General features: G+C 74.3%; 57 protein-coding genes (2 of these 57 running past the window's edge). 22 read left to right on the forward strand and 35 right to left on the reverse strand.

The features are described from left to right. A protein-coding gene (locus AC07D6_RS10070; RefSeq protein WP_479043222.1) for an alpha/beta hydrolase crosses the window boundary here: on the forward strand, positions 1-654 show its 3' portion. Its footprint begins 933 nt before the window's first position; the window shows 654 of its 1587 coding nt (coding positions 934-1587); its start codon lies beyond the left edge, outside the window; it ends in the stop codon at positions 652-654. A 99-nt stretch (positions 655-753) separates the two neighbouring features. After that, positions 754-2325, forward strand: coding sequence for an alpha/beta hydrolase (locus AC07D6_RS10075; RefSeq protein ID WP_479043223.1), 1572 nt, complete (start codon positions 754-756; stop codon positions 2323-2325). A gap of 605 nt (positions 2326-2930) precedes the next feature. Here the strand turns inward: AC07D6_RS10075 and AC07D6_RS10080 are convergent. The 9 genes from AC07D6_RS10080 to AC07D6_RS10120 all read right to left on the reverse strand — a co-directional run bounded on the left by AC07D6_RS10080 (position 2931) and on the right by AC07D6_RS10120 (position 12259). Next, entirely contained in the window at positions 2931-3332 is a 402-nt protein-coding gene (locus tag AC07D6_RS10080) for an SgcJ/EcaC family oxidoreductase (protein ID WP_315875806.1), read from the reverse strand. Between the two features lie 295 nt (positions 3333-3627). Beyond that, positions 3628-3951: a DUF6928 family protein gene (locus tag AC07D6_RS10085; protein WP_479043225.1), complete on the reverse strand. Its 324-nt coding sequence runs from the start codon at positions 3949-3951 to the stop codon at positions 3628-3630. A 56-nt stretch (positions 3952-4007) separates the two neighbouring features. After that, positions 4008-5186 (reverse strand): adenylyltransferase/sulfurtransferase MoeZ, encoded by a 1179-nt coding sequence (gene moeZ, locus AC07D6_RS10090; protein ID WP_479043227.1) that lies wholly within the window; start codon positions 5184-5186, stop codon positions 4008-4010. An 85-nt stretch (positions 5187-5271) separates the two neighbouring features. Further along, complete coding sequence (locus AC07D6_RS10095; RefSeq protein ID WP_479043228.1) at positions 5272-6024, reverse strand: spherulation-specific family 4 protein; 753 nt, start codon at positions 6022-6024, stop codon at positions 5272-5274. Beyond that, complete coding sequence (locus AC07D6_RS10100; protein ID WP_479043230.1) at positions 6012-6974, reverse strand: NAD-dependent epimerase/dehydratase family protein; 963 nt, start codon at positions 6972-6974, stop codon at positions 6012-6014. Before AC07D6_RS10100 ends, AC07D6_RS10095 begins: the two co-directional genes overlap by 13 nt. Positions 6975-7222: 248 nt before the next feature. After that, positions 7223-8362 (reverse strand): hypothetical protein, encoded by a 1140-nt coding sequence (locus tag AC07D6_RS10105; RefSeq protein ID WP_479043231.1) that lies wholly within the window; start codon positions 8360-8362, stop codon positions 7223-7225. Then, positions 8355-9491 (reverse strand): DUF3492 domain-containing protein, encoded by a 1137-nt coding sequence (locus AC07D6_RS10110; protein WP_479043232.1) that lies wholly within the window; start codon positions 9489-9491, stop codon positions 8355-8357. The genes AC07D6_RS10105 and AC07D6_RS10110 overlap by 8 nt, the downstream gene beginning before the upstream one ends. Positions 9492-9707: 216 nt before the next feature. Beyond that, positions 9708-11264 carry a DUF3152 domain-containing protein gene (locus AC07D6_RS10115; protein ID WP_479043233.1) on the reverse strand — a complete coding sequence of 519 codons (1557 nt, stop codon included), beginning with the start codon at positions 11262-11264 and terminating at the stop codon, positions 9708-9710. 8 nt (positions 11265-11272) lie between these two features. After that, the gene (locus AC07D6_RS10120; RefSeq protein ID WP_479043234.1) at positions 11273-12259 is read right to left on the reverse strand and encodes an alpha/beta fold hydrolase; all 987 of its coding nucleotides are present in this window, start codon (positions 12257-12259) and stop codon (positions 11273-11275) included. Positions 12260-12383: 124 nt separating this feature from the next. Here AC07D6_RS10120 and AC07D6_RS10125 point away from each other — a divergent pair, with 124 nt between their 5' ends. From AC07D6_RS10125 to AC07D6_RS10140, 4 genes are all read left to right on the forward strand, one after another. Further along, entirely contained in the window at positions 12384-12629 is a 246-nt protein-coding gene (locus AC07D6_RS10125) for a hypothetical protein (protein ID WP_315875814.1), read from the forward strand. A gap of 194 nt (positions 12630-12823) precedes the next feature. Continuing rightward, positions 12824-13465, forward strand: coding sequence for a TetR/AcrR family transcriptional regulator (locus AC07D6_RS10130; RefSeq protein WP_315875815.1), 642 nt, complete (start codon positions 12824-12826; stop codon positions 13463-13465). A 144-nt stretch (positions 13466-13609) separates the two neighbouring features. After that, on the forward strand, positions 13610-13837 hold the full coding sequence (locus AC07D6_RS10135) for a DUF3107 domain-containing protein (protein ID WP_315875816.1): 228 nt from the start codon (positions 13610-13612) through the stop codon (positions 13835-13837). Between the two features lie 213 nt (positions 13838-14050). Then, on the forward strand, positions 14051-14320 hold the full coding sequence (locus tag AC07D6_RS10140) for a hypothetical protein (RefSeq protein WP_479043236.1): 270 nt from the start codon (positions 14051-14053) through the stop codon (positions 14318-14320). Between the two features lie 33 nt (positions 14321-14353). Here AC07D6_RS10140 and AC07D6_RS10145 read toward each other — a convergent pair whose 3' ends face one another. Continuing rightward, positions 14354-15088 carry a ferritin-like fold-containing protein gene (locus AC07D6_RS10145; RefSeq protein WP_315875818.1) on the reverse strand — a complete coding sequence of 245 codons (735 nt, stop codon included), beginning with the start codon at positions 15086-15088 and terminating at the stop codon, positions 14354-14356. A gap of 488 nt (positions 15089-15576) precedes the next feature. Here AC07D6_RS10145 and AC07D6_RS10150 point away from each other — a divergent pair, with 488 nt between their 5' ends. Both AC07D6_RS10150 and AC07D6_RS10155 read left to right on the forward strand, forming a co-directional pair. Continuing rightward, a complete protein-coding gene (locus tag AC07D6_RS10150; RefSeq protein ID WP_479043237.1) occupies positions 15577-17733 on the forward strand; it encodes a DEAD/DEAH box helicase in 2157 nt (718 codons plus the stop codon). Between the two features lie 165 nt (positions 17734-17898). After that, positions 17899-18777, forward strand: a complete 879-nt coding sequence (locus AC07D6_RS10155) for an alpha/beta fold hydrolase (RefSeq protein ID WP_479043238.1) — start codon at positions 17899-17901, stop codon at positions 18775-18777. Here the strand turns inward: AC07D6_RS10155 and AC07D6_RS10160 are convergent. Then, positions 18762-19652 (reverse strand): NYN domain-containing protein, encoded by an 891-nt coding sequence (locus AC07D6_RS10160; RefSeq protein ID WP_315875821.1) that lies wholly within the window; start codon positions 19650-19652, stop codon positions 18762-18764. The genes AC07D6_RS10155 and AC07D6_RS10160 overlap by 16 nt on opposite strands. A 144-nt stretch (positions 19653-19796) precedes the next feature. On the opposite strand from AC07D6_RS10160, the gene AC07D6_RS10165 reads away from it, so the two are divergent. Continuing rightward, complete coding sequence (locus AC07D6_RS10165) at positions 19797-19949, forward strand: hypothetical protein (RefSeq protein WP_315875822.1); 153 nt, start codon at positions 19797-19799, stop codon at positions 19947-19949. Positions 19950-20039: 90 nt separating this feature from the next. On the opposite strand, the gene AC07D6_RS10170 is transcribed toward AC07D6_RS10165, so the two are convergent. The 4 genes from AC07D6_RS10170 to AC07D6_RS10185 all read right to left on the reverse strand — a co-directional run bounded on the left by AC07D6_RS10170 (position 20040) and on the right by AC07D6_RS10185 (position 23255). Beyond that, a complete protein-coding gene (locus AC07D6_RS10170; RefSeq protein WP_315875823.1) occupies positions 20040-20645 on the reverse strand; it encodes a MarC family protein in 606 nt (201 codons plus the stop codon). 126 nt (positions 20646-20771) lie between these two features. After that, positions 20772-21632: a PHP domain-containing protein gene (locus tag AC07D6_RS10175; protein ID WP_315875824.1), complete on the reverse strand. Its 861-nt coding sequence runs from the start codon at positions 21630-21632 to the stop codon at positions 20772-20774. A gap of 102 nt (positions 21633-21734) precedes the next feature. Beyond that, positions 21735-22373, reverse strand: coding sequence for a DUF6758 family protein (locus tag AC07D6_RS10180; protein WP_315875825.1), 639 nt, complete (start codon positions 22371-22373; stop codon positions 21735-21737). A 279-nt stretch (positions 22374-22652) separates the two neighbouring features. Continuing rightward, positions 22653-23255: a suppressor of fused domain protein gene (locus AC07D6_RS10185; RefSeq protein WP_479043241.1), complete on the reverse strand. Its 603-nt coding sequence runs from the start codon at positions 23253-23255 to the stop codon at positions 22653-22655. Between the two features lie 509 nt (positions 23256-23764). Here AC07D6_RS10185 and AC07D6_RS10190 point away from each other — a divergent pair. Further along, the gene (locus tag AC07D6_RS10190; protein ID WP_479043242.1) at positions 23765-24892 is read left to right on the forward strand and encodes a magnesium and cobalt transport protein CorA; all 1128 of its coding nucleotides are present in this window, start codon (positions 23765-23767) and stop codon (positions 24890-24892) included. Between the two features lie 30 nt (positions 24893-24922). Continuing rightward, complete coding sequence (locus tag AC07D6_RS10195; RefSeq protein ID WP_315875828.1) at positions 24923-25438, forward strand: hypothetical protein; 516 nt, start codon at positions 24923-24925, stop codon at positions 25436-25438. A gap of 460 nt (positions 25439-25898) precedes the next feature. Here AC07D6_RS10195 and AC07D6_RS10200 read toward each other — a convergent pair whose 3' ends face one another. After that, positions 25899-26621 (reverse strand): hypothetical protein, encoded by a 723-nt coding sequence (locus AC07D6_RS10200; RefSeq protein WP_315880682.1) that lies wholly within the window; start codon positions 26619-26621, stop codon positions 25899-25901. 237 nt (positions 26622-26858) lie between these two features. On the opposite strand from AC07D6_RS10200, the gene AC07D6_RS10205 reads away from it, so the two are divergent. Genes AC07D6_RS10205 through AC07D6_RS10215 form a run of 3 tightly spaced genes read left to right on the forward strand, consistent with a single transcriptional unit; the run spans position 26859 to position 29974 of the window. Next, positions 26859-28139, forward strand: coding sequence for a magnesium transporter MgtE N-terminal domain-containing protein (locus AC07D6_RS10205; protein ID WP_315880683.1), 1281 nt, complete (start codon positions 26859-26861; stop codon positions 28137-28139). Then, positions 28129-28797, forward strand: coding sequence for a DUF1003 domain-containing protein (locus AC07D6_RS10210; protein WP_315880684.1), 669 nt, complete (start codon positions 28129-28131; stop codon positions 28795-28797). Before AC07D6_RS10205 ends, AC07D6_RS10210 begins: the two co-directional genes overlap by 11 nt. Before the next feature lie 43 nt (positions 28798-28840). Beyond that, the gene (locus AC07D6_RS10215; protein ID WP_315880685.1) at positions 28841-29974 is read left to right on the forward strand and encodes an Mrp/NBP35 family ATP-binding protein; all 1134 of its coding nucleotides are present in this window, start codon (positions 28841-28843) and stop codon (positions 29972-29974) included. A 113-nt stretch (positions 29975-30087) separates the two neighbouring features. Here the strand turns inward: AC07D6_RS10215 and AC07D6_RS10220 are convergent, their stop codons facing one another. The 5 genes from AC07D6_RS10220 to sigE form a co-directional block, all read right to left on the reverse strand. Beyond that, positions 30088-30759 carry a hypothetical protein gene (locus AC07D6_RS10220; protein ID WP_315880686.1) on the reverse strand — a complete coding sequence of 224 codons (672 nt, stop codon included), beginning with the start codon at positions 30757-30759 and terminating at the stop codon, positions 30088-30090. A 130-nt stretch (positions 30760-30889) separates the two neighbouring features. Continuing rightward, positions 30890-31321: a sec-independent translocase gene (locus AC07D6_RS10225; RefSeq protein WP_315880687.1), complete on the reverse strand. Its 432-nt coding sequence runs from the start codon at positions 31319-31321 to the stop codon at positions 30890-30892. A gap of 89 nt (positions 31322-31410) precedes the next feature. Beyond that, positions 31411-33153 (reverse strand): S1C family serine protease, encoded by a 1743-nt coding sequence (locus tag AC07D6_RS10230; RefSeq protein ID WP_479043245.1) that lies wholly within the window; start codon positions 33151-33153, stop codon positions 31411-31413. Between the two features lie 79 nt (positions 33154-33232). Beyond that, positions 33233-34096: a zf-HC2 domain-containing protein gene (locus AC07D6_RS10235; RefSeq protein WP_315880688.1), complete on the reverse strand. Its 864-nt coding sequence runs from the start codon at positions 34094-34096 to the stop codon at positions 33233-33235. Beyond that, the gene (gene sigE / locus AC07D6_RS10240; protein WP_479043246.1) at positions 34093-34875 is read right to left on the reverse strand and encodes an RNA polymerase sigma factor SigE; all 783 of its coding nucleotides are present in this window, start codon (positions 34873-34875) and stop codon (positions 34093-34095) included. Before sigE ends, AC07D6_RS10235 begins: the two co-directional genes overlap by 4 nt. A 107-nt stretch (positions 34876-34982) precedes the next feature. Between sigE and AC07D6_RS10245 the strand changes: the two genes are divergently transcribed. Next, positions 34983-35684 (forward strand): O-methyltransferase, encoded by a 702-nt coding sequence (locus tag AC07D6_RS10245; protein ID WP_315880733.1) that lies wholly within the window; start codon positions 34983-34985, stop codon positions 35682-35684. Between the two features lie 151 nt (positions 35685-35835). On the opposite strand, the gene AC07D6_RS10250 is transcribed toward AC07D6_RS10245, so the two are convergent. Beyond that, complete coding sequence (locus AC07D6_RS10250; RefSeq protein WP_010474836.1) at positions 35836-36003, reverse strand: DUF3117 domain-containing protein; 168 nt, start codon at positions 36001-36003, stop codon at positions 35836-35838. Positions 36004-36314: 311 nt separating this feature from the next. On the opposite strand from AC07D6_RS10250, the gene chcB reads away from it, so the two are divergent. Further along, positions 36315-37097, forward strand: a complete 783-nt coding sequence (gene chcB, locus AC07D6_RS10255; protein WP_479043247.1) for a 2-cyclohexenylcarbonyl CoA isomerase — start codon at positions 36315-36317, stop codon at positions 37095-37097. On the opposite strand, the gene AC07D6_RS10260 is transcribed toward chcB, so the two are convergent. Beyond that, positions 37094-37714, reverse strand: coding sequence for a DNA-3-methyladenine glycosylase I (locus AC07D6_RS10260; RefSeq protein WP_479043248.1), 621 nt, complete (start codon positions 37712-37714; stop codon positions 37094-37096). The genes chcB and AC07D6_RS10260 overlap by 4 nt on opposite strands. Continuing rightward, entirely contained in the window at positions 37711-38163 is a 453-nt protein-coding gene (locus AC07D6_RS10265; protein WP_315880692.1) for a DivIVA domain-containing protein, read from the reverse strand. The genes AC07D6_RS10260 and AC07D6_RS10265 overlap by 4 nt, the downstream gene beginning before the upstream one ends. 113 nt (positions 38164-38276) lie before the next feature. Here AC07D6_RS10265 and folP point away from each other — a divergent pair, with 113 nt between their 5' ends. Then, positions 38277-39137, forward strand: a complete 861-nt coding sequence (gene folP, locus AC07D6_RS10270; protein WP_315880693.1) for a dihydropteroate synthase — start codon at positions 38277-38279, stop codon at positions 39135-39137. A 39-nt stretch (positions 39138-39176) separates the two neighbouring features. On the opposite strand, the gene AC07D6_RS10275 is transcribed toward folP, so the two are convergent. Together AC07D6_RS10275 and dapE are read right to left on the reverse strand one after the other, a co-directional pair. Beyond that, positions 39177-39971, reverse strand: a complete 795-nt coding sequence (locus AC07D6_RS10275; protein ID WP_479043290.1) for an LOG family protein — start codon at positions 39969-39971, stop codon at positions 39177-39179. A gap of 40 nt (positions 39972-40011) precedes the next feature. Next, complete coding sequence (dapE, locus tag AC07D6_RS10280; RefSeq protein WP_479043249.1) at positions 40012-41115, reverse strand: succinyl-diaminopimelate desuccinylase; 1104 nt, start codon at positions 41113-41115, stop codon at positions 40012-40014. 39 nt (positions 41116-41154) lie between these two features. Between dapE and AC07D6_RS10285 the strand changes: the two genes are divergently transcribed. Together AC07D6_RS10285 and AC07D6_RS10290 are read left to right on the forward strand one after the other, a co-directional pair. Further along, the gene (locus AC07D6_RS10285) at positions 41155-42159 is read left to right on the forward strand and encodes a VldE C-terminal domain-containing protein (RefSeq protein ID WP_479043251.1); all 1005 of its coding nucleotides are present in this window, start codon (positions 41155-41157) and stop codon (positions 42157-42159) included. A 379-nt stretch (positions 42160-42538) separates the two neighbouring features. Beyond that, the gene (locus tag AC07D6_RS10290; RefSeq protein ID WP_315880697.1) at positions 42539-42943 is read left to right on the forward strand and encodes an ATP-binding protein; all 405 of its coding nucleotides are present in this window, start codon (positions 42539-42541) and stop codon (positions 42941-42943) included. Between the two features lie 85 nt (positions 42944-43028). Here the strand turns inward: AC07D6_RS10290 and AC07D6_RS10295 are convergent, their stop codons facing one another. After that, entirely contained in the window at positions 43029-44123 is a 1095-nt protein-coding gene (locus tag AC07D6_RS10295) for a bifunctional succinyldiaminopimelate transaminase/glutamate-prephenate aminotransferase (protein WP_315880698.1), read from the reverse strand. Positions 44124-44230: 107 nt separating this feature from the next. Then, positions 44231-44551, reverse strand: a complete 321-nt coding sequence (gene fdxA / locus AC07D6_RS10300; protein ID WP_010474859.1) for a ferredoxin — start codon at positions 44549-44551, stop codon at positions 44231-44233. Positions 44552-44665: 114 nt separating this feature from the next. On the opposite strand from fdxA, the gene AC07D6_RS10305 reads away from it, so the two are divergent. Both AC07D6_RS10305 and AC07D6_RS10310 read left to right on the forward strand, forming a co-directional pair. Further along, complete coding sequence (locus AC07D6_RS10305; RefSeq protein ID WP_315880699.1) at positions 44666-45661, forward strand: GNAT family N-acetyltransferase; 996 nt, start codon at positions 44666-44668, stop codon at positions 45659-45661. 17 nt (positions 45662-45678) lie between these two features. Beyond that, on the forward strand, positions 45679-46515 hold the full coding sequence (locus AC07D6_RS10310) for a transglutaminase family protein (RefSeq protein ID WP_479043252.1): 837 nt from the start codon (positions 45679-45681) through the stop codon (positions 46513-46515). 380 nt (positions 46516-46895) lie between these two features. Here the strand turns inward: AC07D6_RS10310 and AC07D6_RS10315 are convergent, their stop codons facing one another. The 4 genes from AC07D6_RS10315 to AC07D6_RS10330 form a co-directional block, all read right to left on the reverse strand. After that, entirely contained in the window at positions 46896-48836 is a 1941-nt protein-coding gene (locus AC07D6_RS10315) for a hypothetical protein (RefSeq protein WP_479043254.1), read from the reverse strand. 128 nt (positions 48837-48964) lie between these two features. After that, complete coding sequence (locus AC07D6_RS10320) at positions 48965-49351, reverse strand: DUF6113 family protein (protein ID WP_479043255.1); 387 nt, start codon at positions 49349-49351, stop codon at positions 48965-48967. Further along, positions 49348-50238: an N-acetyl-1-D-myo-inositol-2-amino-2-deoxy-alpha-D-glucopyranoside deacetylase gene (mshB, locus tag AC07D6_RS10325; protein WP_479043257.1), complete on the reverse strand. Its 891-nt coding sequence runs from the start codon at positions 50236-50238 to the stop codon at positions 49348-49350. The genes AC07D6_RS10320 and mshB overlap by 4 nt, the downstream gene beginning before the upstream one ends. Before the next feature lie 38 nt (positions 50239-50276). Continuing rightward, the gene (locus AC07D6_RS10330) at positions 50277-50471 is read right to left on the reverse strand and encodes a hypothetical protein (protein WP_315880704.1); all 195 of its coding nucleotides are present in this window, start codon (positions 50469-50471) and stop codon (positions 50277-50279) included. A gap of 156 nt (positions 50472-50627) precedes the next feature. On the opposite strand from AC07D6_RS10330, the gene AC07D6_RS10335 reads away from it, so the two are divergent. Next, the gene (locus AC07D6_RS10335) at positions 50628-52835 is read left to right on the forward strand and encodes a prolyl oligopeptidase family serine peptidase (RefSeq protein ID WP_479043258.1); all 2208 of its coding nucleotides are present in this window, start codon (positions 50628-50630) and stop codon (positions 52833-52835) included. A 117-nt stretch (positions 52836-52952) separates the two neighbouring features. On the opposite strand, the gene AC07D6_RS10340 is transcribed toward AC07D6_RS10335, so the two are convergent. The 3 genes in view from AC07D6_RS10340 to AC07D6_RS10350 are tightly spaced (at most 12 nt apart) and all read right to left on the reverse strand, a layout consistent with a single transcriptional unit that may run on beyond the window. Then, positions 52953-54059: an ABC transporter ATP-binding protein gene (locus AC07D6_RS10340; RefSeq protein ID WP_479043259.1), complete on the reverse strand. Its 1107-nt coding sequence runs from the start codon at positions 54057-54059 to the stop codon at positions 52953-52955. Next, positions 54046-55041 carry an ABC transporter ATP-binding protein gene (locus AC07D6_RS10345; RefSeq protein WP_479043260.1) on the reverse strand — a complete coding sequence of 332 codons (996 nt, stop codon included), beginning with the start codon at positions 55039-55041 and terminating at the stop codon, positions 54046-54048. The genes AC07D6_RS10340 and AC07D6_RS10345 overlap by 14 nt, the downstream gene beginning before the upstream one ends. 12 nt (positions 55042-55053) lie before the next feature. Next, on the reverse strand, positions 55054-55513 hold the end of the coding sequence (locus tag AC07D6_RS10350; protein ID WP_479043261.1) for an ABC transporter permease. It continues 566 nt past the right edge of the window; only the last 460 of its 1026 coding nucleotides appear in the window; the start codon falls outside the window, past its right edge — the gene reads right to left on this strand; its stop codon occupies positions 55054-55056.

The raw sequence follows: 55513 nt of genomic DNA on the forward strand, positions 1-55513 counted from the left end.
GAGCGGTTCGTCACCGATCTGCTGGCACGGCTCGACAAGCGTCCCGTCCCGGGCATCGGCGACCGCGAGCTGACCCAGACGCAGGCCCTCAACGGCATCGCGCAGGCCCTGTACTCCAAGGAGTACTGGCAGTACCTGGAGCAGGGCCTCGACGAGGCGGACGGCGGCAGCGGCGCGCTGCTGCTGGCGCTGTCCGACTCGATGAACGGCCGCGACGAGAACGGGAACTACAACAACCTCCAGGCGGCGAACGCGGCGATCAACTGCGTCGACGACAGGCAGCGGTTCACCGTGGAGCAGGTGAAGGCGAAACTGCCCGAGTTCCGCGAGGCGTCGCCCGTGTTCGGTGACTTCCTCGGCTGGGGGATGCTGTGGTGCGGCCAGTGGCCCGTCGCGGGCCGGGCGGACCACCCGGAGGTGAGCGCCCCCGGCGCGCCCCCGATCCTCGTGATCGGGACGACGGGCGACCCGGCCACGCCGTTCGAGGGCGCCAAGGCCATGGCGTCGGCGCTGGGCAAGGGCGTCGGCGTCGAGGTGACGTACCGGGGCGAGGGGCACGGCGCCTACAACGGCGGCGACGCCTGCGTGCGGCGCGTGGTGAACGCCTACCTGCTCGACGGGAAGGTCCCGGCGTCGGGGACCGTCTGCCCGTGAGGTTGTCCACAGGGCCGCCGGTGCCGGGGGCGGTGGCGCCTACGATGACGGTTCAGCGGCGGGATGCCCGGTACGTCCGGGGGAGTTCTGGGGGAATGCATGTCCAAGCGGGTGCGGGCCGTGGCGGTGGCGGTCCTGACGGCCCTGGCGGCCGGGGTGGTCACGGGCTGCCAGGACGGCGGGGCGGCCGGCGGGGGCGGCGGACCGTCGGCGGGGAGCACGGCGAGCGGCGCGCCGGGCCGGCCGGGGAGCACGCCGGACATGCCGGGGCTGCCGGCCGCGCTGACCGGCCAGAAGCCACGGTGGGAGCCGTGCGGGGCGCCCGAGGGCGGCGAGAAGCCGGGGGCGGCCTGGCGGTGCGCGACGGTGAGGGTGCCGCTGGACTACCGGGAGCCGGACGGCGAGACGCTGCCGGTGGCGCTGATCCGCAAGGAGGCCCGCGACAGGAAGGGCCGGATCGGCTCCCTGCTGTTCAACTTCGGCGGCCCCGGCGCGTCGGGCGTGGAGATGCTGCCGGGTTTCGCGCCGGAGTACGACGGACTGAACGCCCGCTACGACCTGGTCGGTTTCGACCCGCGCGGGGTGGGCGGCAGTTCGGCGGTCGTGTGCCGGTCGGACCAGGAGCAGGCGAGTGCCGAGGCACGGATCGACCCGACGCCGGACACGCCGGCCGAGGAGGCCGCCTACCTGAAGGACGGCTCCGACTTCGGGGCCGGCTGCGCCCGCCGCTCCGGCAAGCTGATCGCCCACGTCACCACCAGCAACACGGCCCGCGACATGGACGTGATCCGCCACGTCCTGGGCGACGCCGAGCTGAACTACTTCGGCATCTCGTACGGCACGCAGCTGGGCGCGGCGTACGCGCACCTGTTCCCGGGGCGCACGGGCCGGACGGTGCTGGACGCGGTGGTCGACCCGACCGCCGACAGCAAGGGCCACGCGCGGCACCAGACCACGGGCTTCCAGCGGGCGCTGGACAACTACTTCGCGTCCACGGGCGAGGACGCGAAGGCGGGCACGGCCCGGGTGGCCCGGCTGCTGGCACGGCTCGACGGGCAGCCCCTGGAGGCGACCGGCGGCCGGAAGCTGACGGAGGGCCTGGCGCTCACCGGCATCGTGCTCCCGCTGTACTCGAAGAGCAGCTGGCCGCTGCTGACGGAGGCGCTGCGGGAGGCGGAGGACGGCCGGGGCGACGCGCTGCTGCGGCTCGCCGACATGTACAACGACCGCGACGCGAGCGGCCACTACGGCACGGACAGCCACGCACAGCGGGCGATCTCCTGCGCCGACAGCGACCAGCGGCCCACGGCCGCCGAGGCGAAGGCGCTGCTGCCCGAGTTCCGGCGCATATCCCCCGTGTTCGGGGAGTTCCTCGCGTGGGACACGGCGGGCTGGTGCGCGAACTGGCCGGTGAAGGGCGAGTCGACGACCCAGGACGTGTCCGCGCCGGGTGCGGGGCCGATCCTGGTGGTGGGCACGACGGGCGACCCGGCGACGCCGTACGAGGGCGCGCGGAAGATGGCGGACGGCCTGGGCGAGGGCGTCGGCGTGCTGATCACCAACAAGGGCGAGGGACACGGCGCGTACGGCTCGTCGGCGTGCGTGACGCGGACGGTCGACGACTACCTGCTGCGGGACAGGGTCCCGAAGGACGGCACGACCTGCTCGTAGCGCCCCGCTCCCGGCACGCCCCGGACACCACCTCCGCGACCCACCGCCACGGGAAGCGGGAAGGGGGCCGGACCCCACGGCCCGGCCCCCGAGCCCAGAGGGGCGACGCGGTCAGTAGACCCGTCCGCAGCCGGAGCCGTTTCCGCGTCCCCTCGCTCCCAGGCGTCGCACGAGGTGTCGAAGGGAGGGCGAAGCACGGCCCGTCCCGGGCCGGGCGCGAAACGGCGGTCCGTCCAGAACATGCCGACCTCTTCCAACAGCAGCGTTCCGATGAGCTGATCACCTTGAAGGAGCCCCAGCTCCGCACAGCCGACCACTCCTCCCTACATCGCCGGGAGCTGGTACAGAGCCGAGCGGGCGCGGCCCAGGGCGACCAGGTCGTTCGTACAGTGGCGCACTCCACCTGGGCGCCCTGGACCACGCCTGCCCCACGGTGTGCGGGTCGACGGCGGACGGGATGGGAACTGGGGTGAGCGGTGGGTCGAGGCAGGCATCCGACTTCAGGCAGTCGGACGGGAGAAGCCGCGCAACCCTGCGGAACTGAGACTGCGACGGGCACTGCCACGACACCCCCACGATCCCTGCGGAGCACAACCGTCAGGCTCTCAGCCAGCCCGGACCTCGGTGTTCTGGCCGACGTGCAGCAGCCAGGTGCCGTCACTCTGCTTGGTCACGATGTAGAGCGGAGCGCCCTCCGTGTCGCCGTCTGCCGAGTGGTAGACCTGCCGGATCTTGACCGCGGCCACATCGGGCCGCAGGAACTGGATGTGCACTACCTCGTAGGTGACATCACCGTCCCAGTCGGAGTTCGGCAGTACGGCGCGGGTGAACTCACCGATGGCGTCGAGGCCGATGAGGACCTTGCCATGAGCGGTCGTCCAGATGGCATCGGAGCGGAAGAGGGCGAGGAAGCCCTCGGCGTCTTTGGCACGCTGCGTCCGCTCGACGGTGGCCACGATCTCTTCGATGGCCTTGATGTCCGTGTTCCTGGTGTCCATGTGAACCATGCTGGATTCTCAACTTTGCTTGAGGTCAAGGGGTTCGAGCGCCGAGCGTCGATGTGAGGGGCGGCCACTCGCGGGGCGTCCCCTCCTGGGGGTGCCACGGGCTTACTGACCGCTGATCGAACTCCTCAAGCGGTGCTCACGCACGAGCACCCTCCCGGTCGTCCTCGGGCTGTGGAAGGGCGCTCAATGGTGACCAAAGTCGACAGGTGCCGACAGCTCAGCAGCAGGTCAGGACGCTGATCGATAGGGCGGCCGCAGGACGCGGCCGCCCGTGGTCAGTTGTGGCCGACCTCGGCTACAGGCCGTCGCGCTCGATCGACGAGCTATCAGGCCCCAGCGTGTAAACGCGCGGCGGCGGCATCACTTCAGCCGCCCTCCGTAGCGCGGCTTCCTGCTCGGCAGGATCAGGCCCGTGTGGGTCTCGCACGTGGAATCCGTACAGGGCGATGGCCTCCGCGTCGACGTCATCGGGCTGCGGACGGCCTTCCTGGATGAAGCCGCAGAGCGCGCGCAAGGCGTCCTCACCCAGGTCCGACCAAGCCCGGCTGCCAAGCCGGGCCCTCCCCGGGCCGTCCGAGGCCACTCGAAGTCGACCGACAACGGCAGAAGCCCACGGCATCCGAACTGGTCGGAGCCGTGGGCTTCTTCAGTCCCGCCGGTCGGCGGGAGGGGTGGTCAGTAGACCGGCTTGTGGGGCTCGATCTGGTTGACCCAGCCGATGACGCCGCCGCCGACGTGAACGGCGTCGGCGAAGCCCGCGGACTTCAGGACCGCCAGGACTTCCGCACTGCGGACACCCGTCTTGCAATGCAAGACGATCCTCTTGTCCTGCGGGAGGTCCTGGAGGGCGTTGCCCATCAGGAACTCGTTCTTGGGGATCAGCCGGGCGCCGGGGATCGAGACGATCTCGTACTCGTTGACCTCGCGGACGTCGATGATGTCGATGTTCTCGCCGTCGTCGATCCACTCCTTGAGCTGCTTGGGAGTGATCGTGGAGCCGGCCGCCGCCTCCTGGGCCTCCTCCGACACGACGCCGCAGAAGGCCTCGTAGTCGATGAGCTCGGTGACGGTGGGGTTCTCGCCGCAGACGGCGCAGTTCGGGTCCTTGCGGACCTTGACCTGCCGGTACTGCATCTCCAGGGCGTCGTAGATCATCAGCCGGCCGACCAGCGGGTCGCCCACGCCGGCCAGGACCTTGATCGCCTCGGTGACCTGGATGGAGCCGATGGACGCGCAGAGCACGCCCAGGACGCCGCCCTCGGCGCAGGACGGGACCATGCCCGGCGGCGGGGGCTCGGGGTAGAGGCAGCGGTAGCAGGGCCCGTACTCGGACCAGAAGACCGACGCCTGGCCGTCGAACCGGTAGATGGAGCCCCAGACGTACGGCTTGTTCAGCAGCACGCACGCGTCGTTGACCAGGTAGCGCGTGGCGAAGTTGTCCGTGCCGTCGACGATCAGGTCGTACTGGCTGAAGATGTCCATCACGTTGTCGGCCTCGAGCCGCTCCTCGTGAAGGACCACGTTCACATACGGGTTGATGCCCTTGACGGAGTCGCGGGCGGACTCCGCCTTGGAGCGGCCGATGTCGGCCTGGCTGTGGATGATCTGGCGCTGCAGGTTCGACTCGTCGACCTCGTCGAACTCCACGATGCCGAGCGTGCCCACGCCCGCGGCGGCCAGGTACATCAGGGCCGGGGAGCCGAGTCCGCCGGCGCCCACGCACAGCACCTTGGCGTTCTTCAGCCGCTTCTGTCCGTCCATCCCGACGTCCGGGATGATCAGATGGCGGGAGTACCTGCGGACCTCGTCTACGGTGAGCTCGGCAGCCGGCTCGACCAGGGGTGGCAGCGACACGGGGACTCCGTTGGTCGTATGTCAGTACGGGACTACCCCCGCGCGGGCGGGGACTACATGTTCCGTAACACTGCCACGGCCCTTCTCATTCCGAGACACCTGGTCCGATCTGCGAGACGATTTCGTCCCAGTAGCCGGGCAGGGCCGCGAATGGGCCGGTTTGTCCGGTGCGGTCGGTGAAGAAGACCGTCCCCGCCCCCTGCCACCGCGCGATCCGCACGGCCTCGCCGAGATGGGCGCGCGGCACGCCGTGGACGAAGTGGACGAAGCGCTCCGGCGGGTGGTCGGCGGTCCACTCCGCCGCCTGGGACCAGCGGTACTCGGCCCAGGACCCGGAGAAGGTGACCAACTGGTCGGCGGTGTCCGCGTAGCCGGGGTGCGGAGGGCCGCCGTGGCCGAGGACCAGGTGCCCGCCGTCCACCCGGTCGAGGAGGGCCTTCAGGGTGGCGGTGAGCCGGCGCACCTCGGGCAGGTCCTGCCGCTGTGTGGGACAGCGGGCCAGGAAGTAGCCGTCGACGCGGTACCAGTCGAGGTGGCGGTGGGCCTCGGAGACGGTGTCGCCGAACGGGCGGTCGCCCCCGCCGAGGCCGAGGTGGCCGAGGACCCGGACGCCGGCGTTCCGGAGCCGGGCCACCGCTTCCAGGCAGTGCGGGTCGGGCCGGGCGCCGGGGCCGTCCGCGACGTTGAGGACGGCCCAGTGCACGGGCACGCCCGGCCGGGTCAGCTCGGCCCACTCCACGGGGGCGAGGAGCGGGTGGGCGTAGCCGGGGACGCCGAAGCCGAGCCGGTCGGCACCGGTCGCCGGCAGGCCGGTGCCGGTGCCGGTCAGATGCGGCACGCCGCCTCCATCCAGATGTCCGCGAGGGACTCCTCCAGGTTGATGCGGGGCCGCCAGCCGAGCCGGTCGCGGGCGGTGCGCACGTCGGCCTGCTGCCAGGCCCCGCAGCCGTCCGGGTAGGGGTGGGCGGTGACCGGGGGCAGGTGGTCGGAGGGCGACTCGGAGCGCTGGGCGCCGATGACGGGCCGCGCGGGCGGGCCGTCCAGTTCGTGGAGGGACCCCGTGTAGCCGGCGACGCGCGCGAGGAGGGACGCGGCGTCGCGGAGCCGTACGGCGCGGCCGGTGCCGATGTTGACCACGCCCTGCGCCGCCGACAGGGAGGCGGCGTGCACGGCGCGCGCCACGTCCCGTACGTCGACGAAGTCGCGCTGCGCGCCGAGGCCGCTGAGCTTCAGCTCCGCGTCGCCGGACTGCATGGCGCGGCGCATGGTCTCCGCGAGCCGGCCGAGGGGCGAGCCGGCCGGGGTGCCGGGGCCGACCGGCGAGAACACCCGCAGGACGACGGCGTCCAGCCCGGAGCCGAGGACCAGTTCGGTCGCCGCGAGCTTCGACACCCCGTACGGCCCGCCGGGGCGGGGCACGGCGTCCTCGGCGGTCGAGGAACCGGGCTGTGACGGCCCGTACTCGGACGCGCAGCCGACCTGGACCATGCGGGCGCCGCAGCGGCTGCGGCGCAGCGCCTCGCAGACGGTGGCGACGGCGACGGTGTTGTGCCGGGTCAGCTCGCGGGCGCCGCCGCGGGTGGCCCCGGCGCAGTTGATGACGACACCGGGGTGGACGGCGTCCAGGAACCGGGTGAGCGCCCCCGGACTGCCGTTGGCGAGGTCGAAGCGCACGTCGGAGTCGTCGCGGCGGCCCAGGGCCGTGAGGTGCACCGCCGGGTCGGCGAGCAGCCGGTCGGCGACGAAGCGGCCGATGAATCCCGTGGCGCCGAGCAGCAGCACCCTCATCGCGCGCCCCCTTCGCGCTGTGCGGCCGTGGTCGGGGTGGGGGGGATCATGTCGTGTGTCTCCTCGGTGTTGCGCGGATCCGCAGGACCCGGTGACGCGCCTGGCGCTTCCGGGACTCATGGGGTCTGCGGGACGGTCGGGGCTCTGAGGTCGTGCGGTCTATGTGCTCTGTGCGGTCGATGCGTGTTGTGTGGTCCGTGGGGTGTACGGGGCTGTGCGGTCCGGGGTGCCGGTGGTGGGGCGGGCGGTCAGGGGCGGGCGTGCGCGGAGGCGCGTGCGAGCACGACGGCGGCGTACGCCGGCAGGACGAGCGCGGCGGTGCCGCGGAGGAGGCCCGGTACGGCCGCGGTGCCCCGGGGCTCGACGGCCCGCCGTACCGGGACGGCCACGAGGCCGTGGCCGGGCAGCCGTCCGACGAGGACGGTGAGGCGGGCCGGGACCTCCGCCGCCGCGGTGGCGGCGAGCGCGGCGGAACCCGCGTGGGGAAGGCCGTGCACGGCGAGCAGCCGGGCGAGGAACAGCAGCGTGCCGAGCGCGGCTGCCGGGACGAGGGCGCCGGGCGGTGTCCCGGGCACCGCGCCGGTCCCGGCGAGCAGCCCGGTGAGGGCCGCCGCGTACAGGGCGGCGACGGCGAGGAACAGGGGCCGGGCCCGGGCGGTGAAGTCGCCCGGGTTCCGGCTGCCCGCGAGCAGGCGCCGGGCCCGTACGGCGGACAGCCGGGCGCACCCGGCGGCCGGCACCACCGCGAGGGCGAGGGCCAGGAGCGGGGCGGTCGCGGGCGGCCGGGGCCCGTCGGGGCCGCCGTGGACCAGGTGGCCGAGGAGGCCGTCGCCGTACGCGGCGCACAGGAGGAGCAGGGCGGTCGCGGCGCACGCGGTGAGCGGTGCGCGGCCGGGGGCGCGCAGGGGCCCGCGCCGTACGGCGAGGACGAGGGCGGCCGCGAGCCCGGCGGCGCCCGTGGCGGCGGGGAGCGGTGGCCCGGAGGCGTGGGCGTGCGCGGCGAGCGCGAGGCCGCAGGCTGCGCCGGGGAGCAGCGCGGCGAGCACCCAGCCGTTCCTCCGCCACCGGCTCCGGCGGTCCGGCGCACCCCCGCGGGGTGCGGGGGCGGCGGGGCGCGGGCCGCGCTCCTCGCCGCGGGGGACGCGCGCGTAGAGCTCCTCGGCGAGGGAGAACGCGTCGCGGTGCCGGAACCGGGTGGCGGTCCGGTCCGTGACCCCGCGCGCCTCCGGTCCGGCGGCGATCTCCAAGGGGTCGACAGCCCGCTCGCACTGCTCCCGGTACCGGTGCAGGAGCGCCTTGACGGGATCGGCGGGCCTGCGGTGCCCGGTCCCAGTACGGGCGGTCCCGGTACGGGCGGTCCCCGCCGGGGGTTCGGGGCGCTCAGCCACAGCCGCCCCCGCTCACCGCCGCCGTCGCGGCGAGCGCCCCGCAGTGCGCGAGGCACGGGGCCGCCCGGCGGTCCCGTACGGGCGCGGCGACGATCCGCAGCCGGGCGCCGGGGTCCACCCGCCGCACCTCCGCGAAGGCGTGCAGCAGCCCGACGAGGTCCTTGGCGGGCCCGACGCCGCCGACCCGCGCGAGCGTGCGCGGATCGCCCGGGTCGGAGCCCTCCCCCACGGAGGCGAACCGTTCCGCTTCCGTGCCGGGGTACACGGTGCGCAGCTTGTCCCGGTCGGCACCGCACCGCTCCTGTCGGCGGCGCGCGTGCGCGGTGCCGGGCGTGACGACGGCGGCCTGCCGGTAGACCTCGGCGGCCGGCCTCCGGTGGAACGCGGCGAGCAGGGAACGTGCGGGCGTGCCGAGGGCCGTGCCGCCGGCCGCCGGGTGGTGCGCGCGCAGCCGCACGCCGTACTCCGTGACCGGCAGCGGAGTGCCGAAGAAGCGTTTGGCCAGCAGGCCGGGCAGCGCCGCCGCGCCGCCCGACGCGGCATGGCACAGGTCGGCCGCGCCGAGCACGTCCGCGCCATACCGGTCGAGCGACAGCGGCAGCAGGAGGCGCTCCAGCCGGTCGGTGAGCGCCAGGGGGGCGGGGACGGTCGCGCCGTGCGCGCTCCGGTGTGCGCCGGGGACGCGGCAGGCGACCTCCAGGACGCGCGCCGCGGCCTCCGGGCGCAGGGCTCCGCCCAGGCCGCCCCGCTCGGCGGCGAGCTCCGCGAGGCCGTAGAGGCCGTAGAGGCCGTCCGCGAAGGCGGCGTCGCCGGCCGGACCGGTGCGGCACAGGGCGGTGGCGAGCCGCTCGAAGTGCCCGGTGAAGCGGTGGCGGTCGCGCCGCCCGTGTCTCCGTGGTCCCGGCGTACGGCCGACGCGGGTGCCGTCCGGGGCGGTCCACGCGGGCGCGGTGCACACCCGGCGCACACGCGGCGGAACCCGGTCGGTGTCCTCCCGGCCCGTTCCGCGGTCCGGCGCGTAGAGGCCGGACTCGTGCTGGGAGAGCCCGCGCACAAGCCGGTCGCACCAGAGTCTGGACTCACCCGAGGCGTACGGGCGCTCACCCTCCGTGAGCAGTCCGATCCGCACGAGTACACCCCCGATCTCGCTTGTGTCCGGCCGCCGTTGGTCCGGCGACTCGCGGCGGGACGACCGTAAGCGGAGGGACGGGTGGCGCGGCGGACGGTTGTCCGTCGCGCCACCGGAAGGGGTGAATGCACGTGACTTTCGCACACCGGTAGCGTTCTGTTGCGCTACAGTGACTAGCAGTCACCCTCTGTCAGGCTTCGGCCAGGTGGCGGGGGGTCAGTCACCCGGGTACACCCAGGGGTTGGGGCGGCATTTGATGCCGTCGATCTCCAGGGACTTCGTCTGCTGCTGCATCACGGGCGCCAGCGCGCCGGGCGTCTGGCAGGTGCGGTGGTTGTGCCCGAGGCGGTGGCCGACCTCGTGGTTGATGAGCATCTGCCGGTAGGCGAACATCGCCTTGGGGCCGAAGGTCTCGGCGCCCTGCGCCCACCGGTAGGCGTTGATCATCACGCGGTCGGTGGCGGCGGAGTCGCAGGAGACGTTGTCGACGGTCGTGTCCAGCCCGGACTTGGCGCACCAGACGCCGGTCGTCCCCGGGCTGGCCAGCGTGACGACGAAGTCGGGCTGGCCCGTGGAGATCCGTTCGAACGTCATGGCGCCGCCGTGCGCCCAGCTACGGTCGTCGTTGAGGGTCTTCTGCACGGCTTGGGCGAACAGCCTGCCGTCGAGCCCCAGCCCCTTCTCCACGTCGACGCGGTACCGGATCTTCCGCCCCTTGCCGGGCGCCTCGTCCACTCCGGGGACGGCCTCGAAGTCGCCGGACCCCTTCATCTCGGGGTCGAACGGGAACTGCCGGGCCATCAGCTCCTCGTACGTCGGTGCCACGGGCCGCGGGGGGACCGTCTGGGGGGCGGCCCGCCGCTCGAACCGGGAGGCGGCGTCGGCGGCCGTATCCCGGTCGGACGCGTCGGCGGCCCGGTCCGCCCCGCTCCGCTGCCGCGCGTCGCCCACCTGGCCGGCGACGACCACCGCGAGGACGGTGACGACGGCGGCCGCGGCGATCCCGGTGAACGTACGCCCCTTGCCGGCCCGGCCGTCGTCCCGCGCGCCGTCGCGGTCGCCGTCCCGCTCCTCGTCGCGGTCGCCGTCGCGGTCGTCGTCCCGCGGCGCGCCGTCGCCCCGCGCGTCGTCCGACCGGTCGCCGTGCGCGCCAGAGCCGCCCGGCCCCGCCGCCCGGGCGCCCGCGCCGTCGTCGGCCGGGGAGTCCTGCGGTCCGGCCGTCCCGGCGGGGCGGTCGCCGGCCGTGCCGACGGCACCGCCCCGGGCGTCCTGGGCGGCCTGCGCCGCCGGAGCGTCGAACGCCTCGACGAACTCCCGGCGCGGCCCCGGCATGCGCGGCGGCCCCTGGGCGACGCGCGACCGGGGCGCGGGGGGCGGGGGCGGCGCGGCGGCCGTGTACGGGGCGGTGCCCCAGGCGCCGCCCGCCTCGTGCTGCTCGGGGTGTCCGCCGCGCACGTCGGCGGCGGGGGTGCCGTGCGACGGGGTGCCGAAGCCGTAGCCGTACCCGTACTGCTGCGGGGCCGGGGCCTGCGGGACGTGCGGGGTCCACTGGAGGCGAGGGGCCCGAGGCTCCTGCTGTGCCTGGGGAGATTGCTGTGCCTGGTGGGGCGGGGTCGCGGGGGCCGCCTGCGGAACGTGGGGGGCGGCCTGCCGCGGCGGCGCCTGCGGTGCCGCCCTGCGGCGGCGGCCGCCGCCGGACGCGGCGGCGGTGGTGGTCCTGTCGTCCGCCCCCTGGTCGGTGGGGGCGGGGCCTTTGCGGCTATGTCGTCCCACGCCCCGTATCAGCTCCTCGCGCCGTCGCCGGGGCCGTCGCCGCCCCGGTCGGCGATCAGCTCGCGCACCGCCCGGGCCACCGCCTCGGGATATTCCATCATCGCCACGTGCCCCGCCTCCGGAAGCGTGAGCAGCCGCGCGTCCCGGAAGGCCGCGGCGGCCCTCTGCGCCATACGGTACGACACGAGTTGGTCCCGCCCGCCGTACACGAGGAGCGTCGGCGCGAGGACCCGCTCCGCCTGCCGCCACAGGTTGTGCTGGCCGCCCAGCGTGTAGGCGTCGACGATGCCGCGCGCCGAGCGGGCCATCGCGTCCCAGAAGTACGGGAGGCGCAGGCGCCGCTCCATCTCCTCGACCGCGGCCCGCATTCCCTCGTCCGTGACCCTGCCGGGGTCGCCGTAGCAGAGGGCGAGCACGCCCCGTACGCGCTGCTCGGCCGTCCAGTCCCTGGTCAGGCGGGCGAACAGCCGCGCCACGCCCGGGACGGCGAGCAGTGCCGTGGGCCACGCGGTGCGCTGGGCGCGCAGCTCGGGCAGCGCGGGCGAGACGAGCGTCAGCGTGCGGACCAGGTCGGGGCGGACGGCCGCGACCCGGGTGGCGACGGCTCCGCCCAGGGAGTTGCCGATGAGGTGGACGGGGCCGCGGGCCTCGGCGTCCAGGAGGCGGATGACGGCGCGGGCGTGGCCCGTCACCGAGTAGTTGCCGTCGTCGGGCGGCGGGGAGTCGCCGAAACCGGGCAGGTCGACGGCCTCGCCGTCCAGGACGTCCTCGAGCAGCGGCATCAGCGCCGACCAGTTCTGCGAGGAGCCGCCGAGGCCGTGCACGTACAGCGCGGGCGCCCTGCCGGACGCGGCGGAGGGGCGGTAGCGCACGTTCAGCGTCAGGCCGGGCAGTTCCGCGGAGCGCAGGCGCTCGCCTTCCGCGACCCGTACGGCGTGCACGCGGGGCGCCGCCGCGGCCGCGGCGGGGGACGCGGGCAGCTCGGTCGAAGACATGCGGCAATGTTACGAGACGATCACACCTGGAACGGTGTGTTCGGCATCACAGATCGCATAGCGCCGATGTGGGGGACCTTCTAGGCTCGTAGCGAGGGCAGAAGCCCGTGAGAAAGGGGAGCTCATGACCGTCGACCCCACGGATCCCGAGACGCTGGCGGAGCTGGCCCGGGAGAACGGCGCGGTCGGTACCGCCGCGCTGGACGAGGAGACCCCGGAGGCGGACGCCGCCGAGCAGCACGCCGATCTCCGGCAGCAGTCGGACGACCCGCTGTCGCGCGTCGACCCGGGCGCGGCGAACGAGGCGGACGCGGTGGAGCAGACCCGGGTGGTCGCGCTGGACGAGGACGACTACCGCGACGGCGAGTGAGACGGGGGGGTCCGCCGCTGTTCGCGCAGGTTGAGGAGGTTTTCCGGAGACCGGGTCGTTCACTTTTGAAGTTCCGGCTACCGCCGGCGTCCGGTACGTGAAATTCTGCGCTCGCACCGCGCACCGCCGGGTTACCCGAAAGTACGATGGCGGGCGCGGTGCACAGCGCACTTGGATCGATTTTGGGAGGCGGCGTGACAGCCATCGAGCAGACAGAGGCGGCGCGCCCGAGGGGCACACGCCTGCCGCGCCGAGCCCGACGCAACCAGCTGCTGGGCGCGGCCCAGCAGGTCTTCGTCGCCCAGGGGTACCACGCGGCGGCGATGGACGACATCGCCGAGCGGGCGGGGGTCAGCAAGCCGGTCCTCTACCAGCACTTCCCCGGCAAGCTGGAGCTGTACCTGGCGCTGCTCGACCAGCACTGCGAGTCGCTGCTCCACTCCGTCCGCACGGCGCTGGCCTCCACGTCGGACAACAAGCAGCGCGTGGCCGCCACCATGGACGCCTACTTCGCGTACGTGGAGGACGAAGGGGGCGCGTTCCGGCTGGTGTTCGAGTCGGACCTGACGAACGAGCCCGCGGTGCGCGAGCGCGTCGAGCGGGTCTCCCTGCAGTGCGCCGAGGCGATCTCCGACGTGATCGCCGAGGACACGGGGCTGTCGAAGGACGAGTCGATGCTGCTCGCCGTGGGTCTCGGCGGCGTCTCCCAGGTCGTGGCGCGGCACTGGCTGGCGAGCGACTCCCCGGTCCCGCGCCACAAGGCCGTGCAGCTGTTGACGTCGCTGGCGTGGCGGGGCATCGCCGGGTTCCCGCTGCACGGGGCGGAAGGGCACTGACTCCGAGCGGCACCGGGCGGTGGCGCGGGTGCTGTTCGCTCCTGGCGTGCGGCGCCGGGCCGTGGCGCGTCGCCTCTCCGGGCTAATGTGTGCAGCGTACGGCGCGGTGATCGCGCAACGCTGACCGTTCGGAGGGACATAGCCGTGGAGGTCAAGATCGGCGTGCAGCACGCGCCCCGGGAGATCGTTCTGGAGAGCGGGCAGTCCGCCGAGGAGGTCGAGCGCGCGGTGGCCGAGGCGCTGTCCGGCAAGGCGCAGCTGCTCAGCCTGACGGACGAGAAGGGCCGCAAGGTGCTCATCCCGGCGGACCGGCTCGCCTACGTGGAGATCGGCGAGCCGTCGGTGCGCCGGGTCGGCTTCGGCCCGCTGTGACCGCGTAGCACAGCGGCACGGAGGCCCGGCGGGGGCGTCGTCCCCCGCCGGGCCTCTTGTCGTACGTCTTCTCTTTCGCGCTCCTCTTTCGCGCGACGCGCGTGTCCTCTTCCGGGAGGCGTCCCTCCCGCGTGGGAGGGTTGTCTTCCGGACGGGTCGGGTAGGACCGGGTACGACCGCTCTGCCCGCCCCGCCGACCCGCGAGGTGATGCTGTGTTCTGGGAAGCTCTCGGCTCCGTCCTGCTCGGACTCGTCCTGGCCTGGGCCACCCTCCACCGGCTGGCCGACCGGCTTCCGTCACGTCGTACGGTGCTGGCGACCGGCGCGCTCGGCGCGCTGTTCGGCGCGCTCGTCACGCACGCCGCGCTCGGTCCCGGCTTCGCGCTGGGCACGCTCCTCGGGGCGGTCGCCGTCAGCGCCGTGCTGCTGTCCCTGCTGATCCGGCCCGCGTCGCGCCGCCTGCGACGATCAGCGGCGGCGTGATCCGCGCCGCCGCCGGCCCCCCGACGTCCGCGGCTAGGCCGCGAGACCCAGGGCCGCCATGCGCTTCGTGTGCGCCTTGGTGATCCGCGAGAACATCTCCCCGACCGCCGCCAGGTCGAACCCGTCCGCGACCCCGCCGACCAGCATCGTCGACAGCGCGTCCCGCTCCGCCACGACGCGCTGGGCCTGCGACAGGGCCTCGCCCATCAGCCGCCGCGCCCACAGCGCGAGCCGGCCACCCACGCGCGGGTCCGCCTCGATCGCGGCGCGCACCTTCTCCACGGCGAAGTTCCCGTGCCCGGTGTCGTCCAGCACGGCCAGCACCAGCGCGCGCGTGTCGGAGTCGAGCCGGACGGCGACCTCCCGGTAGAAGTCGCTGGCGATCGAGTCGCCGACGTACGCCTTGACGAGGCCCTCCAGCCAGTCCGACGGCGCCGTCTGGCGGTGGAAGTCGTCCAGTGCCTTCGCGAAGGGCTCCATCGCGCCGGTCGGCTCCGCGTCGATCGCGGCCAGCCGGTCGCGCAACTGCTCGAAGTGGTGGAACTCGGCGGACGCCATCTTTGCCAGCTCCGCCTTGTCGGCGAGCGTCGGGGCGAGCTTCGCGTCCTCCGCGAGCCGCTCGAAGGCCGCCAGCTCCCCGTAGGCGAGCGCGCCGAGCAGGTCCACGACGGCCGCGCGGTACTGCGGGTCGGCGGAGGCCCCGGCCCAGTCGAGGGCGGCGATCCCGGTCGGTTCTTCGGCGGCAGCGGCGTTGTCAGGCGTCTCCATGGAGCGCACAATAGCCCGCCGACCGCACCCGGTAAGGCCCTGATCAACGAGTGTGACCTCCCCCTCCTTGTGAATTGCCCCAACACGCCTGCACGATTCCGGGGTACAGTGGTATTGAGCCCGTCGAGTATGCGGACACCTTCCGCATGTGCTCGGGGGGCCGTTTCATGAATGAGGATGCCCGGTCGGTGGCCCGATCGGCTCCGACCCGACAGCCCTCGGTGCGTTCTCGCACATGAGGGGCCCTCAGCGGTATGACGCTCGAGCGACGGCAGTGGTCCCGCTCCACCCGGCTGCGACCTCGCGGTCCGCGGCCGGAGAGTGATCCGGCGCGGTAAGACCCCCAGCGTTCGCCTCATGCCGCGTCTCACAGAAGAGGCAACACCCTGACTACGCAGCCTACGACTTTCCGAGAGCTCGGGATCCTCCCCGAGACCGCCGAGGCCCTGGAGGCCGTCGGCATCGTCACGCCGTTCCCGATCCAGGAGATGACCCTCCCGGTCGCCATGTCCGGGACGGACGTCATCGGCCAGGCCAAGACCGGCACGGGCAAGACCCTCGGTTTCGGCCTCCCCCTGGTGGAGCGCGTCACCGTCCCCGCCGACGTCGAGGCGGGCCGGGCCCGCCCCGACCAGCTGACGGAGGCGCCGCAGGCCCTCGTCGTCGTGCCGACCCGAGAGCTGTGCACGCAGGTCACCAACGACCTGCTCACCGCCGGCAAGGTCCGCAACGTCCGCGTCCTGGCGATCTACGGCGGCCGCGCCTACGAGCCCCAGGTCGAGGCCCTGCAGAAGGGTGTCGACGTGGTCGTCGGCACGCCGGGCCGCCTGCTCGACCTGGCCGGGCAGAAGAAGCTGGACCTGTCGCACATCCGCACGCTCGTGCTGGACGAGGCGGACGAGATGCTCGACCTGGGCTTCCTGCCCGACGTCGAGAAGATCATCAACATGCTTCCGGCGAAGCGCCAGACCATGCTGTTCTCGGCGACCATGCCGGGCGCGGTCATCGGCCTGGCCCGCCGCTACATGACGCAGCCCACGCACATCCGCGCCACCGCGCCGGACGACGAGGGCGCGACCGTCGCCAACATCAAGCAGCACGTCTACCGCGCGCACTCCATGGACAAGCCGGAGATGGTCGCCCGCATCCTCCAGGCCCGCGGCCGCGGACTGGCGATGATCTTCTGCCGTACGAAGCGCACGGCGGCCGACATCGCCGAGCAGCTGGAGCGGCGCGGCTTCGCATCCGGCGCCGTCCACGGCGACCTGGGCCAGGGCGCCCGCGAGCAGGCGCTGCGCGCCTTCCGCAACGGCAAGGTCGACGTGCTGGTCTGCACCGACGTGGCCGCGCGCGGCATCGACGTCGAGGGCGTCACGCACGTGATCAACTACCAGACGCCGGAGGACGAGAAGACGTACCTCCACCGTGTGGGCCGCACGGGTCGCGCCGGGGCGCACGGTACGGCGATCACCCTGGTCGACTGGGACGACATCCCGCGCTGGCAGCTGATCAACAAGGCGCTGGAGCTGGACTTCCACGATCCGGTCGAGACGTACTCCACGTCCCCGCACCTCTTCGCCGAGCTGGACATCCCCGAGGGCACCAAGGGCGTCCTGCCGCGCGCCGAGCGGACCCGGGCCGGGTTGGACGCGGAGGTCCTGGAGGACCTGGGCGAGCCGGGCGGGCGCAAGCCGCGCGGCCGGCGTCGCGAAGAGGAGCGCCCGGAGCCCGCCGAGCGCACCCGTACGCCGCGGCAGCGCCGCCGTACGCGCGGCGGCACGCCCCTGGACGAGGCCGCCGGCACCGCCGCGCCGCAGGCGCCCGCCGCCGAGGCGGTGGAGGGCGGCGAGGCCCCGGCCGAGCGCCGCACCCCCCGCCGCCGCCGTCGCACCCGCGCGGGCGCGACGCTCACGGCGGAGACGGCCGCGCAGGCGGCCCCTGCGCCCGAGGTCGAGCCGTCGGCGAAGGCCGTCGAGGTCGTGGAGACCGCGGAGGGTCCGGCGCCCGAGGCGGAGGCCAAGCCCCGCCGCCGCACGCGCAAGGCCGCCGAGCCGAAGGCCGCGGAGGCCGACGTCACCGCCGAGGCGGCCCCCGAGGCCGAAGCGGAGGCCAAGCCCCGCCGTACCCGCAAGGCCGCCGAGGCGAAGGCCGTGGCCGAGACCCCGGCGCCCGAGGCCGAAGCCGAGGCCAAGCCCCGCCGCCGCACGCGCAAGGCCGCCGAGGCGGCCGACGCTCCGGCGGAGGCGGCCGAAGCCGAGGCCGCACCGCGCCGCCGGACCCGCAAGGCTGCCGAGCCGAAGGCCGCGGAGGCCGACGCCACCGCCGACGCCACCGCCGACGCCACCGCCGAGGCGGCGGTCCCCGAGGCCAAGCCCCGCCGTACCCGCAAGGCCGCCGAGCCGAAGGCCGTGACCGAGGCCCCGGCACCCGAGGCCGAAGCCGAGGCCAAGCCCCGCCGCCGCACGCGCAAGGCCGCCGAGGCGGCCGACGCCCCGGCGGAGGCGGCCGAAGCCGAGGCCGCACCGCGCCGCCGGACCCGCAAGGCCGTCGCGTCCGCCGACGCCGTGGCGGTCCCGGAGCAGGCGTCCGAGGCCAAGCCGAGGCGCCGCCGCACCACGAAGGCCGCCGTGTCCGCCGACGCGTGAGACCCCGGCCACAAGGCCCCGTCACCTCCGGGTGGCGGGGCCTTCCGCGTACCCGGCCGCCACCGCGCCGGTCCCGTGGGGCAGGGCTCGGGGCCGTCGGCCGTCCGGAGGCGCCGGGGCCCGGGCGGGACCGCGCGCCGGCCCCCGGGCCGCTAGCCTCGGGGCATGAGTCGGCCGCCCACCTTCGTCCCGCCCCCCTGCGCCCGGCCCCGTCCGCTGCGGACGGCGCGGGGCGCCTTCGCCGTGCTGGACGCCGCGCCCTCGGGGGCGGCCAGGGGCACCGCCCTGCTGCTGCCCGGGTACACGGGCAGCAAGGAGGACTTCATCGCCATGCTGGAGCCCCTCGTCGGCGCCGGGTACCGGGTCGTCGCCGTCGACGGGCGGGGGCAGTACGAGACCTCCGGGCCGAGCGACCAGGAGGCGTACGCGCGCCGCGAGCTGGCGCTGGACGTGCTGGCGCAGGCCGAGGCCGTCGGGGGCGGGGAGCGGGTCCACCTCCTGGGCCACTCGCTGGGCGGGCAGATCGCGCGGGCCGCGGCCCTGGAGGACCCGGCGCCGTTCCGTACGCTCACCCTGGTGTCGTCCGGCCCCGCCGAGGTCGCCCCGGAGCAGCGGGAGAAGATCAAGCTGCTGGGCGACGCGCTGCGCCTCATGGACATGGACCAGGTGTGGCAGGCGATGCGCGCCCTGGACCCTCCGGAGGACGCCGGCGACCCGCTGCGCGGCGACCGCGAGGACCTCCGCCGCCGCTGGCTGCGCCACAACCCCGCGCAGCTCCTCGCGACGGGCCGGCAGCTCGCCACCGAACCGGACCGCGTCGCCGAGCTGGCCGCGCTGGACCCGCCGCTGCCCGTGCACGTCGTGTCGGGCGAACGGGACGACACCTGGCCGGTGCCCCTGCTGGACGCGATGGCGGAGCGGCTGGGCGCGCGCCGCACGCGGATCGGGGGTGCCGAGCACTCCCCCAACACCGACCGGCCCGTCGAGACGGCGGCGGCGGTGGCGGCGTTCTGGGACGCCCACCCGGTTCAGAACCGCGACTGAAGCTGCTGCCAGAAGCCGTCCCGCAGCGCGCGCCGCAGCACGGCGTGGCCGCGCAGGGACCGGCTCAGCAGCCGTTCGGCCTCCACCAGGAGGTCCTGGTCGACGGGGCCGGGCAGGTACGGGCGGCCGGGCAGCAGCTCGGCCAGCGCGTCGGCGCCCCGCTCCGCCAGCCACGCCGCGGCGACCTGCGCGCCCACGAACCGCACCTCGTCGCGCGACGGCGGCGGCTCGCCCTCGTTCTCGTACGTCGTCACGGGCCGCCGGGTGAGGTACGGGCGGCAGAAGTCCAGGTCGAAGACGCGGGAGCTGTCGACCTCCCACAGCAGCGCCTCGGCCTGGTTGCGGCCCTCCGCGGACTCGATGCCCCACAGGTGGACCCGGGCCCCGTACCCCTGCGCGGCCTCCACGGCGGAGACCAGGTCCTCGTCGCCGCCGACGAGCGCGGCGTCGCTGATCGCGCGGTGGCGGGCGAGGGACTCCAGGTCGGAGCGGATCAGGGAGTCGACGCCCTTCTGCTGGTTGTTGGCGTTGAGGTTGCCGAGGCGGACCTTCACGTCCGGGAGCTCGGCGATGGCCTGCTGCTCGGTGGTGTGGATGCGGCGGCGGGCGCCGTCGTACCAGTAGACGCGCAGCAGCCTGCTGTCCGCGAAGATCGTGCGGGCGGTGTCGATGAAGGCGTCGATGAGGCCCTCGGCGTCGAGGTCGAAGGAGCGCCGGTCCTCGGTGCCCGCGACCAGCAACCCGGCGGAAGCATAGACGTAACCGGCGTCGACGAAGATGGCGTGGGTCGAGGGGGTCTTGGCGACCTCGACCAGCATGCGTCGCAGGAGCTCATTGGTGCGCTCCAGGCGCTGGGCGATGTCCTCGTCGTTCATAGGGGCCTCATTGTCCGCCTCGGACGACCGGATCGCCAGCCACCCATATTTAGCCGATCAAAAAATTTCCTTAGCGTAGGGAATGTTTTAACGGCTGTACATCGTTGCAGGTGTAACAACACCAGTCCGACGAAGGGAGAAGCTTTGCGCTTCGAGATCATGCGACTCGACGACGTCGACGGCACCGCCGTGGACAGCACCGTCGTGGACGCCGCCTCCGTCACCCGCATCGTGCAGCAGGCCGCCGCGATCGGCCAGCGGCTCTACATCCGCCCGGCGGAAGCCGCCGCGTCATAGCGTTCGCGATGCGAGAAGCGAACGAGAAGCGAAGCACCGCGCCCCCGTACGGTTCGTACGGGGGCGCGGTCGCGGGTCGGGGCGGGCCGGTCAGGCGGCCTGGATCGTCTGCGTCACACCATTGATGATCTGCTGCACGGCGATCGCGGAGAGCATCATGCCGGCGAGCCGGGTCACCAGCACCACGCCGCCGTCCTTGATCACCCGGATGATCACCAGCGAGTACCGCAGGGTCAGCCACAGCACCACGTGCATCGCGACGATCGCCGACCACACGGACACCTGCCCGCTCACGTCGTCCGCGTGCTGCACGGCGAGGATCACGGAGACGATCGCGCCGGGCCCCGCGAGCAGCGGCATCCCGAGCGGGACGAGGGCGACGTTGACGTCCTTGGTCTGCTTGGGTTCGTCGGTCTTGCCGGTGAGCAGGTCGAGCGCGATGAGCAGCAGGAGCAGCCCGCCCGCGATCATCAGCGCGGGCACGGAGACGTGCAGGTAGGCCAGGATCTGCTGGCCCAGGATGCCGAACACGGTGATCACGCCGAAGGCGACGGCGACGGCCTGCCAGGCCATCCGGCGCTGCACCTTGGTGGCCCGCCCGGAGGTCAGGGCGAGGAAGATCGGGGTGATCCCGGGGGGATCCATGATGACGAAGAGGGTCAGGAAGAGGGAGCCGAAGACGGCGACGTCGAACACGGTGAGGCCTTGCAGGAGAGGGGTGGTACACAGCGGGCCGCGCGGCGGGATGCCGGGCGGGACGTCGTACGGCGCGGCCGTGGGGGGGCGAAGGGCCGTAGGACGGGAGGTGGAGCGGCGGTCCGGTTACGGGCGTCCGCCCGTGCCCGGCACGGGGAACGCGCCGGTCGCCCGGCGCGTGATCTCGCCGTAGATCTCCGGGTCGGTGGTGAAGTCGCCGAGACGGCAGGTCTTGCGGCTGCCGTGGTAGTCGCTGGAGCCGGTGGTCAGCAGCCCGAGCTCGCCGGCCAGTCCGCGCAGCCGGGCGCGGGCCGGCCCGTCGTGGTCCATGTGGTCGACCTCGACGCCGTCGAGCCCGTGCGCGGCGAGGTCGGCGATCACGGAGTCGGGCAGCGTGCGGCCGCGCTTGGCCGCGGCGGGGTGCGCGAGGACGGTCACGCCACCGGCCGCCTTGACCAGGCGGACCGCCGTGAACGGGTCCAGCTCGTGCTTCTCCACGTACGCGCGCCCGCCGTCCGCGAGCCACTCGGGCGTGAACGCCGCGGACACGTCCGGTACGACGCCCAGCTCGACCAGGGCCTCGGCTATGTGGGGGCGGCCCACGGAGCCGTCGCCCGCGATGGCGGCGACCCGCTCCCAGGTGACCGGCACGCCCAGCTCCTGGAGCCTGCCGACCATCGCGCGGGCCCGCGGCACCCGGTCGTCGCGCACCAGCTCGCGCTCCCGCGCCAGCTCGGGCTCGTCCGGGTCGAAGAGGTACGCCAGCATGTGGACGCCGGTCCCGTCGGCCCGACAGGACAGCTCGGCGCCGGTCACCAGCGTCAGCCCCTCGGGGAGCGCCGCCAGCGCCTCGGCGTGGCCCCGCGTCGTGTCGTGGTCGGTCAGCGCGACCACGTCGAGACCGGCCGCGGCGGCGCCGCGCACCAGGTCGGCGGGGGTGTCCGTACCGTCCGACGCCGTGGAGTGGGTGTGCAGGTCGATGCGCACGGCACAGGCTCCAGGGCTCGCTGCGGACAGGGGACACCCAAGGATAACCGCCCCCCAAACACACCATGCCCGGACGAACGAACCGCCGGCCGGGGCCGCCCGTCAGGCCAGCAGGCGCGGGGAGAGCGCCCCGCAGGGCACCATGTCGACTTCGGGCCCCGCCTCGCGCAGGTCGGTGAGGACCAGTTCGTCGTAGAGCAGCAGCCCGGAGTGCTCCGGCCAGGCGATCGCCCACAGCCACAGCCCGCGCGCCTCGCCCGCGAAGACGGCCCGTCCCTCGGGGACGCCGCCCACGTGCCACAGCGGCGTCAGCCGGCCGCCGGCGAGGACCTTGGCGTGCGGCGCCTTGTCGACGCACAGGTGCGGGCCCGGGTCGGGGCCGTCCAGCCCGGCGTACCGGGCGCCGAGCCCCACGCCGAGCTCCTCGGCGACCAGCAGCAGCTCGCCCACGCCGCCGAGCGGCCCGGGCCCGGAGCAGGCGACGGCGGTGGCGCGACCGCCGCTGCGGTCGTCACCGGCGTACGCGACGCCCGTGTACAGCCAGCCGACGGGCAGCGGCCACGGCATCCAGACGGGGACCCGCGCCCGGTTCACGGCGACGTGCAGCGCCTCCAGGCTGGGGGGCACCACGGGTTGCAGCGGGTGCACCGGGCCGTGCGCGGCGCACTGCCAGCGGTCGGAGAAGAGACCGGGTGCCCGGACCCGGCCTCCGCACTTCGGGCAACTGGGTTCGCCCCTCATAGCGTTCAACGGTCCTCCGCCTCCGCCGCCGCGTCAAGGACGATCACCCGTCCGGTGTGCCGCCCCGCCCCGTGCGTGCGGCGCGCGCGGCGGGGCGGGGCGGACGCCGCCCGCCCACGCCGACCCCGTCCCGTACGCACGGGGCGGGGCGCGTCACCGCCACCGGGTTCTCCGCCGGCCGGGGCCCCGTCCCCTGCGCGCGGGGCGGGGCGGCCTTCCGGAACCGCCGGCGCACGACGCCGTCGCCCGTCCCGTGCGCGCGGGGCGGGCGGCTCCGGCTCAGTCGAGGCCGACCGACGCCCGCCGCGGGTCCCGCAGGTCGGTCCCGGCGCCCAGCCAGCGCTCCTCCAGCGCCCGCGCGCCGTGCACCCGCTTCCACGCCGCCTCGTTGGGCGTCATCGGCAGCAGCGGCAGGAACCGCACCGGGTCCATCCCGCCGTCCAGCTCCAGGTCCGGCACCAGGCCGCCGGACTCCCCGACGAGCACGGACGTGAACGGCGCGCCCGGCCACAGCGGCTCCCCCACGTCCAGGGACGCGCCCGGCGCCACGACGACCCCCTCGACCTGCGGCGAGGCGGCCAGCACGGCGAGCGGGCGGAGCACCTTGTCGGTGTCGGCGAGCCCGGCCCGCACGGTGAGGAGCAGTTCCGCGCGCGGGCCGCGCACCGGGTCGGCCACCAGGTCCGTCGGGTCGGTCATGGGCCGCGCCGACATGCCGAGCGTGGCGTACCGCACGACCGGGCGGCCGTCGCCGTCACCGGTGTCGGTGAAGCGCAGCACCTCGACGCGGTCCGTGCCGAGGAAGGTGACGGAAGCCCGCGCGTCCGGTTCGCCGAGCGCCGAGCGGAGCCGCGCCTCGACGAGCGCGAGAACTTTTTCCATGCGGCGAGCATAAAGCGCGCATCGAACGGGCAAGGAAAGGGATTGACCGTCAGTCGGCTGATAGGGTGGGCCGCTGGTCGGGACAGCACGCGGCGGAGGTTCCTCCGCCCCCCAGCGACAGCCGGTGGAGTGCTTTCCGGTCCCGACGACACGTCATCCCCCACGGGGGACCGGCCGGAGGAGGTGGGGCTGCGGTGGATCGAAGTCGACCGTGCAGTACCAGCCGCTCTTCCGCGCCGCGCGGGCAGCTCCCGCCACGCCCCCACCGCGCGCGTTCCGCCTCTCGTACGACCCTCCGTACGGGCGTCTGAGGCGTTTCCGCCCGTTTTCCGCACGCCGGGCACCGCGCACGACGGAAGAGCACGTCGCCCCTGTCTGTCTGTAGCGAACCGCGAACTTCCGTCCCGCGATCCGCGGTGCCGCCCGATTTGCGGACGTAAGCAACGCCACGTCCCCATTCCGGGCTGTGCCACGCCTCGCTGACGGCTTCTTGCGTGAAGGAGCCCGCCATGTCGATGATCCGTGACCTGCGTGCCGCCGTACGTCCGTCGCTGCGCAAGCGCAGCGCGTCGCCGTACCAGCCGTACAACGCCTACGACCCGACCCGCGACCCGTCCGCCTCGACCGCCGTCGTCGACTGCGCCGTGTACCGCGACGGGCGGCGACTGGAGGGCGACGGCTGCCTGACGCCGCGCGAGGCGATGTGGCGCGTGCGGGAGGGCGGCGGCTTCGCGTGGATCGGTCTGCACGAGCCGACGGAGGCCGAATTCGCGGGCATCGCCGCCGAGTTCGGGCTGCACCCGCTGGCCGTGGAGGACGCGGTCCACGCCCACCAGCGGCCGAAGCTGGAGCGGTACGACGACACGCTGTTCACGGTCTTCAAGACGATCCACTACGTGGAGCACGCCGAACTGACCGCGACGAGCGAGGTCGTGGAGACCGGTGAGGTGATGTGCTTCACCGGCCGGGACTTCGTCATCACCGTCCGGCACGGCGGGCAGGGGTCGCTGCGCAACCTGCGGCACCGGCTGGAGTCGGAGCCGGAGCTGCTGGCGAAGGGGCCCTCGGCGGTGCTGCACGCCATCGCCGACCACGTCGTGGACGGGTACATCGCGGTCGCGGACGCCGTGGAGATCGACATCGACCAGATCGAGATCGACGTCTTCTCGCCCCCGGCGAAGGGCGGCACGCGCGGTACGGACACGGGCCGGATCTACCAGCTGAAGCGCGAGGTGCTGGAGTTCAAGCGGGCCGTGACTCCGCTGACGCGACCGCTGCAACTGCTGAGCGAGCGGCCGATGCGGCTGGTCGACCCGGACATCCAGAAGTACTTCCGGGACGTCGCCGACCACCTGGCCCGGGTGCAGGAGCAGGTCGTGGGCTTCGACGAGCTGCTGAACTCCATCCTCCAGGCCAACCTCGCGCAGGCGACGGTCGCGCAGAACGAGGACATGCGCAAGATCACCTCATGGGCGGCGATCATCGCCGTGCCGACGGCGGTGTGCGGCGTGTACGGCATGAACTTCGACCACATGCCGGAGCTCCAGTGGAAGTACGGCTACCCGATGGTGCTGACCGCGATCATCGGCACCTGCTTCGCGATCCACCGCACCCTGAAGCGCAACGGCTGGCTGTAGGGGTCCCTGCCCGCTGGCTAAGCTGCGGGCATGACTGACGACTCGCTGCTCGCCCGCGCCCTCGTCGAGGAGGCCACCAAGAAGTCCGGCCTCATCTGGGTGCGCGGTGACGGGCCGGCGCGGGCGCTGTGGCACGTGTGGCACGAGGGCGCCGCGCACGTCGTCGGCGACGGCCCCGGGGAGCAGCCGCTGCCGTCCGGTCTCGTCGACGGCGCCACCGCCGAGGTCACCGTGCGCAGCAAGGACAAGGGCGGCCGGGTCGTCGCCTGGACGGCGGTGGTCGGCGAGCAGGCGCCCGGGTCGGAGGAGTGGCGGGCGGCGGTCGACGAGCTGAAGGGCAAGCGGCTCAACGCCCCCGACGCGGAGACCATGACCGAGCGGTGGGCGCGCGAGTGCCGGGTGCTGCGGCTGACGCCCCGCGAGGCCGTCACCGACCTGCCGCAGGACTCCCTGGCGGCGGTGCCGCTGCCGACGCCGGCGACGACCCGCGTACCGGTACCGGCGGCCCTCCCCCGGCTGCTCCTGAAGCGCCGCAAGCGCCACTGACCGCCCCTCCCCCGGCCGTCGGGGAGGGCGGGCGGCTCGTGGGACCGGAGGGCCGTGTAGGTCGGGAGGGGGGTGCGCCGGTGGACCGCTCGTGGGGCCGAGCGCCCCACTCGTGGGGCCGGAGGATCCTGTGGGCCGGGGAGGGGACAGTCTCGGGCGCCCCGTGGTCGGCCCGTGAGGCCGAAGGGGGCGCACCACTCGTAGGACCAGAGACCCCTGCGGGCCGGGAGGGGGCGGGTGCCCCCTTGGGCCGCTCGTGGAGCCGAAGGGGCGCGCGGGTGTCGAGGGGGTGATCGCGCGGAGGCGCGGAGCGCTGAGCACGTTCGCCGCCTCGACACCCGCTGAAAGCGCCCCGGAGGGGGAACGAGCCTCAAAAAAGGGGCCGCGAAGCGCTGAGCACGTTCGCCGCCTCGACACCCGCTCACAGCGCCCCGGAGGCGGAACGAGCCTCAAAAAGGAATCAGCCGCTGGTGCGGGGCAGGTGGCGCCCGTAGTCGAGGATGTCCTCCTTGACGGGCTCCACCAGCGGGAAGTCCCTGTTCCAGTCCGCCAGGACCACCACGCCCCCGCCGCCGCCGCGGGCGAACTGGAGCGGGAACGGCGTGCCCTCCAGGGACACGTCGAGGGTGCCGCCCTCTCCGTGCTCGCCGCCCGCGACCTCGATGGTGCGGACCCCGCCGACCTTGTCGCGGTTGCCCTTGTGGACCTCGCCGTGGAGCACGAGCAGGCCCTTCAGCAGGACGTTCATCTCGGTGAAGCCGCGTAGCTGCTTGTACGAGGGGTCGTCCTGCGGGACCTTGACGTATTTGCCGTCCAGCTTGTCGGCCGCCTCGATGTCCGACTCGGTCGGCTCGCCGGAGCCCTCGGCGTGCCGCCAGAACGCCGCGCCCGCTTTCAGGAAGAGGGCGTCGCCGACGCGCAGCAGCTCGAACGTCGACTTCCTGGTGGTGACGGAGCCGGTCGCGCCCTGGGCCTTGAGGCGCATGTTCAGCTTGTACGTGCCGGACTTGCTGACGAGGGTGCCCGCGAGGCGCACCGACGTGGCGCCGTCGGCGGCGGCGCGGGCCTTGTCCTCGATCTCGCCGGCCGGGAGCCTGCCGACCCCGTTGGTGCCCTCGTCCGGGTCTTCCGCGCAGGCGGTCAGTGCCGCGGCCAGTCCGACGCAGAGGGCGACGGGGAGCACGACGCGTCGGGTACGCCGAACCGGGGGGAGAGCGGTCACCAGCGCTGCCTCTCAGTGTTGCACGTGGGGGGACGGCCGACCGCAGCGTACCGGGGTCGGATCGCCCCCTCCGAACGGAGCCGGACGGACGCCCTGCCTGGGCGACCCGAACCCTGACGAGCTAGCCTGAAACACCGAACTGCGGGCATAAGCGGCATGTCGGTTGATGGTCACGCGGACGACAAGGAGGCGCGGGGCATGGCAGGAGGCGCCGCCCGGATCTTCGTCTCGCACCTCGCCGGGGCGCCGGTCTTCGACCCGAGCGGCGACCAGGTGGGCCGGGTGCGCGACCTCGTCGCCATGCTCCGCGTGGGGCGCCGGCCGCCCCGGGTGCTGGGGCTCGTCGTGGAGGTGATCGGCCGCCGCCGGATCTTCCTGCCGATGACCCGGGTGACGGGCGTCGAGTCCGGCCAGGTGATCACGACCGGGGTCCTCAACGTGCGCCGCTTCGAGCAGCGCCCCACCGAGCGCCTCGTCCTCGGCGAACTCCTCGACCGACGGGTCCGGCTCGTCGACGGCGGCGACGAGGTGACCGTCCTCGACGTGGCGATGCGCCAGTTGCCCGCCCGCCGTGACTGGGAGATCGACCGGGTCTTCGTGCGGCGCGGCGCCCGCGGGGCGCTGCGCCGCAAGGGCGAGACGCTGACCGTCGAGTGGTCGGCGGTCACGGGGTTCTCCCTGGAGGAGGTCGGGCAGGGCGCGGAGAGCCTGGTCGCCACGTTCGAGCGGATGCGCCCCGCCGACCTGGCGAACGCGCTGCACCACCTGACGCCCAAGCGCCGCGCCGAGGTCGCCGCCGCCCTCCACGACGACCGGCTGGCCGACGTGCTGGAGGAGCTGCCCGAGGACGACCGGATCGAGATCCTCGGCAAGCTGAAGGCGGAGCGCGCCGCGGACGTCCTGGAGGCCATGGACCCGGACGACGCCGCGGACCTGCTGTCGGAGCTGCCGGAGGACGAGAAGGAGCGGCTGCTCACCCTGATGCGCCCGGACGACGCGGCGGACGTGCGGCGGCTGATGTCGTACGAGGAGCGGACGGCGGGCGGGCTGATGACGACCGAGCCGATCGTGCTGCGCCCGGACGCGACGGTCGCGGACGCCCTCGCCCGCGTCCGCCAGCAGGACCTCTCCCCCGCGCTGGCCGCGCAGGTGTACGTGTGCCGGCCGCCCGACGAGACGCCGACCGGGAAGTTCCTCGGGACGGTCCACTTCCAGCGGCTGCTGCGCGATCCGCCGTTCACCCTGGTCTCCGCGATCGTCGACACCGACCTGGAGCCGCTCTCCCCCGACACCCCGCTGCCGGTCGTGACCAGCCACCTCGCCGCGTACAACCTGGTCGCGGCGCCGGTCGTCGACGACAGCGGGTCGCTGCTCGGCGCCGTCACCGTCGACGACGTGCTGGACCACCTGCTGCCGGAGGACTGGCGGGAGACCGAGTTCGGCCCGGAGGCGGAGCGGGAGGCGGCGCATGGGGCCTGACCGCGCCCCGGAGGGGGGCACCGGACGCGACCACCGTACGGGCGGGCGCGAGCGCCCCGGCCTGCGGGAGCGCGCCGGCGGACGCGACCGTACGGGCGGACGCGAACGCGCCGGCGGGCGGGAGCGGGCCGCGCCCCGCACCCGGCTCGACCAGCCGTTGGACCAGCCGCGCGTGCGGCGGCCGAGGCTGCTGCCGGAGTACGACCCGGAGGCGTTCGGGCGGCTGTCGGAGCGGATCGCCCGGTTCCTCGGCACTGGCCGGTTCATCGTGTGGATGACGGTGGTCATCATCACGTGGCTGACCTGGAACATCACCATGCCGGAGCCGCTGCGCTTCGACCCGTACCCGTTCATCTTCCTCACCCTGATGCTCTCGCTCCAGGCGTCGTACGCGGCGCCGCTGATCCTGCTCGCGCAGAACCGGCAGGACGACCGGGACCGGGTCAACCTGGAGCAGGACCGGGCGCAGAACGAGCGGTCGATCGCCGACACCGAGTACCTGACGCGGGAGGTCGCGGCGCTGCGCATGGGGCTCGGCGAGGTCGCCACCCGCGACTGGATCCGCTCCGAGCTGGAGGTCCTGGTGAAGGAGTTGGAGGACCGGGGCTCCGTATTCCCGCGGTCCGCGCCGCCGGGGAGTGACGAAGGCGACCGCTGACGGGCTTTCCGAGGCCCTCGGTGGGCGCCGTACCATCGTCCGTATGACGACGGAAGACGCGGTGCGCGAAGCACTGGCGACGGTGAACGACCCCGAGATCAACCGACCGATCACCGAACTCGGCATGGTCAAGTCAGTCGAGATCGGGGCGGACGGCGCGGTGGCCGTGACCGTGTACCTGACGGTCTCCGGCTGCCCGATGCGCGAGACGATCACGAAGAACGTGAGCGAGGCGGTCTCCCGCGTCGAGGGCGTCACCCGCGTCGACGTGTCGCTGGACGTGATGAGCGACGAGCAGCGCAAGGAGCTGGCCGCCGCGCTGCGCGGCACGACCGCCGAGCGCGAGGTGCCCTTCGCGAAGCCCGGTTCGCTGACCCGCGTGTACGCGGTGGCGTCCGGCAAGGGCGGCGTCGGCAAGTCCTCGGTGACGGTGAACCTGGCCGCCGCGATGGCCGCGGACGGGCTGAAGGTCGGTGTCGTGGACGCCGACATCTACGGCCACAGCGTCCCCCGCATGCTGGGCGCCGACGGACGGCCCACCCAGGTCGAGAACATGATCATGCCGCCGTCCGCGAACGGCGTGAAGGTCATCTCGATCGGCATGTTCACCCCGGGCAACGCCCCGGTCGTGTGGCGCGGCCCGATGCTGCACCGCGCGCTCCAGCAGTTCCTCGCGGACGTCTACTGGGGTGACCTGGACGTGCTGCTGCTGGACCTCCCGCCGGGCACGGGCGACATCGCGATCTCCGTGGCGCAGCTCGTGCCGAACGCCGAGATCCTCGTCGTCACCACGCCGCAGCAGGCGGCGGCCGAGGTGGCGGAGCGGGCCGGTTCGATCGCCGTGCAGACCCACCAGAAGATCGTCGGCGTCGTGGAGAACATGTCGGGCCTGCCGTGCCCGCACTGCGACGAGATGGTCGACGTGTTCGGCACGGGCGGCGGCCAGAAGGTCGCGGACGGGCTGACGCGGACGACCGGCGCCACGGTCCCGGTGCTCGGCTCGATCCCGATCGACGTACGGCTGCGGGAGGGCGGCGACGAGGGCAGGCCCGTCGTGCTGTCCGACCCGGAGTCGCCGGCCGGCGCGGCGCTGCGCGCCATCGCGGGCAAGCTCGGCGGCCGCCAGCGGGGCCTGTCCGGCATGTCCCTGGGCATCACGCCGCGCAACAAGTTCTGAGGCGCACGCGCCGGGCGCGCGTCCGCCGGGTACGCCGAAGGGGCGCCCCTCCACCGTGAGCGGCGCCCCTTCGGCGTGCCCGGCGCGGGTCCGGGGCGCCGGGTCGGACGTACTCAGACGTACGTGGAGATGTCGGCGACGACGGCGAAGCCGAGCCCGTACGCGCTCATCCCCCGGCCGTAGGCGCCCAGGTGGACGCCGCGGGAGGTGCTTCCGGCGAGGATCCAGCCGAACTCGGTCTCGCGGTAGTGGAACGGCTGCGGCACGCCGTCCACGGGCAGCGACAGCGTCGTCCAGGCGGGCCCGTCCAGGTCGTCCGCGAGTTCGAACGCGGTCTCCGTCTGCTGGTCCAACCACTCGTTGCGCAGGACGTGGTCGAGCTGGGGGGGCCAGGTGTACGCGAGGAGCCCCGAACCGGCCAGCCAGGCGGCGGAGGACACGCTCGTGGCGTCCAGGACGCCGGTGCCGTCGCCGGAGCCGCGCACGGGGTGGGCGGCGACGGTGACGACGACCACGAAGGCGCCGCGCCCCTGGTCGGCGGCGTCGGGCCGTATCGACGGCTCCTCGCCGTGGCCGGTCGAACCGTGCTGCACGGTTCCGTCCGCCGCCGTGCTGACCCGCATCAGCCAGCGCGGGCCGGTGAACGCCTCGTCCAGCCCGTACCAGGGGAAGGGGGCCCGCAGGTACCCGTCGACGGTGCGACGGGCCGGAGGCACCCCCTCGGGCGTGGGTGTGGTGCCGGGCGTCGGCTGTGCCTGCGCCCCCACCCGTCTCGTGGTCTCCATCTGCCCGGCCGCCTCCTCGATCCGTTCGGACAGAGGGAGAGGATATCCACCGGGGAGGGGCTCGTACGGGAGGTCCGGCACCGGGTGGCCCGGGTGGCTCAGCCCGGTCGGGCGGCGTCCGCGTCGGAGCTCAGGTGGCGTCCGCGTCGAAGGGGGGCCGGTCGGCCGTATCGGGCGTGTCGCGCTTCTTCAGGAGGTCGGGCGTGGCGGAGCCGGAGGCGGCCGGGGCGGAGGCGGTGCCCTTGACGGCGTCGGCGACCTCGTCGATCTCCTTGCGGAGGTCGAAGCTGCTGCGCAGCTCCTGGAGGTCCCTCAGGTCCGGGTTCTCGGTGAGCTGCTTGCGGATGAACGTCTTCGGGTTGAGGTCCTCGAAGTCGAAGTCCTTGAAGTCGGGGCCGAGCTCGCTGCGGATGTCCTGCTTGGCGCTCTCGGAGAAGTCCCGGATCTTGCGGATGAAGCGGCTGACGTCCTGGATGAGCTGGGGCAGCTTGTCGGGACCCCAGATGAGCACGGCGAGGATCACCAGCGCCACCACCTCGAGTCCGCCTATGTCACTGAACACCTTGCTCCTCCTCCGGTCTCCGCTGCACCAAGGTACCCGCTCCACCCGTGTGGCGGGACCGGCGCCGGGACCATCAGCCGTTCGGTCGTTCAGCCGGCCGCCGACGAGCCGAGCGTGAGCGTCCTGACCTCCTCGTGGCCGCCGCGCCGCACGGTGAGGCGGAGTTCGTCGCCGGGGCGGTGGGCGCGGATCTTGACGATCAGCTCCTCGCCGTTGTGGACGCGCTCGCCGTCGACCTCGGTGACGACGTCGCCGGGGCGGACGCCCGCCTTGGCGGCGGGACCGCCCGGGGTGACGGACGCGCCGCCGTCCTGGGCCTTGTCCGCGACGCGGGCGCCGTCGCCGGTGAACTTCATGTCGAGGCTGACGCCGATGACGGGGTGGGTGGCCCTGCCCGTGTTGATGAGCTCCTCGGCGACGCGCTTGCCCTGGTTGACGGGGATCGCGAAGCCCAGGCCGATCGAGCCGGACTGGCCGTCGTCGATGCCGGAGCCGCTGTCGGCGGCGCGGATGGCGCTGTTGATGCCGATGACGCGGGCCTGCGAGTCGAGGAGCGGCCCGCCGGAGTTGCCCGGGTTTATGGGGGCGTCGGTCTGGAGGGCGTCGACGTAGCTGACGTCACTGCCGTCGCCCTTCTCGCCGCCGGCGGTGATGGGGCGGCCCTTGGCGCTGATGATGCCGGAGGTGACGGTGTTCTGGAGGTCGAAGGGGGCGCCGATGGCGACGACCGGGTCGCCGACGCGGACGCCGTCGGAGTCGCCGAGCGGGAGCGGCGCGAGGTTCGACACCCCGGTGACGCGGACGACGGCGAGGTCGTAGCCGCTGTCGCCGCCGACGAGGGTGGCGCCGGCGGTCTCGCCGCCGCTGAAGGTGACGGTGATGTCGCCGCCGCCCTCGGCGGAGTCGACGACGTGGTGGTTGGTGAGGATGTGGCCGCGCTTGTCGAGGACGAAGCCGGTGCCGGTGCCCTGCGCGCCGCCGCCGCTGACGTGGAGGGTGACGACGCCGGGCAGGGCACGGGCGGCGATGCCGGCGACGCTGTCGGGGGCGCGGTCCCTCACGTCCGCCCCGGCCTGGGGCAGCTCGACGGTGGTGAGGCCGCCGTTGCGTTCGACGTACGCGCCGACGGCTCCGCCGAGGACGCCGGTGAGCAGCGCGAAGACCAGCGCGCCGACGAGCGCGAGCCCCGTGCGCGACCGCCGGGGCCGCACGCCGCCCGGGTGTCCGGTGAGCGGTTGCGCGGGCTGCCGCGCGGCAGGAGCGCTCCAGGGGTCGTACTGCCCCCACTGCGCGGGCGCGGGTGCGGGCGGCTGTCCGTGCGGCGCGGGGGCGAGCGTGGGCGGCGGGGTGCCGTAGGCGGGTGCGGGCGGCTGTCCGTGCGGCGCGGGGGTGGGAGCCGGCGACGGGGTGCCGTAGGCGGGCGGCTGGGCGGCCACGGGCCGCTGTACGGGCGGCGCGGGCGCCCAGGGGCCGGGCTCCCCGTAGGGCGGTGTCCGGTACTCGTCGGGCGCGTGCAGGGGCCCGCCGGTGCCGGCGGGGTGCCCGGCGGGCGCGGCGCCGGTGTCGGTACCGGCCGCCGCCGGGGGGACCGGCCGGGCCGCGTCCGCGGGGGCGGTGTCCGGCGCGGCCGGGGACGCGGGCGCGGGGGCGCCCCGGAGGGCCGGGGGCGCGGGCGCGGCTCCGGGCGTAACGGCTCCGGGCGCGGCGGCTTCGAACGGCGCGGGCCGCGGGGAGGCGGACGGGCCGTCCGCCGGGGGCGGCGGGGTGGGGACCGGGGGCGCGGGGCGGCTCCACCACGTTCGTTTCGGCTGCGTGGGCTTCCCGTCGTCCATGCTCTCCCCGCTACTGGCCACTCAGCGCCCCTCCGGCGCCCCTGACCACGGATTCAACCAGGTCCTCCCGGGGCGCCGTTCAGGGTGCCGGGGGCGCCTTGTGCGACGGGTAGGGGTCCCGTACGGGCCCCGGAGCGCCTATCAGGGGTAGGGTCCCGGCGCCGACCAGCGGGGTCGCCGCGTGGAGGAACGGCGGGGCCGCCGGATGCCGCGACCGGGCCTGCGTGGCGGAGATCGGGGCGCCGGTCCGGTCCGCGAACCGGCCCGTGCTCGCGCCCGTGGCGGGGCGGCGGCGGGAATTCTCCGCCGCGGCCGGCTGCCCGGCGGACGACGACCGCAGCGGCGTCACCTTGTTCCCGGAGCCCTCGCCGCGCACGTCGACCGCCGTGACGGTCGGCAGCGTCCCGCCCAGCGCGATCGCCGCGAACGACACGGCGCTGGCCGCCGCGAACGCGAACCTCCGGCCGCGCCACGGGGACCGCTCGGCCTCCCGGCCGACCTCGTGGATGCGGAAGCCCCCGCGCCCGGCCGGTGCGTGCTCGGCGGCGGGGACGTACCCGAAGCCGCCGGACCTCACTCCGAACAGGCCGGCTCCCGAGCCGGGCCGCCCGGTGTCCGGGGCGTGCCCGGACCGCCGGGTCCCGGCTCCCAGGGCACCTCCCCCGAGACCGCCGCCCCCGAACGGCGGCCCGCCGTCTCCCGCGGCGCCCCCGGGCAACCCCTGGAGGCGGGCGAGCAGCCCCGCGGGGGGCGGCGGGGGGGCGGACTCGGCGAAGAAGCTCTTGACGCGGCGCTGCGCGTCGGCCTCGGCCTTGCAGCGGGCGCAGGTCGCCAGGTGGGCGAGGACCCGCTCGCGGGCGTCGTGACCCAGCTCGCCGTCGACCAGCGCGGCGAGCCGGTCCCCCAGATGGTGTTCCGCGGGGGTCGGACGTGTGCCACTCACGCGGCTCCGCCCTCCCCGACCACGGCGGCGAACGGACGCCCGGCGACGCGCTGCTCGGCCCGCGCCTCGGGCGACCGGTGCTTGAGCGCCTTGCGCAGGTGCGACCGGCCGCGGTGGATCCGGCTGCGGACCGTGCCGAGCTTCACGCCGAGCGTCGCGGCGATCTCCTCGTACGACAGGCCCTCGATGTCGCACAGCACGACGGCCGCGCGGAACTCCGGCGCCAGCGTGTCCAGCGCCTGCTGCACGTCCGCGTCGAAGTGCGTGTCGTGGAACGCCTGCTGCGGCGACGGCTCGCGGCTGGGCAGCCGCTCCGCGGCGTCCTCGCCGAGCGCGTCGAACCGGATGCGCTGCTTGCGCCGCACCATGTCCAGGAACAGGTTCGTGGTGATGCGGTGCAGCCAGCCCTCGAACGTGCCCGGCGTGTACGTCGACAGGGAGCGGAAGACGCGGACGAAGACCTCCTGCGTGAGGTCCTCGGCGTCGTGCTGGTTGCCCGTCAGGCGATAGGCGAGGCGGTAGACGCGACCGCTGTGCGTGCTGACGATCTCCTCCCAGGTCGGAGGGGCCCACGCCTGCGATTCCGCATCCGATGCGAAGGTCGCCGTCGTGGCTGCGGTCTCGGTGGCGGCACGGGTGCTGTCAGCGGTGTCGGTCACGGATTTCGGCTCACCCGCCGACCTGAGGAAGCGCCGCAGCCGCAGCGCTCCTCTCCGATCCACAGGCGCAGCCGCACCTCCCCTATCGGCTCTGGTGGTGTCCAGTGGAGCCCCTACCATAGCCACCTCGCCCGTTAGCTCCGGATAAGAATCTTTACGCGAATTTGGGACGGACTTCGGGTCTTGATCCGTCCGACCGTCCCCACCCCTTCCCAACGCCTGGTCCCATCTGCGGGTTCCCGAAGGCGAGCGGCTACAGTCACCGTTGCCAACTACGGGAACAGGAGAGGGTCATTACCGCCAACCGGCAGACGAGCTGGGCCTTCGCCGACGCCTTTGCCGCCGAGGACGAAGCGCTGCGCTGGGCCCGCGACCGGGCCCGGGAGGCAGGGCTGCCCTCGGTGTCCCCGGGCACCGGAGCCGCGCTGCGGATGCTCGCCGCCACGGCGGACGCCAAGGCCGTCGCGGAGATCGGCACGGGGACCGGCGTCTCCGGGATCTACCTCCTGCTGGGCATGCGGCCGGACGGGGTGCTGACCACCGTGGACCCCGAGCCGGACCGGCAGCAGTTCGCCCGGCAGGCGTTCCGGGCGGCGGGCTTCGCCGGGAACCGGGCGCGCTTCATCCCCGGCCGGGCGCTGGACGTGCTGCCGAGGCTGGCGGACGGCGGGTACGACGTGGTCTTCTGCGACGGCGACCGCACCGAGTACCTGGCGTACCTCGACGAATCGTTGCGGCTGCTGCGGCCGGGCGGGCTGGTGTGCTTCGAGGGCGTGTTCGCGGACGGCCGTACGGTCGACTCGGGGGTCCAGCCGGTCGAGGTGCTGACGCTGCGCGAGCTGTTGCGCACGGTGCGGGAGAGCGACGAGCTGGTGCCGTCGCTGCTGCCGGTCGGCGACGGGCTGCTCTGCGCCGTGCGCCGCGGCTGACCGGCCCCGAGGGGCCCGCCCCGGCCCCCCGTACGCCATCCGGTGTCCCGCGGCCTGCGGCGCTCCGGAGACACGGGCACCCCGGAGACACGAGCGCCCCGGCGCGGTGGGGGCACCGGCCGGGGCGATCGGGAAAACGTGGGCGTAAGCGTCAGCTCGTGACCTTCTTCAGCTCCTCGCCGAGGGCTACGGCCTCGTCCGGGGTCAGCTCGACGACAAGCCGACCGCCGCCTTCGAGCGGAACGCGCATGACGATGCCCCGCCCCTCCTTGGTCACCTCGAGCGGGCCGTCGCCCGTCCGCGGCTTCATGGCCGCCATGCTCGTTCCCCTTCCTGAAACCAGCTCATCGATCAGCCGATGGCCCCATGGAAGGGCGCGGACCGGCGTCGAACACATTGCTTCCAGGTCATTATCCCGCATGGCGACACCCGATGACCAACATCGGGCCGCATCGCTTGCACAACGCGATCACGCAAAACCCCTCATTTCGGCGGTCCGCCTGCGATACTTCGCCGTCGCGGCGCCCGGCACGCGGTGCCGTCGTTTGACGCAGGTCACATGCCGGGGCCCGATGATCTCCGCCATGCTGGGCGGGACACGACCGCCGGAGCCGCAAAGGGGACCCTGCCATGGCCGACACCGTGCTGTACGAGGTGAGCGACGGACTCGCGACCGTCACCATCAACCGGCCCGACGCGATGAACGCGATGAACACCGAGGCGAAGGTCGCGCTGCGGGACGCCCTGGAGGCCGCGGGCGCCGACCCCGCCGTGCGCGCGGTGCTGCTGACCGCGACGGGCCGGGCGTTCTGCGTGGGCCAGGACCTCAAGGAGCACGTGCAGTCGCTGACCGGCGAGGACGCGATGCGGACGGTGCGGGACCACTACAACCCGATCGTCCGGGCGATCACCGGCATGCCGAAGCCGGTGGTGGCCGGGGTGAACGGGGTCGCGGCGGGCGCGGGCTTCGGCTTCGCGCTGGCGGCGGACTACCGGGTCGTGGCGGACACGGCGTCGTTCAACACCTCCTTCGCGGGCGTGGCGCTCAGCGCCGACTCGGGCATCTCCTGGACGCTGCCCCGGCTGATCGGCCCCGGCCGCGCCGCCGACCTGATGCTGTTCCCGCGCTCGCTGTCCGCGCGGGAGGCGTACGACCTGGGTCTGGTCGGCAAGCTGGTGCCGGCCGCCGAGCTGGCCGCCGAGGCGGAGCGGACCGCCCGCGCCCTCGCGGCGGGCCCCACGCTCGCGTACGCGTCGATCAAGGAGGCCATGGCGTACGGCGCCGGGCACACCCTCGCGGAGACGCTGGAGAAGGAGGACGAGCTCCAGACCCGGGCGGGTGCCTCCGAGGACCACCGGATCGCGGTGGAGGCGTTCCTCGCGAAGGAGAAGCCGAGGTACGTCGGCCGCTAGCGCGCCGCGGGGGCCGGGGCGACCCCGGGGGCCGGGCGCGGGGTGCGGGCGACGCACTCCGCCAGGTGGTCGTCGACCAAGCCGCACGCCTGCATCAACGCGTACGCCGTGGTGGGGCCGACGAAGCGGATGCCGCGCCGCTTCAGGGCCTTGGCCAGGGCCGTCGACTCGGGGGTGACGGCGGGGACGTCCGCGAGGGTGCGCGGCGCCGGACGGGCCGCCGGGTCCGGCGCGTGGGACCAGACCAGCTCGTCGAGTTCGCCGGGCTCCCACCCGGCGAGCACGCGCGCGTTGGCGAGCGTCGCGTCGACCTTGGCGCGGTTGCGGATGATGCCCTCGTCGGCGAGCAGCCGCTCCCGGTCGGCCTCCGTGAACGCGGCGACCGCGGCGATCCGGAAGCCGGCGAAGGCCCGCCGGAAGCCCTCCCGGCGGCGCAGGATCGTGATCCACGACAGGCCGGACTGGAACGCCTCCAGGGAGAGCCGTTCGAACAGCGCGTCGTCTCCGTGGACCGGGCGGCCCCACTCCCCGTCGTGGTAGGGGAGGTAGTCGGGTGTCGACAGGCCCCACGGGCAGCGCGGCGCGCCGTCGGGCCCGGGTACGGCCCCGCCGGTCACCGCTCCCCCTCCTCGTCCCGCGCGTCGCGGTCGCCGTCCGCGGCGCGGTCCTCGTCCGCGCTCCGGGCCCCGTCCGCGACGCGGTCCCCGTGCCCGGCGGGGCCGTCGTGGCGGGGGTGCTTGGCGAAGAGGTCCGTACGGCCGGACGCCGTGGCCTGCGCGCCGGCCAGCGCCGACTCCAGCTCGGCGATCCGGGCGTCCCGCTCGGCGAGCTCGGCCGCCAACCGGTCCAGGACGTCGTCGACCTCGTCCATCCGGTAGCCGCGGGGCGCCAGCGGCAGCCGCAGCGCCTCGATGTCGGCGCGGCTGACCGGCCGGGTGAGCGGCAGGGGGTCGGCCAGGTGCTCCGGGGGCGCCTCGGGCAGGACCTCGCTCTCCGCGCCGCCGACCACCGCGAGGGTCACCGCGGCCACGACGACGACCATCGCTACAGCCAAGAACCAGAACACAGTGCGCCTCTCCCGGGGCCGGAAACATGGAGCGTAAAACGTCCGGTGCCGATCGTGCCATGCGGTCGCGGCGGTTAGGGTCGCAGGGACGTCATGCGAGGAGGACTTACGGGATGCTGCGCCTGGGACGACGCGAATTCGACGCGCACGAGCCGGTGGTCATGGCCATCGTGAACCGGACCCCGGACTCCTTCTACGACCAGGGGGCCACCTTCCACGACGAGCCCGCCCTCGCCCGGGTCGAGCAGGCCGTGGCCGAGGGCGCGGCGATCATCGACGTCGGCGGGGTGAAGGCGGGGCCCGGCGAGGAGGTCGACGCCGAGGAGGAGGCGCGGCGCACGGTCGGTTTCGTGGCGGAGGTGCGGCGGCGCCACCCCGACGTGGTGATCAGCGTCGACACCTGGCGGCACGAGGTCGGCGAGGCCGTGTGCGAGGCCGGGGCGGACCTGCTGAACGACGCGTGGGGCGGCGTCGACCCGAAGCTCGCGGAGGTCGCGGCGCGGTACGGGGCGGGGCTCGTGTGCACCCACGCGGGCGGCGCCGAGCCGCGGACGCGTCCGCACCGGGTCGCGTACGACGACGTGATGGCGGACATCCTGCGCGTGACGGTCGGGCTGGCCGAGCGTGCCGTGGCGCTGGGCGTGCCGCGGGAGTCGGTGCTGATCGACCCGGGGCACGACTTCGGGAAGAACACCCGGCACTCGCTGGAGGCGACGCGGCGGCTCGGGGAGATGGTGGAGACGGGGTGGCCGGTGCTGGTGTCCCTGTCGAACAAGGACTTCGTGGGGGAGACGCTGGACCGGCCGGTGAAGGAGCGGGTGATCGGGACGCTGGCGACGACGGCGGTGTCGGCGTGGCTGGGGGCCCAGGTGTACCGGGTGCACGAGGTCGCCGAGACGCGGCAGGTGCTGGACATGGTGGCGTCCATCGCGGGGCACCGCGAACCCGCCGTCGCCCGGCGGGGGCTGGCGTGACCGGTCGGGCCGCGCCGGCCCCGCGCCGGGCGACGGTGCTCAGCGGCCTGCTTCCTTGCTGACCAGGGCCACCGCCTCGTCCACGTCGTCGGTCACGTGAAAGAGCATCAGGTCGCGTTCGGCGGCCTTGCCCTGGGCGATGACCGTGTCGCGCAGCCAGTCGACCAGGCCCGACCAGTACTCCGTGCCGAACAGGACGATCGGGAAGCGGGTGACCTTGCGGGTCTGGACGAGGGTCAGGGCCTCGAACAGCTCGTCCAGCGTGCCCAGGCCGCCCGGCAGGACGACGAACCCCTGGGCGTACTTCACGAACATCGTCTTCCGCACGAAGAAGTAGCGGAAGTTGATGCCGATGTCGACGTGCGGGTTCAGGCCCTGCTCGAAGGGCAGCTCGATGCCGAGGCCGACCGAGACGCCCCTCGCCTCCCGCGCGCCCTTGTTCGCGGCCTCCATCGCGCCCGGTCCGCCGCCCGTGATGACCGCGAAGCCCGCCTCGACGAGAGCCCTGCCGAGCTTCACCCCGGCCTCGTACTCGGGCGTGCCCGCCGGGGTGCGGGCCGAGCCGAAGACGCTGATCGCGGAGGGCAGTTCGGCGAGCGCGCCGAAGCCCTCGACGAACTCGGACTGGATCCGCATGACCCGCCAGGGGTCGGTGTGGACCCACTCCGCGTCACCCGCCGTGTCCAGGAGCCGCTGATCGGCGGTTCCGGGCTGCACCTGCTCCCGGCGGCGGAGCACCGGGCCCAGCCGCTGCTCCGCCCGTGCACGCCCTCCCTCGACCTCGGGGTTCCCCATGATCTGCTCCCTCCGCTGAACATCTTTTGCTGGGGTCAGCGTAGGGCGGGACATGTGAAGAGTGGCGAAATCGCGGTTGTCAGGCAGTGAGCCAGTCGTACAGGCGCCGTTCGCAGTGGGTGATCCGGTCGACCACGACGTGCTCGTCCCGCTTGTGCGCGAAGAGGGGGTTGCCCGGCCCGTAGTTGACCGCGGGCACGCCGAGCGCGCTGAAGCGGGCCACGTCGGTCCAGCCGAACTTGGGGTGGGCGGTGCCGCCGACCGCCTCCATGAACGCCGCCGCGGCCGGGTGGGAGAGGCCGGGCAGGGCGCCGCCGGCGTGGTCGTCGACGACGAACTCGTCCACGCCGCAGTCGGCGAACACCTCCCGCACGTGCTTCTCCGCCTCCTGCGGGGTGCGGTCGGGGGCGTAGCGGAAGTTCACGACGACGGTGCACTCGTCGGGGATGACGTTGGTGGCGACGCCGCCGGTGATGCCGACGGCGTTGAGGCCCTCGTGGTACTCCAGGCCGTCGATGACCGGGCGGCGCGGCTCGTACGAGGCGAGGCGGGCCAGGACGGGGGCGGCGGCGTGGATGGCGTTGGAGCCCATCCAGGAGCGGGCCGAGTGGGCGCGCTCGCCCTTCAGGGTGAGGCCGACGCGCAGGGTGCCCTGGCAACCGCCCTCGACCTGGCCGTCGGACGGCTCCAGCAGGACGGCGAAGTCGCCCGCGAGCCAGTCGGGGTGGGCGGCGGCCACATGTCCGAGGCCGTTGAGGTGGGCGGCGACCTCCTCGTTGTCGTAGAAGACGAACGTCAGGTCGCGGTTGGGCTCGGGAACGGTCGCGGCGATGCGGAGTTGGACGGCCACACCGGACTTCATGTCGGATGTGCCGCAGCCCCACAGGACGCCGTTCTCGTCCAGCCGGGAGGGGACGTTGTCGGCGATCGGCACGGTGTCGATGTGTCCGGCGAGGACGACCCGCTCGGCGCGGCCGAGGTGGGTGCGGGCGACGACGTTGTTGCCGTACCGGTCGACGGTGAGGTGGGGAAGGGCGCGCAGGGCCTGCTCGATGGCGTCCGCGAGCGGCTTCTCGGTGCCGCTGACGGAGGGGAAGTCGACCAGTGCGGCGGTGAGCGCGGGGCCGTCCAGCGTGAGGTCCAGAGCGGCGTGGAGGGGCGCTTCGGGCGTGGAATCGGGCATGTGCCGACCTTATCCCGGCCCCCTAGTACGGTTGGTTGCGTGTCCGAATCCGCCGCCCCCTCCCCCCGCCCCCGCCGCGGTCGCCGAGTCCGGGTCGCGGCGTCGTTCGCCGTCCTGCTGGCCGTCGCCGGTTACGTGGCGCTGCGGTACGAGTCGGGCGGCGGCGGTACGCCGCGGTGCGTGGTCGGCAGCGGCAGCCACACGTACGCCCTCTCCCCCGAGCAGGCGGCGAACGCCGCGACGATCTCCGCCGTGGGCACCACGCGCGGCATGCCCGAGCGGGCGGTGACGATCGCGCTGGCGACCGCGCTGCAGGAGTCGGCGCTGCGCAACATCGACTACGGCGACCGGGATTCGCTGGGGCTGTTCCAGCAGCGGCCGTCGCAGGGCTGGGGCACGGCCGAGCAGATCATGGACCCGGTGTACTCGGCGGGCGTCTTCTACGACCGGCTGGCGGAGGTGCCGGGGTACTCGCGGTTGCCGCTGACGGTGGCCGCGCAGCGCGTGCAGCGCAGCGGCTTCCCGCAGGCGTACGCGAAGCACGAGCCCGACGCGGCGCTGCTGGCGGCGGCGCTGACCGGGCGTTCGGCGGCGTCGCTGACGTGCACGCCGACGCGCGGGCCGCGGCCCGGGGACGCGCGGCGGGTGCGGGGCGAGCTGGTGCGGGCGTTCGGTGCGGGGGTGCTCGGCGCGGCGCCGGAGGACTCCGGCGACGGCAAGGGGGGCGGCGCGCCCGGCGGGTCGACGCCCGGCCGGACCGCGTCCCCGGACCCGGCGCCGGGGGGCGGCTCCCGCACGGTGGTGGTTCCCGTGCCCGCCCGGGCGGACTCCGCCGGCCCGGCGGGCGGCGCGTCGGACGGCGCGGCGCGGCGCGGCTGGGAGCTGGCGCAGTGGGCGGTGGCGCGGGCGGAGGCGCTGGGCGTGGTGGAGGTCTCGTACGCGGGCCGCGTGTGGAGCGTGCGGGAGGCCGACGAGGGGTGGCGTACGGCGGGGCCCGGCGCGGGAGCGGGAACGGCCGGGGTCGTCATCGAGGTCGCGGAGTAGGAACCGCAGGGCGACGTCACATAGTAGTCGACTCTTCTCGCAGAGTAATCTCGGCGCGCTCGGCCGACATTCGGCCAGCCGTCCGGGAACCCGCCTGATCGGGTTACTTCCCCCCTCCCGCACCCCGTCCCCGCCGGAGAGGGGGGCCACCGCCGGGCCGGTGCGCCCTCCCCCGGGAGAACCTGCGAAGGAACGATTCCGCACGCCCTCCCGAAGACTTTTGTTTGCCCGGTTTTGGGAGGAGCGGGCCCTCCGGCGCATTGCCAACTCTTTACCCGGGGCCACCGCAACCTCCCCCGCCCTCCGAGCGGTTGTCACAGCGTCCGATCGTCGGACAGGCATCACAACCACACGACCTCTTCCCCGTCGAAGGAGCATCATGTCCCTCCCCCTGACCCGCCGGATCGCCAGTGCCGCGCTGCTCACCGCAGCGGGAGCGGCCTCCGTGGTCGGTGCGGCCGGCTCCGCGAGCGCCGTGGACCTCCCCCAGACCACCGACCTCACCGGCGGCGTCACCGCCCTCGACACCGCGCGGATCACCGACACGGCCGGCACCGCCTCGCAGAAGGTCACGGACCTCGCGGGCGGCGACACCGCCGAGAAGGCCGTCCCGGCCGCGGGCCGGGCCCTCGGCACGACGACCGAGAACGCCGTACCGACCGCCCGCGAGGCCACCGGCGACGTCACGCGCGACGCGGGCGCCCTCGTCGACGGCACCACCGGGAACGACCTGCCGGGCGGCGCCCTCCTCGGCGGCCTGCCGGTCTCCTCCCCGCTCGGCTGACCCCGCGCCCGCACGCACGGAAGGGCCCGGTTCGCGTCACGCGAACCGGGCCCTTCCCGTCACCGCCCGCGGGCGGGGCCGGCCGTCAGCCGAGGCGCTTGACCGCCGCGGCGACCCGCTCGTCCGTCGCCGTGAACGCGACCCGGACGAACCGCTCCCCCGCCGTGCCGTAGAAGTCGCCCGGCGCGACCAGGACGCCCAGGTCCGCCAGGTACCCGACGGTGTCCCAGCAGGACTCGTCGCGGGTGGCCCACAGGTAGAGGCTGGCCTCGCTGTGCTCGATGCGGAAGCCGTGCGCCACCAGCGCCGTCCGCAGCGCGGCCCGCCGCTGCGCGTACCGCTCGCGCTGCTCGCGCACGTGGGCGTCGTCGCCCAGCGCCACGACCGTCGCCGCCTGCACCGGGGCGGGCGCCATCATGCCGCTGTGCCGACGGATCTGGAGCAGCTCGCCCAGCACGGCCGCGTCACCCGCGACGAACGCGGCCCGGTAGCCGGCCAGGTTGGAGCGCTTGGACAGGGAGTGGACGGCGACGATCCCCTCGTACGAACCGCCGCACACGTCCGCGTGCAGCACGGAGACCGGGTCGGCCTCCCAGCCCAGCTCCAGGTAGCACTCGTCGCTGAAGACCAGCACGCCGTGCTCGCGGGCCCAGGCGACGACACGGGTCAGCTCGTCCTTCGCGAGGACCCGGCCCGTCGGGTTGGACGGCGTGTTCAGCCACAGCAGCCGCAGCCCATCCGGGTCCAGCTCGGTCGGGTCGTCGTACACGACCGGAACGGCCCCGGCGAGGCGGGCACCGACCTCGTACGTCGGATAGGCGAGCCGCGGGTAGGCGACTTTGTCGCCCGGGCCGATGCCCAGCTGCGTCGGCAGCCACGCCACCAGCTCCTTGGAGCCGACGACCGGCAGCACGTTGGTGTGCGCGACGCCGCGGGCGCCGAGCCGGCGCTCGCACCAGCCGGCGATCGCGTCGCGCAGGGCCTGCGTCCCCCAGACCGTGGGATAGCCGGGCGAGTCGGCCGCCTCGACCAGGGCCCGCTGGATCAGCTCGGGCACGGGGTCCACCGGGGTGCCGACCGACAGGTCGACGATGCCGTCGGGGTGGGCCGCGGCCGTCTTCTTGTACGGCTCCAGCTTGTCCCACGGGAAGACGGGGAGGCGGGAGGAGACTCCGGACACGGTGCTCACTTTCTCGTGGGTGCGACGCTCGGGCGCGCCGCGGGCACGAACGCCGCGGCCCCGTACGGCGGAAGGGCCGTACGGGACCGGCGGCGCGGGATAAGCGATCAGCCGTTCTGCGGCGGCAGGGCGGCGATGAAGGGGTGGTCGCGCTCGATCAGGCCGAGCTTGGAGGCACCACCGGGCGAGCCGAGCTCGTCGAAGAACTCGACGTTCGCCTTGTAGTAGTCCTTCCACTCCTCCGGAGTGTCGTCCTCGTAGAAGATCGCCTCGACCGGGCAGACCGGCTCACAGGCCCCGCAGTCGACGCATTCGTCCGGGTGGATGTACAAGGACCGCTGGCCCTCGTAGATGCAGTCGACGGGGCACTCCTCGATGCACGCCTTGTCCTTCACGTCGACACAAGGCTGCGCGATGACGTAGGTCACGCTGTCGTTCCTCCTTGGTAGGGCTGGCTCTGCGCGGGAGCGCGGCGTCGTCGATGCCCGCACCTAGTATCTCCGTTCTTGGAGACGATCCGAACAGGAGGGGCGGACAGAGCTGTGGAGTTCACTGCGGGCGGACGGCTTGAGGTCCGGATCACACCTTCTGACGTGGGCAAACGGGTGTCTGTCCGCCGGTTGGGCGAACCGGCCTCCGGGACGGAGACGTTCACGGACACGGTCGGGGTTCTCACATCCTGGACCGAAGGTGTGCTGTTGATCACACGACGGACCGGGGAGACCGTCCGCATCGCGGAATCGTCCCTGGTCGCGGGCAAGGTGGTGCCGCCCGCTCCGGCCCGCAGGCGCGGTCCCGCAGCGGGTTTCGAGGAGCTGGCCCGGGTCCAGGCGCGGGCCTGGCAGCCGGTGGAGAGCGAACCGCTCGGGGAGTGGACGCTGCGCGCCGCGCGCGGCTTCACCCGCCGGGCCAACTCCGCGCTCCCGCTCGGCGACCCCGGCGTGCCCCTCGACGACGCCCTCGCGCGCGTGCGGGCCTGGTACGGGGAGCGCGGCCTGCCCCCGTACGTGCAGGCCGCGACCGGTGCCGAGGGCACCCAGGAGCGGTTGTGCGCCGCCCTGGAGGAGCGGGGCTGGCGGCGCGAGGTCTCGGCGGAGGTGCGGACCGGGGGGCTCGCGCCCGTCGCCGACCTGCCCGCCGACACCGGCCGGGTGGCCCTGTCCCGCACCCCGGACCCGGCGTGGCTGCGCCGGTACCAGCGGGTGGGTGAGCCCGGCCCGCACGTGGTGCGGGTCCTGTCCGCCGGGCCTTCGGTGTGGTTCGCCTCCGTGGCCGGCGAGGGTGGGGTGCCCGCGGCGATCGGCCGGTGCGTGGTCGACGGCCGGTGGGCGGGGTTCATGGCCGTGGAGGTCGACCCGGCGCACCGGCGGCAGGGCCTCGCCCGGGCGGTGATGGCCGCGCTGGCCGCCCGCGCCCTGGAGGAGGGCGCGTCGGCCGCCTGGCTGCAGGTGGAGACGGACAACGGCGCGGCGCGCGCCCTGTACGACGGCATGGGCTTCGCGGTCCACCACCACTACCACCACTTCCGCACCTCCTGAACGGGTACGTGAGGCGTATGCGCGACCACACCGAGCCCGACCGGTGGCGGACCCGGTTCGCCGAGGCGGCCCGCGAGGAGCGGCCCGACCTGGCGGAGCTGTGCCTGCTGATCGGTGCCGTGGCGGAGCCGGAGCTGGGCGAGGCCGAGCTGGACGCCGCGGAGATCGAGCTGGACCGGCTGGCGGGGCTCCTGCCGTACGGCCCGAAGTCGCCGCACGCCTGGGTGGCGGCGCTGGCCTCGCTGCTCGGCGACCGGTACGGCTTCCACGGGACGCCCGACGACTACCGCCTCCTGGAGTCGTCGCTGCTCCACCACGTGCTGCGGCGCCGCCGGGGGCTGCCGATCCTGCTGTCGGTGGTGTGGATGGAGGTGGCGCGGCGGGCGGGCGCCCCCGTGTACGGGGTGGCGCTGCCGGGTCACTTCGTCGTCGGGTTCGGGGACCCGGGCGAGCAGGTGCTGGCGGACCCGTTCGCCGGGGGCCGGCCGCTGACCGGCGTGGACGCGGAGCTGCTGGTGGTGGGCGCCACCGGGGAGCGGCTGCAGCCGTCGATGCTGGTGCCCGCGGACCCGCTGGAGATGGTGTTGCGCATCCTGAACAACATCCGCGCCTGGGCGGCCGGGCGGCCCGAGCGCTCCGGCGTGGCGCTGTGGGCGGTGGAGTTGGCGCTGCTGCTGCCGTCGCACCCGGCGCGGCTGCGGTACGAGCGGGCGCTCCTGCTCGTCCAGCGGGGGGACTTCCTGGCGGGCGCGGCGGAGATCGACGCGTACGCGGACGTGGTCGCCGCGGTGGAGCCGGACGCCGCCGCCACCCTGCGCGCCCACGCGCGGGCGGCGCGGGCCCGGCTCAACTGACCGGCCGGCGCCCCGTGCGGGCCTGCGCGGGGCCGTTCCCCGCGCCGCCGGGCCGGGGCGCCCGCGGACGCCGCGCCCGCCGCCCGGTCGGGCCCGACCGGGCGGCGGGCCCGACCGGCACGTGCACGGTCCGGGCGACGGCGGGCCCGGGGACGCACGGCAGGACCCGGGACGTACGGCGCGGAGGGCCGGGACACACGGCGCGGAGGGCCGGGACGTACGACAGGACCCGAGGCACACAGCGGAGGGCCGGGATGCACGACGCGGAGGGCCGGGACGTACGACAGGACCCGAGGCACACAGCGGAGGGCCGGGATGCACGACGCGGAGGGCCGCCCCGCCGGTCGGCGTGGGCGGCCCTCCGCCGTACGGGCCGGTGCCTACCCCTGCGGGTCGAGCTCGATGGTGACCGTGCGCTCCGCCGCCGTCCTGCCCCGGAGGGCCTTGTGCATGGCGGAGGCCACGTCGTCCGCCGACAGCTGGTGCTTCTTGCCGTCACCCTTGGTGATCATGACGCCGTCGAAGATCCCGTCGAGGAGGCGGTCGATGGCCTCCTTGTCGTAGTACGGCTCCAGCCTCGTGCCGACCGCCTTCATGGACAGGATCTGCGGCAGCGATCGCTGGGGGCCGAACTGGATCTGCCGGCCGCCGGCCCTGATGGTGATCAGATCGGACATCGCGGGCTCGGCGAACTCCTTCATCGCCCGGTCGATCTCGGCCTGCTTGATCAGCGGCTCGCGGGTGGTCACGGGCAGCTCGACGACGTTCGCCCGGCCCGTCTCGACCTGGGCGCGGTACGCGTCCCTGACGAAGATCATCGACCGCTGGACGTCCAGCACCGTGCCGGCCTTGCCCGGTACGGGGACGGCCTTGCCCGGCTCGAACGCGATGGTGCCCTCGGTGACCGTGCCGGAGCCGCCGCCCAGACCGGCCAGGGCGACGCCCAGCTTCTCCTCGTCGACCGGGATGACCGGCTCGGCGACGCGTTCGGCGCCGAACAGGGAACCGATCACGGAGACGGGGTTGTAGTCGCTCCCGGCGGCGGCGCGGACGGTCTCCTGGCTGTCCAGGGACAGGCCCGCCTTGTCGGGGGCGAGCGTGCGGTTCCGGCCGCCGACCTCCAGCCGGAGCGGTGTGGCGGCGCGCTCGCCGAGCACGGCGTCCAGCTTCTGGACGGCCTCCTCCTTCGTGGAGCCACCGATGTCGACGCCCAGGACGGTGGTGCCCTTCGGCACGTCGGCCTGGTTGAGGAGCAGCCCCGCGCCGTAGGCGACGCCGGCGGCGACGACCACGCCCACGGCGAGGAGCACCAGCTTGGAGCGGCCCTTCTTCGCGGGGGCGGGCGCGGCGCGCGTGGCCGGCGGCGGGGTGGGCGCGGGCGCCTCGGGGGCGGGCTCGTCGAGGACCGGCGGGTACGCCTCGAACGCGCCGGGTCCGCCGGCCGCGGGGGCGGGGCCCGGCGCCGGGAACGGCGACGGCGCGGACGCCCCGCGGCCGTCCTGCGGGACGACGGGGATGCCGCTCGTGAGCGTGTCGCCCGAGACCTGGCCGGGCGGCGGCCCGGGGTGCGGCTTCTGCGGGGTGAGGATCGCGGTGTCGTCGGACATCCCGCCGCCCGGGGCGGGGGCCGGGGGGCCGGCCGCGCCGGCCGCCGGGGCGGGGGCCTCCGCGGGCGGCACCGCGGCGGTGCCGAAGGCGGGGCCCGTCGTCGGGCCGGAGGGGGCGCCGGGCGCGTCCGAGAAGTACGGCAGGCCCGGGGCGCCGACGGCCGGCAGGCCCGGGGTCCGGTCCTGCGGCGGGGCCGCGGCCGTCGCGGCGTACCCGGCGCCGTCGGCGCGCGGCTCCGCGCCCGCGTTCGCACCCGCGCCGGTGTCCGGGGCCGCTTCGGCCGGGACGGCCTCGGCGGCGGGCGGCGTCGCGGCGGGGGGCGTCGCGGCGGGCGGCTTGCGCGGGGCGAACCAGTCGCTGGTCGGCTTCTCCCGCGCGGCGGCCGGCGCCGGCTCGTCCGCGTCCGGGCGGGGCGTCTGCGCCGTCCGCTCGGCGGGGCCCTCCTGCTCGGTCGCGTCCGCCGGCGCGCCCTGGCCGTCCGCCTCCACCGGCTTGCGCATGACGACCGGCGGGATGGGCCGCGAACCCGGGATGTTGATCCGGATGCGGGTGGTCAGGGTCGTTTCGGTCTTCTTCTCCTCGGGCCGCGCGGGTGCGGCGGCCCCTGACTCCTCCTGGTACTGGGGCGACCCGTACGGCGGGGTGCCCGAGGGGTACGCGGCTCCGCCACGCCCCTGGTGCCCGGAGGACGAGGTGTCAGTTTCACGACTCAAAGCAGGATCTCCCGGTTGGCTCCGCCGCCCGCTCACACACCCACGGGCGCCCGGCGGCGCGCACCACCATACTGTCCGCCGTCGCCCCGCCACCCCTCCCACGGGGGAACATCACCGGGCAATACCCCTCAAGTTCGGGCGCGCCCCTCGTCAAGTGCCCCTGCGGGCCCCCGTTGTTGCGGCAGCACGGAGAGGGTGGCGCACATCACAGCGAGCGCCATGCCGCCGAGGACGAACACCAGATCGGCCAGTCCGCCCCAGAACACCTTGTCGCCCTCGCCGCGCCCGAAGCCGACCACCACGACGGCCGCCAGCCAGCCCGCGCCGGACGACACGACGCCCGACTGGCCGCCGACGGCGCGCAGCCCCCCGTAGAAGAGGGCCGCCGTCGCCAGCAGGGCGAGCAGCAGTCCGCCGGGGAGCCAGCCGGCCTGGACGAGCGCGCCGGCCAGTCCCACGAGGACGCCCAGCAGGGCGAGCGCCGTGTGCGCCACGACCTTCACCGCGGCCCTCATGCGGCCACCCCCGCGAACAGGTCGGTCTCCCGCTCCCCCGCCGGGGCGCCGGACGCGCCCCGCGCCAGCTCGTAGTACTCGTGGACGAAGACGGGCTGCCCGAGGGCGTTGGACAGGGCGAAGAACCGGCCCTGCACGGCGATCTGCGTGGCGTGCGCGCCCATGGCGGCCGTCTTGCGGTCCGCGTACGCGGTGCCGTCGATCTCGGTGGTGACCAGCTCGTCGTCGACCACGCCCGGTACGTCCCCGATGTCGGCGATGCCGGGGAAGGTGACCCCGGTCGCGGCGCGCAGGGCGGCGAAGCCCTCCTCGGCGACCGAGCGGGGCACCCGGTTCCAGTAGATCTTCGCGATCGTGTGCGGGGCGCCCAGGTCGGGCCCGTACGCCGGGTCGGCGGCCAGTTCGGCGGCGCGCATGGCCACGCGGTGGGCCTGGATGTGGTCGGGGTGGCCGTACCCGCCGTCGGGGTCGTACGTCACCAGGACCTGGGGGCGGACCTCCCGGACGACCTCCACCAGGTGCGCCGCGGCGGCGTCCACCGGGGCGTTCCAGAAGGCGCCCTCGCGGTGGTTCTGCGGGACGCCCATCATGCCGGAGTCGCGGAAGCGCCCCGGGCCGCCGAGGAAGCGGTGGTCGGTGACGCCCAGCTCCTTCATCGCGGCGGCGAGTTCACCGACGCGGTGGGGTCCGAGCCGGTCGTCGCGGTCGGGTGCGAGATGGGCGAGGGCGGGCGGGATGACCTCGCCCTCCTCGCCCCGTGTGCAGGTCACCAGGGTGACCAGGGCGCCCTCGGCCGCGTACTTGGCCATGGTGGCGCCGTTGTTGATCGACTCGTCGTCGGGGTGCGCGTGCACCAGGAGCAGACGACGGGCGGGGAGATCCGTCATACGGACACCCTACGAGGTCGGCTCCCGGGGGGCGGCTTCTAGAACTTGAGGTTGCCGATCATGCCCGCCACGCTGGTGGTGAACTGGCTGACGGTGGGGGCGATGGAGGAGCTCGCCAGGTAGAAGCCCAGGAGCATGCAGATCACCGCGTGCCCGGTCTTCAGCCCCGATTTCCGGATGAGCAGGAAGACGACGATCGCCAGCAGCACCACCGCCGAAATCGAGAGTGCCACGGCGGTTCACCTCCATACGTGTCGGTCGGGAACGGGCAGCGCGCATGTGCCAGGAGGTTCATACCCACCTTGCGCTACGGATCATAACTTTCCGTCTCCGCACATCGATCGGTGCACGGCAGCATTGGGGGGCGCACAGCCGCTAGTTTCGGTCACATGACCTCGCGGCAACAGCACTCGTTCCCCCGCCAGTACGCCCGCACCCGGCGCTTCACCCTCGGCGCACCCCGGTCGTTCACCGTGGCGCCCGACGGCTCCCGGATCGTTTTCCTGCGCGCCCCCTCGGGGACGGACCCGGTCAACCGGCTGTACGTCCTGGACCTGGACGGCGAGCGGCCCCGCGAGCGGCTCGCCGCCGACCCGAAGGCCCTGCTCGGCGGGGGCGAGGAGCACCTGTCCGCCCAGGAGCGCACCCGCCGGGAGCGCGGCCGGGAGACGGCGGGGGGCGTGGTGGGCTACGCGACGGACGCCGCCGTCGAGTTGGCGGCGTTCGCCCTGTCGGGACGGCTGTACGCGGCGGAGCTGCGGACCGGGGCGGTGCGCCGGCTGCCCGCGTCCGGTCCGGTGATCGACCCGAGGCCGTCACCGGACGGACGGCTGGTGGCCTATGTGGCGCGGGGGGCGCTGCGCGTGGTCTCCGTGCGGGCGGGGGCGGAGGAGGCGTGCGGGGCGGACGGGGTGCGCGGGGCGATCGGGGCGGAGGAGGCGCGCGGGGGCGGCGCGGTGGACCGGGTGCTCGCGGAGCCCGAGGGCGAACACGTGACGTACGGGCTGGCCGAGCACGCGGCGGCCGAGTCGATGGGTCGCCCGCGGGGCTTCTGGTGGTCGCCGGAGTCGGACCGGCTGCTGGTCGCGCGGGTCGACGACGGCGCCGTGCGGCGGTGGTGGATCTCCGACCCGGCGCACCCGGACCGGGAGCCGGTGCCCGTGGCGTACCCGGCGGCGGGGACGGACAACGCGGACGTGCGCCTGTTCCTGGTCGGGGTGGCGGGCGGGGAGCGGACGGAGGTCGTGTGGGACCGCGGCCGGTACCCGTACCTGGCGCGGGTGCACTGGTCGGCGGCGGGGGCGCCGCTGCTGCTGGTGCAGGCCCGCGACCAGCGCACTCAGCGGTACCTGGCGGTCGACCCGGGGACCGGGGCGACGCGGACGGTGCACGTCGAGGAGGACGGCCGGTGGCTGGAACTGATCCCGGGTGCGCCGGCGTGGGCGCCGGGCGGACGGCTCGTGCGCGTCGCGGAGGAGGACGGGGCGCGCGTGGTGGTGGTGGACGACCGCCCGCTCACGGGCCGGGACTTGCACATTCGTAACGTACTGGACGTAGGGGACGGTGACGTCCTGGTTTCGGCCTCGGCGGGCGAAGGCGCGGACGACCCGGAAATTGGCCAGATCCATGTGTACCGGGTGAGCGGTTCGGGCGTGGAGCGGATCTCCGAGGGGCCCGGCGTCCACGGGGCCGTCCGCGGCGGCCCGGTGACCGTGCTGGTGTCGGCGGTGCCGGACGGGCCGGGGGCGCGGGTGCGGGTGCTGCGGGACGGGAAGCAGGTCGCGGCGGTCGCGTCGTACGCCGAGGTGCCCGTGTTGTCGCCGCGGGTCGCGCTCACCGTGTCGGGGCCGCCGCGGGTGCCGTGCGCGGTGCTGCTGCCGCGCGCGTACGAGGAGGGGGACGGGCCGCTGCCGGTGCTGATGGATCCGTACGGCGGGCCGCACGGGCAGCGGGTGGTGGCGGCGCACGACCCGCACCTGACGTCCCAGTGGTTCGCGGACCAGGGCTTCGCGGTGGTCGTCGCGGACGGCCGGGGCACGCCGGGCCGCTCGCCCGCCTGGGAGAAGGCGATCGCGGGGCGGCCCGCGCTGGTGCTGGACGACCAGGTCGCGGCGTTGGAGGGGCTGGCCGGGCGGTTCCCGCTGGACCTGGGGCGGGTGGCGATCCGGGGCTGGTCGTACGGCGGCTGGCTGGCGGCGCTCGCGGTGCTGCGGCGCCCCGACGTGTTCCACGCGGCGGTGGTGGGCGCCCCGGTGACGGACCAGCGGCTGTACGACACCCACTACACCGAGCGGTACCTGGGCGGGCTCCCCCAGGACGTGCCGGAGGTCTACCGGGCGAACTCGCTGGTGTGGGACGACGGACTGGTGGAGGCGCGGGAACCGGCCCGGCCCATGATGATCATCCATGGTCTGGCGGACGACAACGTGGTCGCCGCCCATACGCTCCGGCTGTCGTCGGCGCTGCTGGCGGCGGGCCGCCCCCATGAGGTGCTGCCGTTGACGGGCGTGACCCATATGACCCCGCAGGAGCAGGTCGCGGAGAACCTGCTGCTGCTCCAGGTGGACTTCCTGAAGCGGTCCCTGGGCCTTTCCTGAACGACCGGCCGGGGCGACATGGCGCGCCCCGGCCGGTCCACGGCACCCGCACGGCCGTACGGGATCCAGGGTGGCGTGTCCGTATATCGGAACGGGGTCGGCCCGGTGTCCTGTCCGTTACGTGGCCCGCGGCCCGCCCGCACCGGGCGGCGGCGGCCCGGGGGCGGCCCGGTCCCGCGGCGGCCCCGCCTCGCCGGGCACGACGTGGAGCTCCTCCGCGAAGTGGCACGCCGAGTCGTGCCGCGCGGGGGTGGCGGCGTCCCCGAACGCCGCGGGGACGGCGAGCGGCGGGACCTCCAGGGCGCACCGCTCGCGCGCCTTCCAGCAGCGGGTGCGGAAGCGGCAGCCGGACGGCGGGTCGGCGGGGGACGGCACGTCGCCGGAGAGGAGGATCCTCCCCCCGCGGTGCTCCCGCGCCTCCGGGTCGGGCACGGGCACGGCGGACAGCAGCGCCTGGGTGTACGGGTGGGTGGGGTGGTCGTAGATCTCGGTGCCGGTGCCCGTCTCGACGATCCGGCCCAGGTACATGACGCCGACGCGGTCGGAGATGTGCCGGACGATCGACAGGTCGTGCGCGATGAAGACGTACGACAGGCCGAACTCGTCCTGGAGCCGCTCCAGCAGGTTGACGACCTGCGCCTGGACGGACACGTCGAGGGCGGAGACCGGTTCGTCCGCGACGATGATCCTCGGCCGGAGGGCGAGGCCGCGGGCGATGCCGATGCGCTGGCGCTGACCGCCGGAGAACTGGTGCGGGTAGCGGTTGATGTGTTCGGGGTTGAGGCCGACGACCTCCAGCAGCTCCCGCACCCTGCGGCGGCGGTCGCCCTTGGGCGCGGCCTCGGGGTGGATCTCGTACGGCTCCCCGACGATGTCGCCGACCGTCATCCGGGGGTTGAGCGAGGTGTACGGGTCCTGGAAGACCATCTGGATGTCGCGGCGCACGGCCTTCAGGGCGCGCCCGGACAGGCGGGTGACGTCCTCGCCCCGGTAGCGGATGGCCCCGGAGGTGGGCCGCTCCAGGTGGACCAGCATCTTGGCGACCGTCGACTTGCCGCAGCCGGACTCGCCGACGATGCCGAGGGTCTCGCCGGAGCGCAGCTCGAAGGAGACGCCGTCGACGGCCTTGACCGCGCCGACCTGCTTCCTGAAGAGGACGCCCCGGGTGAGCGGGTAGTGCTTGACGAGGTCCCGTACCTCCAGGATCGGCTCAGCGGGGGGCATCGGCGGGCTCCTTGTGGAGGGTCTCCCGCCAGAAGTGGCAGGCGCTGCGCCGGTCGGCGGAGACCTCGTGGAGCGGGGGGACGTCGGTGCGGCACACGTCGCGGGCGCGGGGGCAGCGCGGGTGGAAGGGGCAGCCGGGCGGGATCGCCGTGAGGCTGGGCGGCAGGCCCCTGATGGCGTACAGCTCCTTGCCCTTCTGGTCGAGGCGCGGGATGGAGTCGAGCAGGCCCTGCGTGTAGGGGTGGGCGGGCGCCTTGTACAGGTCGTGGACGGGGGCCGTCTCGACGATGCGGCCGGCGTACATGACGGCGATGTGGTCCGCGACGTCCGCGACGACGCCGAGGTCGTGGGTGATGAGGACGAGGCCCATGCGCAGTTCCCGCTGGAGCTCGGCGAGGAGCTCCATGACCTGTGCCTGGACGGTGACGTCGAGGGCGGTGGTGGGCTCGTCCGCGATGATGAGGGCGGGCTCCAGGGCCATCGCCATGGCGATCATGATGCGTTGGCGCATGCCGCCGCTGAACTGGTGGGGGTACTGGCCGACGCGTTCGCGGGCGGCGGGGATGCGGACGCGGTCCATCAGGTCGACGGCCCGGGCGCGGGCGTCCTTCTTCGACAGGCCGCGGTGGACGGTGAACATCTCCGCGAGCTGGTCCCCGACGGTGAGGACCGGGTTGAGGGCGGACAGGGCGTCCTGGAAGATCATCGCCATCCGCGCGCCGCGCACCTTGCGCCGCTCGTCCTCCTTGAGGGTGAGCAGGTCGCGGCCCTGGAAGAGGACCTGCCCGCCGGTGATCCGGCCGGGCGGCGCGTCGAGGATGCCCATGACGGCCTGGGCGGTGACGGACTTGCCGGAGCCGGACTCCCCGAGGACGGCGAGCGTCTCGCCCTCGTCGACGGAGTAGGTGACGCCGTTGACGGCCTTGGCGGTGCCCTCTCGGGTGCGGAACTCGACGTGGAGGTCGCGTACTTCGAGCAGCATGGCGGCGGCTCCTCAGCGCAGCTTGGGGTCGAGGGCGTCGCGGACGGCGTCGCCGAGCATGATGAACGCGAGGACCGTGACGCTCAGCGCGCCCGCGGGCCAGAGCAGCATGTGGGGGGCGTTGCGGATCTGCGGGGCGGCGTTGGAGATGTCGATGCCCCAGGAGACGGTGGGCGGGCGCAGCCCGACGCCGAGGAACGACAGCGTCGCCTCCAGCGCGATGTACGTGCCCAGCGCGATCGTCGCGACGACGATCACCGGGGCGACGGCGTTCGGCGCGACGTGCCGCAGCAGGATCCGTCCGCTGCCGGCGCCGAGGGAGCGGGCGGCCTGGACGTAGTCGTGCTGCTTGGCGGTGATGACGGAGCCGCGGGCGATGCGGGCGATCTGCGGCCAGCCGAGCAGCACGATGAACCCGACGACGGGCCACACGGTGGTGCTGGTGACGACGGAGAGGAAGACCAGGCCGCCG

This window comes from Streptomyces sp. NPDC045287 (assembly GCF_056432325.1).

Excerpts from the sequence above, each read along its gene's own strand:
- AC07D6_RS10075 (WP_479043223.1), top strand. The coding sequence starts at position 754 with ATGTCCAAGCGGGTGCGGGCCGTGGCGGTGGCGGTCCTGACGGCCCTG.
- AC07D6_RS10310 (WP_479043252.1), top strand. The coding sequence starts at position 45,679 with ATGCGCGACCACACCGAGCCCGACCGGTGGCGGACCCGGTTCGCCGAG.
- AC07D6_RS10100 (WP_479043230.1), bottom strand. The coding sequence starts at position 6,974 with ATGAGGGTGCTGCTGCTCGGCGCCACGGGATTCATCGGCCGCTTCGTC.
- AC07D6_RS10155 (WP_479043238.1), top strand. The coding sequence starts at position 17,899 with ATGAGTCGGCCGCCCACCTTCGTCCCGCCCCCCTGCGCCCGGCCCCGT.
- dapE (WP_479043249.1), bottom strand. The coding sequence starts at position 41,115 with ATGCCCGATTCCACGCCCGAAGCGCCCCTCCACGCCGCTCTGGACCTC.
- AC07D6_RS10340 (WP_479043259.1), bottom strand. The coding sequence starts at position 54,059 with ATGCCCCCCGCTGAGCCGATCCTGGAGGTACGGGACCTCGTCAAGCAC.
- AC07D6_RS10180 (WP_315875825.1), bottom strand. The coding sequence starts at position 22,373 with ATGAGGGGCGAACCCAGTTGCCCGAAGTGCGGAGGCCGGGTCCGGGCA.
- AC07D6_RS10320 (WP_479043255.1), bottom strand. The coding sequence starts at position 49,351 with ATGAGGGCCGCGGTGAAGGTCGTGGCGCACACGGCGCTCGCCCTGCTG.
- AC07D6_RS10085 (WP_479043225.1), bottom strand. The coding sequence starts at position 3,951 with ATGCCGTGGGCTTCTGCCGTTGTCGGTCGACTTCGAGTGGCCTCGGAC.
- AC07D6_RS10125 (WP_315875814.1), top strand. The coding sequence starts at position 12,384 with ATGACCGTCGACCCCACGGATCCCGAGACGCTGGCGGAGCTGGCCCGG.
- AC07D6_RS10160 (WP_315875821.1), bottom strand. The coding sequence starts at position 19,652 with ATGAACGACGAGGACATCGCCCAGCGCCTGGAGCGCACCAATGAGCTC.
- AC07D6_RS10185 (WP_479043241.1), bottom strand. The coding sequence starts at position 23,255 with ATGGAAAAAGTTCTCGCGCTCGTCGAGGCGCGGCTCCGCTCGGCGCTC.
- AC07D6_RS10195 (WP_315875828.1), top strand. The coding sequence starts at position 24,923 with ATGACTGACGACTCGCTGCTCGCCCGCGCCCTCGTCGAGGAGGCCACC.
- sigE (WP_479043246.1), bottom strand. The coding sequence starts at position 34,875 with ATGGTAGGGGCTCCACTGGACACCACCAGAGCCGATAGGGGAGGTGCG.
- AC07D6_RS10215 (WP_315880685.1), top strand. The coding sequence starts at position 28,841 with ATGACGACGGAAGACGCGGTGCGCGAAGCACTGGCGACGGTGAACGAC.
- mshB (WP_479043257.1), bottom strand. The coding sequence starts at position 50,238 with ATGACGGATCTCCCCGCCCGTCGTCTGCTCCTGGTGCACGCGCACCCC.
- AC07D6_RS10345 (WP_479043260.1), bottom strand. The coding sequence starts at position 55,041 with ATGCTGCTCGAAGTACGCGACCTCCACGTCGAGTTCCGCACCCGAGAG.
- AC07D6_RS10335 (WP_479043258.1), top strand. The coding sequence starts at position 50,628 with ATGACCTCGCGGCAACAGCACTCGTTCCCCCGCCAGTACGCCCGCACC.
- AC07D6_RS10190 (WP_479043242.1), top strand. The coding sequence starts at position 23,765 with ATGTCGATGATCCGTGACCTGCGTGCCGCCGTACGTCCGTCGCTGCGC.
- AC07D6_RS10080 (WP_315875806.1), bottom strand. The coding sequence starts at position 3,332 with ATGGTTCACATGGACACCAGGAACACGGACATCAAGGCCATCGAAGAG.
- AC07D6_RS10220 (WP_315880686.1), bottom strand. The coding sequence starts at position 30,759 with ATGGAGACCACGAGACGGGTGGGGGCGCAGGCACAGCCGACGCCCGGC.
- folP (WP_315880693.1), top strand. The coding sequence starts at position 38,277 with ATGCTGCGCCTGGGACGACGCGAATTCGACGCGCACGAGCCGGTGGTC.
- AC07D6_RS10120 (WP_479043234.1), bottom strand. The coding sequence starts at position 12,259 with ATGTCTTCGACCGAGCTGCCCGCGTCCCCCGCCGCGGCCGCGGCGGCG.
- AC07D6_RS10145 (WP_315875818.1), bottom strand. The coding sequence starts at position 15,088 with ATGGAGACGCCTGACAACGCCGCTGCCGCCGAAGAACCGACCGGGATC.
- AC07D6_RS10250 (WP_010474836.1), bottom strand. The coding sequence starts at position 36,003 with ATGGCGGCCATGAAGCCGCGGACGGGCGACGGCCCGCTCGAGGTGACC.
- AC07D6_RS10230 (WP_479043245.1), bottom strand. The coding sequence starts at position 33,153 with ATGGACGACGGGAAGCCCACGCAGCCGAAACGAACGTGGTGGAGCCGC.
- AC07D6_RS10205 (WP_315880683.1), top strand. The coding sequence starts at position 26,859 with ATGGCAGGAGGCGCCGCCCGGATCTTCGTCTCGCACCTCGCCGGGGCG.
- AC07D6_RS10290 (WP_315880697.1), top strand. The coding sequence starts at position 42,539 with ATGTCCCTCCCCCTGACCCGCCGGATCGCCAGTGCCGCGCTGCTCACC.
- AC07D6_RS10150 (WP_479043237.1), top strand. The coding sequence starts at position 15,577 with ATGACCCTCCCGGTCGCCATGTCCGGGACGGACGTCATCGGCCAGGCC.
- AC07D6_RS10210 (WP_315880684.1), top strand. The coding sequence starts at position 28,129 with ATGGGGCCTGACCGCGCCCCGGAGGGGGGCACCGGACGCGACCACCGT.
- chcB (WP_479043247.1), top strand. The coding sequence starts at position 36,315 with ATGGCCGACACCGTGCTGTACGAGGTGAGCGACGGACTCGCGACCGTC.